The 56,035-nt window shown below is 70.9% G+C and carries 55 protein-coding genes; 30 read left to right on the forward strand and 25 right to left on the reverse strand.

Annotated features, from left to right (window positions below; translation table 11 throughout):
- Window positions 1–91: 91 nt before the first annotated feature.
- A complete protein-coding gene (locus tag M2271_RS33230; protein ID WP_280891211.1) occupies window positions 92–1,321 on the reverse strand; it encodes an extracellular solute-binding protein in 1,230 nt (409 codons plus the stop codon).
- 171 nt (window positions 1,322–1,492) lie between these two features.
- Between M2271_RS33230 and M2271_RS33235 the strand changes: the two genes are divergently transcribed.
- The 3 genes from M2271_RS33235 (at window position 1,493) to M2271_RS33245 (ending at window position 4,890) form a co-directional block, all read left to right on the forward strand.
- Window positions 1,493–2,524, forward strand: coding sequence for an ROK family protein (locus M2271_RS33235; RefSeq protein WP_280891121.1), 1,032 nt, complete (start codon window positions 1,493–1,495; stop codon window positions 2,522–2,524).
- Window positions 2,525–2,646: 122 nt separating this feature from the next.
- A complete protein-coding gene (gene nagA / locus M2271_RS33240) occupies window positions 2,647–3,798 on the forward strand; it encodes an N-acetylglucosamine-6-phosphate deacetylase (protein WP_280891212.1) in 1,152 nt (383 codons plus the stop codon).
- Between the two features lie 162 nt (window positions 3,799–3,960).
- Entirely contained in the window at window positions 3,961–4,890 is a 930-nt protein-coding gene (locus M2271_RS33245; RefSeq protein WP_280891122.1) for a 1-phosphofructokinase family hexose kinase, read from the forward strand.
- Window positions 4,891–5,002: 112 nt separating this feature from the next.
- Here the strand turns inward: M2271_RS33245 and M2271_RS33250 are convergent, their stop codons facing one another.
- Window positions 5,003–5,965 (reverse strand): carbohydrate-binding protein, encoded by a 963-nt coding sequence (locus tag M2271_RS33250; RefSeq protein WP_280891123.1) that lies wholly within the window; start codon window positions 5,963–5,965, stop codon window positions 5,003–5,005.
- A gap of 123 nt (window positions 5,966–6,088) precedes the next feature.
- Window positions 6,089–7,771: a diguanylate cyclase CdgB gene (gene cdgB, locus M2271_RS33255; protein WP_280891124.1), complete on the reverse strand. Its 1,683-nt coding sequence runs from the start codon at window positions 7,769–7,771 to the stop codon at window positions 6,089–6,091.
- Window positions 7,772–8,140: 369 nt separating this feature from the next.
- Between cdgB and M2271_RS33260 the strand changes: the two genes are divergently transcribed.
- Window positions 8,141–8,725, forward strand: coding sequence for a flavin reductase family protein (locus tag M2271_RS33260; protein WP_280891126.1), 585 nt, complete (start codon window positions 8,141–8,143; stop codon window positions 8,723–8,725).
- A 98-nt stretch (window positions 8,726–8,823) separates the two neighbouring features.
- Complete coding sequence (locus M2271_RS33265) at window positions 8,824–9,294, forward strand: GNAT family N-acetyltransferase (RefSeq protein ID WP_280891127.1); 471 nt, start codon at window positions 8,824–8,826, stop codon at window positions 9,292–9,294.
- Between the two features lie 68 nt (window positions 9,295–9,362).
- On the opposite strand, the gene arfB is transcribed toward M2271_RS33265, so the two are convergent.
- Window positions 9,363–9,800, reverse strand: coding sequence for an alternative ribosome rescue aminoacyl-tRNA hydrolase ArfB (gene arfB, locus M2271_RS33270; protein WP_280891128.1), 438 nt, complete (start codon window positions 9,798–9,800; stop codon window positions 9,363–9,365).
- Between the two features lie 146 nt (window positions 9,801–9,946).
- Here arfB and M2271_RS33275 point away from each other — a divergent pair, with 146 nt between their 5' ends.
- Both M2271_RS33275 and M2271_RS33280 read left to right on the forward strand, forming a co-directional pair.
- On the forward strand, window positions 9,947–10,522 hold the full coding sequence (locus M2271_RS33275) for a TerD family protein (protein WP_280891130.1): 576 nt from the start codon (window positions 9,947–9,949) through the stop codon (window positions 10,520–10,522).
- A gap of 260 nt (window positions 10,523–10,782) precedes the next feature.
- Window positions 10,783–11,304, forward strand: coding sequence for a GNAT family N-acetyltransferase (locus tag M2271_RS33280; RefSeq protein WP_280891131.1), 522 nt, complete (start codon window positions 10,783–10,785; stop codon window positions 11,302–11,304).
- Between the two features lie 66 nt (window positions 11,305–11,370).
- On the opposite strand, the gene M2271_RS33285 is transcribed toward M2271_RS33280, so the two are convergent.
- From M2271_RS33285 to M2271_RS33295, 3 genes are all read right to left on the reverse strand, one after another.
- Window positions 11,371–12,039, reverse strand: a complete 669-nt coding sequence (locus M2271_RS33285) for a putative immunity protein (RefSeq protein WP_348539210.1) — start codon at window positions 12,037–12,039, stop codon at window positions 11,371–11,373.
- Between the two features lie 82 nt (window positions 12,040–12,121).
- Window positions 12,122–13,057, reverse strand: a complete 936-nt coding sequence (gene murQ, locus M2271_RS33290; protein ID WP_280891132.1) for an N-acetylmuramic acid 6-phosphate etherase — start codon at window positions 13,055–13,057, stop codon at window positions 12,122–12,124.
- Between the two features lie 180 nt (window positions 13,058–13,237).
- Complete coding sequence (locus M2271_RS33295) at window positions 13,238–14,170, reverse strand: MurR/RpiR family transcriptional regulator (protein WP_280891214.1); 933 nt, start codon at window positions 14,168–14,170, stop codon at window positions 13,238–13,240.
- 174 nt (window positions 14,171–14,344) lie between these two features.
- Here M2271_RS33295 and M2271_RS33300 point away from each other — a divergent pair, with 174 nt between their 5' ends.
- Together M2271_RS33300 and M2271_RS33305 are read left to right on the forward strand one after the other, a co-directional pair.
- Window positions 14,345–14,743 carry a hypothetical protein gene (locus M2271_RS33300; protein WP_280891215.1) on the forward strand — a complete coding sequence of 133 codons (399 nt, stop codon included), beginning with the start codon at window positions 14,345–14,347 and terminating at the stop codon, window positions 14,741–14,743.
- On the forward strand, window positions 14,740–15,018 hold the full coding sequence (locus tag M2271_RS33305) for a DUF4031 domain-containing protein (RefSeq protein ID WP_280891133.1): 279 nt from the start codon (window positions 14,740–14,742) through the stop codon (window positions 15,016–15,018). Before M2271_RS33300 ends, M2271_RS33305 begins: the two co-directional genes overlap by 4 nt.
- Here M2271_RS33305 and M2271_RS33310 read toward each other — a convergent pair.
- Window positions 15,000–16,076, reverse strand: a complete 1,077-nt coding sequence (locus M2271_RS33310) for a GNAT family N-acetyltransferase (RefSeq protein WP_280891134.1) — start codon at window positions 16,074–16,076, stop codon at window positions 15,000–15,002. The genes M2271_RS33305 and M2271_RS33310 overlap by 19 nt on opposite strands.
- Before the next feature lie 27 nt (window positions 16,077–16,103).
- Window positions 16,104–16,751: a hypothetical protein gene (locus M2271_RS33315; RefSeq protein ID WP_280891135.1), complete on the reverse strand. Its 648-nt coding sequence runs from the start codon at window positions 16,749–16,751 to the stop codon at window positions 16,104–16,106.
- A 165-nt stretch (window positions 16,752–16,916) separates the two neighbouring features.
- Here M2271_RS33315 and M2271_RS33320 point away from each other — a divergent pair, with 165 nt between their 5' ends.
- The gene (locus tag M2271_RS33320) at window positions 16,917–17,615 is read left to right on the forward strand and encodes a copper homeostasis protein CutC (RefSeq protein WP_280891136.1); all 699 of its coding nucleotides are present in this window, start codon (window positions 16,917–16,919) and stop codon (window positions 17,613–17,615) included.
- Window positions 17,616–17,665: 50 nt separating this feature from the next.
- On the opposite strand, the gene M2271_RS33325 is transcribed toward M2271_RS33320, so the two are convergent.
- Window positions 17,666–19,717, reverse strand: coding sequence for a UvrD-helicase domain-containing protein (locus M2271_RS33325; RefSeq protein ID WP_280891216.1), 2,052 nt, complete (start codon window positions 19,715–19,717; stop codon window positions 17,666–17,668).
- Between the two features lie 410 nt (window positions 19,718–20,127).
- Here M2271_RS33325 and M2271_RS33330 point away from each other — a divergent pair, with 410 nt between their 5' ends.
- Complete coding sequence (locus M2271_RS33330) at window positions 20,128–20,313, forward strand: hypothetical protein (RefSeq protein ID WP_280891137.1); 186 nt, start codon at window positions 20,128–20,130, stop codon at window positions 20,311–20,313.
- Window positions 20,314–20,426: 113 nt separating this feature from the next.
- Here M2271_RS33330 and M2271_RS33335 read toward each other — a convergent pair whose 3' ends face one another.
- The gene (locus tag M2271_RS33335) at window positions 20,427–22,070 is read right to left on the reverse strand and encodes a DNA repair helicase XPB (protein WP_280891138.1); all 1,644 of its coding nucleotides are present in this window, start codon (window positions 22,068–22,070) and stop codon (window positions 20,427–20,429) included.
- A gap of 80 nt (window positions 22,071–22,150) precedes the next feature.
- Entirely contained in the window at window positions 22,151–24,697 is a 2,547-nt protein-coding gene (locus tag M2271_RS33340; protein WP_280891139.1) for a helicase C-terminal domain-containing protein, read from the reverse strand.
- Window positions 24,698–24,942: 245 nt separating this feature from the next.
- Here M2271_RS33340 and M2271_RS33345 point away from each other — a divergent pair, with 245 nt between their 5' ends.
- Together M2271_RS33345 and M2271_RS33350 are read left to right on the forward strand one after the other, a co-directional pair.
- Complete coding sequence (locus M2271_RS33345) at window positions 24,943–26,076, forward strand: hypothetical protein (RefSeq protein WP_280891140.1); 1,134 nt, start codon at window positions 24,943–24,945, stop codon at window positions 26,074–26,076.
- 211 nt (window positions 26,077–26,287) lie between these two features.
- Complete coding sequence (locus M2271_RS33350) at window positions 26,288–26,920, forward strand: haloacid dehalogenase-like hydrolase (RefSeq protein WP_280891141.1); 633 nt, start codon at window positions 26,288–26,290, stop codon at window positions 26,918–26,920.
- Here M2271_RS33350 and M2271_RS33355 read toward each other — a convergent pair.
- The gene (locus M2271_RS33355) at window positions 26,899–27,147 is read right to left on the reverse strand and encodes a hypothetical protein (protein WP_280891142.1); all 249 of its coding nucleotides are present in this window, start codon (window positions 27,145–27,147) and stop codon (window positions 26,899–26,901) included. The two genes, M2271_RS33350 and M2271_RS33355, sit on opposite strands and share 22 nt — an antisense overlap.
- A 391-nt stretch (window positions 27,148–27,538) precedes the next feature.
- On the opposite strand from M2271_RS33355, the gene M2271_RS33360 reads away from it, so the two are divergent.
- On the forward strand, window positions 27,539–27,922 hold the full coding sequence (locus M2271_RS33360) for a cold-shock protein (RefSeq protein ID WP_280891143.1): 384 nt from the start codon (window positions 27,539–27,541) through the stop codon (window positions 27,920–27,922).
- A gap of 150 nt (window positions 27,923–28,072) precedes the next feature.
- On the opposite strand, the gene M2271_RS33365 is transcribed toward M2271_RS33360, so the two are convergent.
- From M2271_RS33365 to M2271_RS33380, 4 genes are all read right to left on the reverse strand, one after another.
- Window positions 28,073–28,927: a 1,4-dihydroxy-6-naphthoate synthase gene (locus M2271_RS33365; protein ID WP_280891144.1), complete on the reverse strand. Its 855-nt coding sequence runs from the start codon at window positions 28,925–28,927 to the stop codon at window positions 28,073–28,075.
- Window positions 28,911–29,624, reverse strand: coding sequence for a futalosine hydrolase (locus M2271_RS33370; RefSeq protein ID WP_280891145.1), 714 nt, complete (start codon window positions 29,622–29,624; stop codon window positions 28,911–28,913). Before M2271_RS33370 ends, M2271_RS33365 begins: the two co-directional genes overlap by 17 nt.
- A 19-nt stretch (window positions 29,625–29,643) precedes the next feature.
- Window positions 29,644–30,138, reverse strand: coding sequence for a hypothetical protein (locus M2271_RS33375; protein ID WP_280891146.1), 495 nt, complete (start codon window positions 30,136–30,138; stop codon window positions 29,644–29,646).
- 218 nt (window positions 30,139–30,356) lie between these two features.
- Window positions 30,357–31,823, reverse strand: a complete 1,467-nt coding sequence (locus M2271_RS33380; RefSeq protein ID WP_280891147.1) for an MFS transporter — start codon at window positions 31,821–31,823, stop codon at window positions 30,357–30,359.
- 280 nt (window positions 31,824–32,103) lie between these two features.
- Between M2271_RS33380 and M2271_RS33385 the strand changes: the two genes are divergently transcribed.
- From M2271_RS33385 to M2271_RS33415, 7 genes are all read left to right on the forward strand, one after another.
- Entirely contained in the window at window positions 32,104–33,030 is a 927-nt protein-coding gene (locus M2271_RS33385; protein ID WP_280891148.1) for a DUF3027 domain-containing protein, read from the forward strand.
- A 414-nt stretch (window positions 33,031–33,444) separates the two neighbouring features.
- Window positions 33,445–34,323, forward strand: coding sequence for a helix-turn-helix transcriptional regulator (locus M2271_RS33390; RefSeq protein WP_280891149.1), 879 nt, complete (start codon window positions 33,445–33,447; stop codon window positions 34,321–34,323).
- Window positions 34,320–34,529 (forward strand): DUF397 domain-containing protein, encoded by a 210-nt coding sequence (locus M2271_RS33395; RefSeq protein WP_280891150.1) that lies wholly within the window; start codon window positions 34,320–34,322, stop codon window positions 34,527–34,529. Before M2271_RS33390 ends, M2271_RS33395 begins: the two co-directional genes overlap by 4 nt.
- A gap of 254 nt (window positions 34,530–34,783) precedes the next feature.
- Window positions 34,784–37,972, forward strand: a complete 3,189-nt coding sequence (locus M2271_RS33400; RefSeq protein ID WP_280891151.1) for a molecular chaperone Hsp90 — start codon at window positions 34,784–34,786, stop codon at window positions 37,970–37,972.
- A 286-nt stretch (window positions 37,973–38,258) separates the two neighbouring features.
- A complete protein-coding gene (locus M2271_RS33405) occupies window positions 38,259–39,131 on the forward strand; it encodes a calcium-binding protein (protein WP_280891152.1) in 873 nt (290 codons plus the stop codon).
- A gap of 217 nt (window positions 39,132–39,348) precedes the next feature.
- Window positions 39,349–40,320: a hypothetical protein gene (locus M2271_RS33410; protein ID WP_280891153.1), complete on the forward strand. Its 972-nt coding sequence runs from the start codon at window positions 39,349–39,351 to the stop codon at window positions 40,318–40,320.
- Between the two features lie 229 nt (window positions 40,321–40,549).
- A complete protein-coding gene (locus M2271_RS33415; protein ID WP_280891154.1) occupies window positions 40,550–41,392 on the forward strand; it encodes a hypothetical protein in 843 nt (280 codons plus the stop codon).
- A 42-nt stretch (window positions 41,393–41,434) separates the two neighbouring features.
- On the opposite strand, the gene M2271_RS33420 is transcribed toward M2271_RS33415, so the two are convergent.
- Window positions 41,435–43,861, reverse strand: a complete 2,427-nt coding sequence (locus M2271_RS33420; protein ID WP_280891155.1) for an HAD-IC family P-type ATPase — start codon at window positions 43,859–43,861, stop codon at window positions 41,435–41,437.
- Between the two features lie 199 nt (window positions 43,862–44,060).
- Entirely contained in the window at window positions 44,061–44,345 is a 285-nt protein-coding gene (locus M2271_RS33425; protein ID WP_280891157.1) for a DUF2530 domain-containing protein, read from the reverse strand.
- 117 nt (window positions 44,346–44,462) lie between these two features.
- Between M2271_RS33425 and M2271_RS33430 the strand changes: the two genes are divergently transcribed.
- Entirely contained in the window at window positions 44,463–45,914 is a 1,452-nt protein-coding gene (locus tag M2271_RS33430) for an NCS2 family permease (protein ID WP_280891158.1), read from the forward strand.
- A 232-nt stretch (window positions 45,915–46,146) separates the two neighbouring features.
- Here the strand turns inward: M2271_RS33430 and M2271_RS33435 are convergent, their stop codons facing one another.
- Entirely contained in the window at window positions 46,147–46,329 is a 183-nt protein-coding gene (locus tag M2271_RS33435; protein WP_280891159.1) for a CopG family antitoxin, read from the reverse strand.
- A gap of 150 nt (window positions 46,330–46,479) precedes the next feature.
- Between M2271_RS33435 and M2271_RS33440 the strand changes: the two genes are divergently transcribed.
- Window positions 46,480–46,917: a MarR family transcriptional regulator gene (locus M2271_RS33440; RefSeq protein WP_280891160.1), complete on the forward strand. Its 438-nt coding sequence runs from the start codon at window positions 46,480–46,482 to the stop codon at window positions 46,915–46,917.
- 179 nt (window positions 46,918–47,096) lie between these two features.
- Complete coding sequence (locus M2271_RS33445; RefSeq protein WP_348539212.1) at window positions 47,097–48,374, forward strand: MFS transporter; 1,278 nt, start codon at window positions 47,097–47,099, stop codon at window positions 48,372–48,374.
- 12 nt (window positions 48,375–48,386) lie between these two features.
- Here the strand turns inward: M2271_RS33445 and M2271_RS33450 are convergent, their stop codons facing one another.
- Window positions 48,387–48,974 carry a Uma2 family endonuclease gene (locus M2271_RS33450; RefSeq protein WP_280891162.1) on the reverse strand — a complete coding sequence of 196 codons (588 nt, stop codon included), beginning with the start codon at window positions 48,972–48,974 and terminating at the stop codon, window positions 48,387–48,389.
- 112 nt (window positions 48,975–49,086) lie between these two features.
- On the opposite strand from M2271_RS33450, the gene thpR reads away from it, so the two are divergent.
- Complete coding sequence (gene thpR / locus M2271_RS33455) at window positions 49,087–49,659, forward strand: RNA 2',3'-cyclic phosphodiesterase (protein WP_280891163.1); 573 nt, start codon at window positions 49,087–49,089, stop codon at window positions 49,657–49,659.
- A 140-nt stretch (window positions 49,660–49,799) separates the two neighbouring features.
- On the opposite strand, the gene M2271_RS33460 is transcribed toward thpR, so the two are convergent.
- Window positions 49,800–50,792: an aldo/keto reductase gene (locus M2271_RS33460; protein ID WP_280891164.1), complete on the reverse strand. Its 993-nt coding sequence runs from the start codon at window positions 50,790–50,792 to the stop codon at window positions 49,800–49,802.
- A gap of 139 nt (window positions 50,793–50,931) precedes the next feature.
- Here M2271_RS33460 and M2271_RS33465 point away from each other — a divergent pair, with 139 nt between their 5' ends.
- Complete coding sequence (locus M2271_RS33465; protein WP_348539211.1) at window positions 50,932–51,105, forward strand: hypothetical protein; 174 nt, start codon at window positions 50,932–50,934, stop codon at window positions 51,103–51,105.
- A gap of 12 nt (window positions 51,106–51,117) precedes the next feature.
- Here M2271_RS33465 and M2271_RS33470 read toward each other — a convergent pair whose 3' ends face one another.
- Both M2271_RS33470 and M2271_RS33475 read right to left on the reverse strand, forming a co-directional pair.
- A complete protein-coding gene (locus tag M2271_RS33470) occupies window positions 51,118–51,723 on the reverse strand; it encodes a Uma2 family endonuclease (RefSeq protein WP_280891165.1) in 606 nt (201 codons plus the stop codon).
- Window positions 51,724–51,825: 102 nt separating this feature from the next.
- On the reverse strand, window positions 51,826–52,509 hold the full coding sequence (locus M2271_RS33475; protein ID WP_280891166.1) for an SGNH/GDSL hydrolase family protein: 684 nt from the start codon (window positions 52,507–52,509) through the stop codon (window positions 51,826–51,828).
- Window positions 52,510–52,642: 133 nt separating this feature from the next.
- Here M2271_RS33475 and M2271_RS33480 point away from each other — a divergent pair, with 133 nt between their 5' ends.
- Entirely contained in the window at window positions 52,643–53,620 is a 978-nt protein-coding gene (locus tag M2271_RS33480; RefSeq protein WP_280891167.1) for a WD40 repeat domain-containing protein, read from the forward strand.
- 185 nt (window positions 53,621–53,805) lie between these two features.
- Here the strand turns inward: M2271_RS33480 and M2271_RS33485 are convergent, their stop codons facing one another.
- Window positions 53,806–54,222: an ATP-binding protein gene (locus M2271_RS33485; protein WP_280891168.1), complete on the reverse strand. Its 417-nt coding sequence runs from the start codon at window positions 54,220–54,222 to the stop codon at window positions 53,806–53,808.
- A 191-nt stretch (window positions 54,223–54,413) separates the two neighbouring features.
- On the opposite strand from M2271_RS33485, the gene M2271_RS33490 reads away from it, so the two are divergent.
- The 3 genes from M2271_RS33490 (at window position 54,414) to M2271_RS33500 (ending at window position 55,820) form a co-directional block, all read left to right on the forward strand.
- Window positions 54,414–55,283, forward strand: coding sequence for a helix-turn-helix transcriptional regulator (locus M2271_RS33490; protein ID WP_280891169.1), 870 nt, complete (start codon window positions 54,414–54,416; stop codon window positions 55,281–55,283).
- On the forward strand, window positions 55,280–55,459 hold the full coding sequence (locus M2271_RS33495; protein ID WP_280891170.1) for a DUF397 domain-containing protein: 180 nt from the start codon (window positions 55,280–55,282) through the stop codon (window positions 55,457–55,459). The genes M2271_RS33490 and M2271_RS33495 overlap by 4 nt, the downstream gene beginning before the upstream one ends.
- Before the next feature lie 61 nt (window positions 55,460–55,520).
- Window positions 55,521–55,820 (forward strand): hypothetical protein, encoded by a 300-nt coding sequence (locus M2271_RS33500; protein WP_280891171.1) that lies wholly within the window; start codon window positions 55,521–55,523, stop codon window positions 55,818–55,820.
- The last annotated feature ends 215 nt before the right edge of the window (window positions 55,821–56,035 follow it).

Below are 56,035 nucleotides of genomic sequence, written 5' to 3' on the forward strand. Positions count from 1 at the left end.
CCACGGATTCCCGACCGAACCCCGTGCCGCGTAGCGGCACAGCAACAAGTCGAGAAGGCCAGAATCCTCGGGCTTCAGCCCGAGGTGCAAGTCAATCCGCGCTCTGTGCCGTGGACGCCGTCGCCTGGAGCCGGCTCAGGACCGTCGCGGGGTTGCTGTTCGGGGCGACGGCCTGGCCGATCCGCTCCTTGATGTCCGCGCTGACCTGCGCCCAGGACGTCTGCCCGACGGGGTACAGCTCGGAGACGGGCAGCTCGTCCAGGAACGGCTTGAGGTCCGCGTCCTGCTTCGCGCCGCTCATGACCTGGGACGCGGAGTTGGTCACCGGCAGCAGGTCGTACTCGCGCGAGAAGTCGAGGACGTTCCTCTTGTTGTACACGAAGTCGAGGAAGTCACCGGTCTGCTCGGCGTGGCCGTTCTTCCTGAACGCGGTCATCCAGTCGGCGACGCCCATCGAGACCTCGCTGGGCCCGTGGGCCCCGGGCATCGGCACCATTCCGTACGTCACGCCCTTCTCGGCGGCCGACTTCATCAGCGAGGGATGCCCGTTGAGCATGCCGACGTCCCCGGCCGCGAACGCGGCGAACGCGTCGGCGCGGTTGAGCCTGCCGGGCGCGACCGGCCCGGTCAGGCCCTTGGCGACGAGGTCGTTCTTCAGCCAGTTGAAGGTGGCGACGTTCTCCTGGGAGTCGAGGGCGTAGCCGCCGCCCGCCCGGGTGTAGCCGCCCCCGCCGCTGACCAGCCACTGCATGGTCTCGGCCTGCGCCTCCTCCCGCCCGAGGGGCAGCGCGTACGGGTACTTCACGCCTTCCGCCTTCAGTGCCTGCGCGTCGGCGGCGAGTTCGTCCCAGGTCTTCGGGGCGTCGAGGCCGGCCCGGGCGAAGAGGGTCTTGTTGTAGAAGAGCACACGCGTGGAGGCCGCGAACGGGATCCCGTACTGCACGCCCTCGACCTGTCCGGCCTCGGCGAGCTGGGCGACGAAGTCGGCCTGGGTGCTGATGGAGAGCAGGTCGTCGGCCGAGTAGAGGAGGCCCTTGGCCGCGTAGTCGGCGTACGCGCCGATCTGCGCCATGTCGGGCGGGTCGCCGGCGTCGGCCATCTTCTTGACCTTGCTGTCGACGTCGTTCCAGGAGTAGACGGTGACGTCGATCTTCACGCCCTCGTGCTTCGACTCGTATTCCGCGGCGAGCTTGTCCCAGTACTTCTGGGAGCTGTTCCCCTTGGTGTCGCCGTAGTCGGCGGCGACCAGTTTCAGGGTCACCTCGCCGGAGCCCCCGGTGAGACCCCCGGTGAGGCCGCAGCCGCCCAGGACCGCTGTCATACCCAGTGCGGACACCACCGCGATCGTTCCCGTCGCACGTCGCCGCTGCACTGCCAACCGCCAAAAGATCACTGATCGAACTCTCTAAAGTTCATACATATTGCCTCGTCAAGGTCTACACCACGTAAGTGGACTAGACCTCTCAAGGGTACTGGGGTCACACTGTCCCCCGTGAGACATGTCATCGCCCTCGATGTGGGCGGCACCGGGATGAAGGCCGCCCTGGTAGGGGCGGAGGGTCAGCTCCTGCACCGGGCCCGCCGCGCCACCGGGCGCGAGCGCGGACCCGACGCGGTCGTCGACGGCATCCTCGACTTCGCCGCCGAGCTCAGCGCGTACGGCGCCGAGCACCACGGCGGTCCGGCGGCGGCGGCCGGTGTCGCCGTCCCCGGCATCGTCGACGAGGAGCGGGGCATCGCCGCGTACGCGGCCAACCTGGGCTGGCGGGACGTACCCCTGCGTGAGTTGCTCGGCGCCAGGCTCGGCGGTATCCCGGTCGCGCTCGGGCACGACGTGCGCACCGGCGGTCTCGCGGAGGGCCGGATCGGCGCGGGCCAGGGAGCCGACCGCTTCCTGTTCGTGCCGCTGGGCACCGGTATCGCGGGCGCCATCGGCATCGCGGGCCGGGTCGAGGCGGGCGCGCACGGCTTCGCCGGGGAGATCGGCCACATCGTCGTACGGCCCGGCGGGGCCCCCTGTCCGTGCGAGCAGCGCGGTTGTCTGGAGCGGTACGCGTCGGCCGCGGCGGTGAGCGAGGCGTGGGCGGCGGCCTCCGGGGACCCGGACGCGGACGCGGCGGACTGCGCGAAGGCCGTCGCGTCCGGCGACCCGGACGCCGTACGCGTGTGGCAGGACGCCGTCGACGCGCTCGCCGACGGCCTGGTCACCGCGCTCACCCTGCTGGACCCCCGCACGCTGATCATCGGTGGCGGCCTGGCCGAGGCGGGGGACACCCTGTTCACGCCCCTGCGGGACGCCGTCCGGCAACGGGTCACGTTCCAGAAGCTGCCGTCGATCGTCCCCGCGGCCCTGGGGGACACGGCCGGCTGCCTCGGTGCGGGCCTCCTGGCCTGGGACCTGCTCGACACCGCACTGCCGACGCACGACACCACGGCTACGACGCTCGACACCACACTCACGACGCTCGACACCACGCCTAGGACGCTCGACACCACACCTACGACGCCGGAGGAATCCACGTGACGGCAACCCCCCCAGGGGCGCGGGACGAGGCATCACACGGCTCCGCCGCGTGGGCGCGACCGGCCACGACGAGCCCGCAGCCCGCAACCGGCAAGGCCCCCCTCGTCCTCTCCGGCGCCCATGTGGTCCTCCCCACCGGAACCGTCGAAGACGGCCGAGTGATCGTCGACGGCACCCGCATCACCAGCATCACCAGCACCACCACCACCGGCACCACCGGCACCACCGGCACCACCCCGGAAAACGCCCGGGTCGTCGACGTGAGCGCCCACTGGCTGGTGCCCGGCTTCGTCGACCTCCACAACCACGGCGGAGGCGGAGCCTCCTTCTCCGGTCCGGCCGAGGACGTACACAAGGCCATCCACGCCCACCGGCTGCACGGCACCACCACCCTCGTCGCCTCGACCGTCACCGACGACATGGACGTCCTGGTCCGGCAGGCCGGGCTGCTGTCCGAGCTGGCCGAGCAGGGCGAGATCGCCGGGATCCACTTCGAGGGGCCGTTCATCTCGCCGTGCCGCAAGGGCGCGCATGCCGAGGAGCTGCTGCGCGACCCGGACCCGGCGGAGGTGCGCAAGCTGATCGACGCGGCGCGCGGCCGGGCGAAGATGCTCACGCTCGCCGCCGAACTGCCCGGCGGCATCGATTCCGTACGGCTGCTGGCGGAGCACGGCGTGATCGCGGCGATCGGGCACACGGACGCGACGTACGAGCAGACCGTGGAGGCCATCGAGGCGGGCGCCACCGTGGCGACCCACCTCTTCAACGCGATGCCGACGCTCGGCCACCGCGACCCCGGCCCCATCGCGGCCCTGCTGGAGGACGAGCGCGTCACCGTCGAGCTGATCAACGACGGTACGCACCTCCACCCCGCCGCCCTGGAGCTGGCGTTCCATCACGCGGGCCCGGACCGGGTGGCGTTCATCACGGACGCGATGGACGCGGCCGGCGTCGGTGACGGCCGCTACCTGCTCGGCCCGATGGAGGTCGACGTCAGCGACGGCGTGGCCCGCCTGGTGCAGGGCGGCTCCATCGCGGGCTCCACCCTCACCCTGGACCGCGCGTTCAAGCGGGCGGTGACCATCGACCGCCTCCGGGTGGAGGACGTGGTCGCGGCTCTGTCCGCCAACCCGGCCCGCCTCCTGGGGATGTACGACACCGTCGGTTCCCTGGAGCCCGGCAAGGACGCCGACCTGGTCCTCCTCGACGCCGACTTCGCCGTGAAGGGCGTGATGCGTCGCGGCGAATGGGTGGTCGATCCCCAACTGGGATGATCTGTCCCGCTGTCGGGGACGGCGGTTGTGCTGAGAAACTGGGCCGGCCGCCGTCCGTTTGACATGATCGACTCACCGGACGGCTGGACAGCTGGACGGCCGGACGGCCGGACGTCGTGCGGCAAGCGCTCACTGCAGTCTTCTTCGGGGGAGGTCGAACCGGTGATCCTCACCGTCACGCTGAACACCGCTCTCGACATCACCTATCGCGTACCGTCCCTGCGCCCGCACTCCTCCCACCGGATCACCGAGGTGACCGAACGGCCGGGCGGCAAGGGCGTGAACGTCGCCCGGGTGCTCGCGGCCCTCGGACACGAGGTGACGGTCACCGGCTTCATGGGCGGCGCGACCGGACGCGCGGTGCGGGAGCAGCTCACCGCCGTACCGCGGCTGGTGGACGCCTTGGTCCCGGTCGGCGGCCAGACCCGGCGCACGATCGCGGTCGTGGACGAAACGACCGGTGACACCACCCAGCTCAACGAGCCCGGCCCGACGGTCACACCGGCCGAGTGGTCCGCCTTCCAGGAGGCGTACGAGGATCTCGTCCCGTCGATGTCCGCGGTGGCCCTGTGCGGGAGCCTGCCGCCGGGGGTGCCGGTGGGGGCGTACGCGGGGCTGGTCCGTACGGCGAGGGCGGCCGGTGTCCCCGTACTCCTGGACACCAGTGGCGAACCCCTGCGCCGCGGGGTGGCCGCGCGCCCGGACGTCGTGAAGCCGAACGCCGACGAACTCGCCGAACTGACGGGCTCCCACGAGCCGTCGCGCGCCACCCAGGACGCCCGCCGACGGGGCGCCCACGCGGTCGTCGCGTCCCTCGGCTCCGAGGGCCTGCTCGCGGTGACCCCGGAGGGCCGCTGGCGTGCCGCCCCGCCCGCCCGTGTCCACGGCAACCCCACGGGCGCCGGCGACTCCGCGGTCGCGGGCCTGCTGTCGGGTCTGGTGGAGCGACTCCCGTGGCCGGACCGACTGGCCCGCGCGGTGGCCCTGTCCGCGGCGACGGTCCTGGCTCCGGTGGCGGGGGAGTTCGACCGCGCGGCCTACGAGGAGCTGCTGGGGCGGGTGGCGGTGACGGGAGAGGTCAGCGCGGCCTGAGCGGCATCTCTCCGCTCTCCGCTCTCCGCTCTCCACACGAGGGTGACCGTCCCGTCGGGCACCGGCACGGTCACGGACGGTGCCGGGCCGCCAGGGCCTGTCCGAACAGGCCCTACTTCTCGACCTGTCCGGCCTTCAGCCACAGCTGGTCCAGCAGGACGTCGCACTTGTCGCCGTTCTGGCAGGAGAGGCTGATGGTGTTGGTGCCCTCGGCGAGGGTCGGCCACGCGTACGTCTGCGTCCAGCCCTTCGCGTAGTCGCCGTCGCCGGCGCGTGCGAAGTTGCTCAGGTTCATCTTGTTGCCGAACACCTTGCCGTTGACGGTGAGCGTCATCTCCTGGTCCTTGCCGGGGACGCTGTAGCCCGCGAAGAGGGTGTAGGTGCCTGGCTTCGGGATGCCGTTGACGCTCCAGGTGATCTCGGAGCCGACCGTGTTGAGACCCGTGACGTAGACGCCGCCCTCGGCGCTGGCGCCCTCGACGTCCGAGGCGGTCACCGCACCGCCCGCGAGCCGCAGCAACTTCGCGTCGGTGGTCGGCAGTTCGGCCTCGCTCGCCTTGCTGCCACTGGCTGACGGGCTCGGCTCGGAGCTCTGCGACGTGGTCGGCGTCGTCGACGCCTCGTTGCCGCCCGCCTTGTCGTCGTCGTCGTCGCCGCCGTTCATCATGGCCACGCCGATGCCGATGACGACCGCGGCGACCACCGCGATCGCGCCGATCAGCAGACCCTTGGTGTTGGGGCCGCGGCGGCCACCGCCGCCACCACCGCCGCCGTGCGACGGCTGCTGGGTGGGGGCACCGCCCGGGAAGCTCTCGGGAGCCGCGTAGTGCGTGTTCGACTGGCCGGGGGCGGCCTGGCCCTGCTGCGGGACCTGCCCGTAGGGCGCGGTCGCGGCGGCCGGGGCCTGCTGGCCGTACTGCCGCTGGCCCACCGCCCGCGCCCGCTGGACGGAGTTCGGGTAGCCGTAGCCGACACTCGACGGCGGCTGGGCGCCGTTGGCCTGCCCGTCCTCGTAGAGATAGCCGAACGGGTCGTCGTCCTCGGGCGTGCTCGCGCCGTTGTTGCCGGCCGTCATCCCTAGGTCTCCTCAACAGGTGCGGTGCGGTGCGGATGCGTTGTGCGGTGAGAAGGGCGAGCCTACCTGCTCCCGATGGCCCGAACAGGTGACTCGGATCGCATCATTTCGTTGACCTGGGACTCATCCCGCGCGTCTGTGCTGTTTGGGACGGGATCGTTTCTCGATGTACATCCGCTCGTCAGCGGACTTCAGCACTTCGTCGGCCGTCATGCCGCAGTGTGCCCAGCCGATGCCGAAGCTGGCGCCGACCCGCACGGCCCGGCCGTCGATCCGGATGGGCTGGATGATCTCGTTGCGCAGGCGTACGGCGAGGTCCTGGGCGTCGGCCCGGCCGAGGCCGTCGGCCAGCACCACGAACTCGTCGCCGCCGAGCCGGGCCACGGTGTCGCCGTCGCGGACGCCCCGGGACAGCCGCCCGGCGACCTCGATGAGCACCGCGTCACCCGCGTTGTGCCCGAACCGGTCGTTGATCGACTTGAAGCCGTCGAGGTCGCAGAAGAGCACCGCGAGCCCCTTGGTGCCGTCGTCGAGCTCCCCCTGGGGGGCGACGGTGTGCACATGGTGGTCGTACGCATCGAACGCCTGGACGACGCCCTGCCGGAAGTCGTCGAAGCCGTGCCTGTCGGCGTCGAAGCCGTGGCTGTCGGCGTCGAAGGCGGAGTGGTCGCCGTAGGCCGCGTCGATCGACGCCGGCTCGCCCGGGTGCGTGGCGCGCCGGCACAGGCGCGAGGCGAGCCGGGAGCGCAGCTCGGCGGAGTTCGGCAGGCCGGTGAGGGAGTCGTGGGACGCGCGGTGGGCGAGTTGGAGCTCGCGGCGCTTGCGCTCCTCGATGTCCTCGACGTGGGTGAGCAGGAAGCGGGGTCCGTCGGCGGCGTCGGCCACGACGGAGTTGCGCAGGGAGACCCAGACGTAGGTGCCGTCGCGGCGCCCGAGGCGGAGTTCCGCGCGGCCGCCCTCCGCCGAGGTCCGCAGCAGGGTCCCGATGTCCTCGGGGTGTACGAGGTCGGAGAAGGAGTAGCGGCGCATCGCGGACGCGGGACGGCCGAGCAGTCGGCACAGGGCGTCGTTGGTGCGCAGGATCCGGCCGTGCTGGTCGCCGCCCATCTCGGCGATCGCCATGCCGGAGGGGGCGTACTCGAAGGCCTGGCGGAAGCTTTCCTCGCTGGAGCGCAGGGCCTGCTGCTCCCTTTCGAGCCTGACCAGTGCGCGCTGCATGTTGGCGCGCAGGCGCGCGTTACTGATCGCGATGGCGGCCTGGAACGCGTACATCTGGAGCGCCTCGCGCCCCCACGCGCCCGGCCTGCGGCCGTTGCGGGGCCGGTCCACCGACAGTACGCCGATCAGTTCCCCGCAGGAGCCGCCGCGCGAGGCGGGCGTGTACATGGGGGCGAAGAGCCGGTCGGAGGGGTGCCACTCGTCCTCGAAGCGGGGCGCGGGGCCGTCGGTGTACCACTGCGGTACGTCGTCGTCGTCGAGGACCCAGCCCTCGGTGTGGGGTATGAACACCAGGTCGCCCCAGTGCTCGCCCATGCTCAGCCGGCGGTCCCAGGAGTCGCGGGAACCGACCCGCCCGGTGATCAGCGCCTCGGCGGCGGAGTTGCCCGCGAAGGCGGCGACCACGAGGTCGCCGTCGGGGCGGGCGAGGTTGACGCACGCCAGCTCGAACCCGAGAGCCTGCACCACGCCCTCGGCGACCGTCTGCAGAGTGTCCGCCAGGCTCCGGGCCGTGTTCAGGTCGGCCATGACCTGGTGCAGCTGTCGCAGGGAAGAAAGACGGACGTAGGGTTCCGACTCGGTCTCCATGCTCGCCCTCCCCCCGAGACCTCGCAGCGAATCAAGGGTTCTCTTCGGCGCTTCTCATCGGTGGTGCTCCTGCATCGTCCCCGCCACTGAATCACAGCGTGCTGCCCACTCGGTACACAGGGTCAACAATTACCGCCCCTTGTGACTCAAGTCACAGCAAAAGATGAACAATTGGATGGGGTTTTTGTGCCTTTTTTGTGCGTTTACTGAACGCAATTTTCTGCGGATGTGAAGGTCGTGCAGACGGGACACAGAGCGTACACAAAGGAACTCGGCTCTGCCGCGCGGAAACTCCGCCATGAGTCCTAGGACCGTGATCGGCCCGAGGCCCGATGCGCCGCGCGCGGGGCGGAGATTAGCGTTTCCGGCGTGCCCAACACTCCCCTTGTCGCATCCGCCACCGTCCCCCCGCCCGCCTCCGGGCATGCTGTGGGGGTGAGCAACGACGAGTTCCGCGCCGCCATGTCCCGGTTGGCCGCCGGCGTGGTCCTGGTGACCGCGCGGGAGGCGTCCCTCGACCCGGACGACCCGCAGGCGCCCGTCGGCGAGGACGTCGGCATGACGGCGACGGCGTTCCTGTCGGTCTCCCTCGACCCTCCCCTGGTACTGGTCAGCCTGCGCACGGGCGCCCGCATGGACGACCTGCTGGACGATCAGCCCCTGTGGGCGGTGTCGGTCCTCACCGAGAGCCAGCGGCACCTCGCGGGCCGCTTCGCCATGAAGGGCCGCATCAGCGACCGCCTCCTCTTCGAGGACATCCCGTACGTCCGCGGCGAGGCGAGCGGCGCTCCCCTGCTGGGCGGGGCCCTGGCCACCCTGGAGTGCCGCACGGAACAGCGCGTGACAGCCGGCGACCACACCCTGGTCATCGGCCGCGTCCTGACGGCGGCCCTGCCGAGCGGGGACGGCAGCCCGCTGCTGTATTTCCAGGGGCGTTACCGGAAGTTGGGGTGAGGGGGCGAGAAGGAAGAGGGGGTGAGGGGTGGGGGTGGGAGGTGAGGGGTGAGGGAAAATCCGTGGCCGCCCGTCGAACGTCGACTTAGGGTCCCCGAATGACATCGACGCCCGCACTCCGCCTCGAAGAGGTCACCGCCCGCAATGTCGAGGCCGCGACGGACATCCGGGTCCGCCCCGAGCAGGAGGACGCGGTCGCCCCGGTGATGAAGTCCCTCGCGGAGGCGTACGTCCATCCCGGCGTCGCCTGGCCCCGCCTGATCGTGGACGGCGACCGTCCCGTCGGCTTCCTCATGGCCTTCTTCGACATCGACTGGAACGAGGACGGCACGCTGTTCCGCTCCGGCCTGTGGAGGCTGAACATCGCGGCGGCCGAACAGGGCCGGGGCTACGGCCGGTTCGCCGTGGAGTCCGTCGCGGCCGAACTCCGCCGGCGGGGCGCCAAGGAGATGTACGTCACCTGGCAACCCGGACCGAACGGCCCCGAGAACTTCTATCTGGGGCTCGGTTTCCGGCCGAACGGGGAGACCAGCGGGGGCCAGACCGTCGGAGTGCTGGAGCTGTCCTGACCGGCACCATCAGGGCGATCAGGGCGGGACTGTCGCCCCCCAGCCGCGGCACGATCAGGGTCGGGCCCTCACCCCCAGCCGCGGCCCGACCGTCCCCGCTTGGTGTCCGAGCGTTGTTTCTTCTCGCGCAGGCGGCGTTCGTTGATGCCCCGGGGGATGCGGGTGGCCCGGCGCGGCTTGGGCGGCGGGGCCGTCGCCTCGGCCAGCAGCGAGGCCAGGCGTACGGCGGCGGTCTCGCGGTTGCGCCACTGGGAGCGGTGCTCGGAGGCGCGGACGGTCACCACGCCGTCCACGAGCCGCCCGGCCAGCTCGGCCATCGCCCGCTGCTTCCACACCTCGGGCAGGGCCTCGGTGCGGGCGAGGTCGAAGCGGAGCTCCACCTGGGTGTCGCTGGTGTTGACGTGCTGCCCGCCCGGCCCCGACGACCGCGAGAAACGCCAGATGAGCTCCGCCTCGGGGAGTGAGACGGAGCCGCGGATGAGATAGGGCCCGGACATGCTGTCCATGTTCCCGCCTCTGACCGGTCCACGTCACCCGAATATCTCTTGGTAAAGAAAGTAAAGACACGGGGAACCTTGGACACCCCTCGCCGCGTTCAAGGGGGTAGCTGTAGCTTCGTGCGCGTCAGACAACGAGGGAAGGACTCCCAACAATGGCTGTAAGCCTGTCCAAGGGTGGCAACGTCTCGCTCACCAAGGAGGCTCCGGGCCTGACCGCCGTCACCGTGGGCCTCGGCTGGGACGTCCGCAGCACCACCGGTACGGACTTCGACCTCGACGCCTCCGCGATCGCGGTCAACACACAGGGCAAGGTCTACTCCGACGCCCACTTCGTCTTCTTCAACAACAAGCAGACCCCGGACCAGACCATCGTCCACACCGGTGACAACCGCACCGGCGAGGGCGCGGGCGACGACGAGGCGATCAACGTCAACCTCGCGGGCCTCCCGGCCGACGTCGACAAGATCGTCTTCCCGGTCTCGATCTACGACGCGGAGAACCGCTCGCAGAACTTCGGCCAGGTCCGTAACGCCTACATCCGTATCGTCAACCAGGCCGGCGGCGCCGAGATCGCGCGCTACGACCTGTCGGAGGACGCGGCGACGGAGACGGCGATGGTCTTCGGCGAGCTCTACCGCAACGGCGCCGAGTGGAAGTTCCGTGCGGTCGGCCAGGGCTACGCCTCCGGCCTGGTCGGCATCGCCCAGGACTTCGGCGTCACCGTCTGACGCACACCGAGCCCTACGGGAACCCCCGGCTTCGGCCGGGGGTTTCGGCGTCCTGCAGGACAGGTGATCGGGTGATCGGGCCCGGTCAGGTGGCCGGAGCCGCCGACTGCGGTCCGGCTGAGGTCCGGCTCGCTGTCCATGCGATCCGGGTGCCCGGATTCCCTCCACCGGCTGAGATGCCCGGATCCCTCCACCGGCTGAGATGCCCGGATTCCCTCCACCGGCCGAGATGCCCGCACTCCGCGCGGTAGGTTGCCCGCGTGTTCCTGACCTCTCTCGCGCTCAGCCCGGACCACGACATCCCGGCCCCGCTCCTCACCGAACTCACCGCGCTCTACGCCGCCAACCGCGAGTTCCAGGCCCTCAGCGGTGACTTCCCGGACCCGGACGACATCCGCCCGGAGCAGGTCGCGAGGGCGCTCGCGGAGGAGTTGGCGCATCCGGAAGCAGAGGTGCTGCTCGCCCGCAGCGAGGGCCGGCTGGTCGGCGTCGCGATCACCCTCGCCCACCACCCCGACCCGGCCGACCCGGACCCGTGGATCGGCCTGCTGATGGTGGCGGCGGACATCCACCGGCAGGGCTACGGACTGCGGTTGGCCTCGCTCGTGGAGGACCGCTTCCGGTCCGCGGGCCGCACAGCCGTACGCCTCGCCGTCCTCGACGGCAACGACCGGGCCCTCGCCTTCTGGACATCCCTCGGCTACCAGCCGATCGCCCACCGCCCGGACCGCGGAAAGGGCCGGCCCTGCACGGTGTTGCGCAGAACGTTGAACGAGGTCTGATGGGCAGCGACTCACTTCGCGTGAACCGCTGTCGGATGTCAGGCCGCGCCGTCTGGACGCTGAAGGTCACTCAGCGAGGGTGAGTGAACGAAGGTCAGCGTCCAGCATGCGGATCAACTCACCAACCCGTCCGCCGCCGCTCGGCGCCACCGGGAAGCGTTTGAGCACGTCAACGACGGTTGGTGTCGCACAATGCACCGTCTGCTCAAGGGTTTCGGCACCAACGCTCCGATCGTCGCCGGCGACGAGTTCGGCTGCTCTGGCCGCGTAGGCGCCAGCGCCGAGAATGTGCTTGACCTGGGTGGCCTTGGCCAGCGGATGCAGGTAGGCGGCGCCTGCCGCAGACATCGCTGCCCACGCTGCCTCGCGGCCAGCCGCAGTGTCCGCGCTCTTGGCCGCTTTGAGGGCCGCAGAGGCTGTGTCGCGCAGAGATTTTCCGCGTTCGCCGCCCCGAGCGAACTCCCACGCGGCACTGATAGCGCCTCGAGGGCGCGAGTCGTCCGGCTGATCGGCCTCGAATATCTCGAGCACCGACTCCGCACACACCACGGCGAACGCGGCGACCTCACGAAGGTCCTGCTTGCTCAGAACGATCTCGCTCGCGTCCCCTGTCACGGTGCCATCTTCCACGATTACGCTGGACAGCTGCGGTAGGGGTGGCTTCGGGCCGCCATGCCGACTGGCTCCCCAGCAGATCGGATCACCGAATTGCTGAACCAGCTCGGGATCCAGCATGCACCGGATCGTAGAAGGCCACCCGGACACAGCCAGAGGATGCCCGGTCAACCCGGCGAACCCATGTGGTCACAGCGCTAGGTCAGTCCCGTGCCGCCGCCAACGCCGCCCGCAGGTGGCCGCCGGAGGACTCCAGCAGCCGGGCGGCCGTCGGGCCGTCGAGCCCGGCGAGGATCGTCAGGATGGCGTGCTTCACCTCGCCGTCGGTGGCGGCGAGGGCCCGTTCGATCTCGTCGTCCGGCGCACCCGTGGCAAGGGCGACGATACGGCGGGAGCGGGCGCGGAGCTTGTCGTTGGAGGCGCGGACGTCGACCATCAGGTTCCCGTACGTCTTGCCCAGCCGGATCATCGTGATCGTCGACAGCATGTTGAGGACCAGCTTCTGTGCCGTGCCGGCCTTCAGGCGGGTGGAGCCGGTGAGCAGTTCGGGTCCGACGACGATCTCGATGCCATGCTCGGCGGCCGCCGCGAGGGCGCTGTCCGCGTTGCAGGCCAGACCGATGGTCAACGCGCCCTGCGCGCGGGCGTGTTCCACCGCTCCGATGGCGTACGGGGTGCGGCCGGACGCGGAGACGCCGACCACCGTGTCGACGCCGGTCAGCGCGAGCGCGTCGAGGTCGGCGCGGGCCAGTTCCGCCGAGTCCTCGGCGCCCTCGACCGAGGTGACCATGGCCTCCGGTCCGCCGGCGATCAGTCCCACGACCAGTTCCGGGTCCGTGTTGAACGTCGGCGGACACTCGGAGGCGTCCAGCACACCGAGCCGCCCGGCGGTGCCCGCGCCCGCGTAGATCAGCCGCCCGCCGTGCGCCATCCGCTCGGCCACGGCGTCGATGGCGGCCGCGATCTGCGGCAACCGCTCCCCGACCGCGGCGGGCACGGTGGCGTCCTCGGAGTTCATCAGCCGGGCCATGTCGAAGGTGGGCAACTGGTCGATGTCGGCGAGCTCAGGCCGGAAGGCCTCGGTGGTGAGGGATTCCAACTGGGTCTGGAGGTCACGGGGATCGGAGGCTGAGTTCATGATCGGAGGCGGCTCTTTCCCGTACACGGTGCGCTGTCTTGTCTACAGGGGTGGCAGGGGGTGCAGGGGTGGCAGTGGTGGCAGGGGCTGCAAGGGTGACATGGGCGGAATGGGCTGCAGGAGTGGCATGGACGGAATCAGTGGAATACGCGGAATGGGCTACAGGGGCGGTCATCGCGGCTACCGGCGGTGCCGGTGCGCCAGCGCCTCGTACGACGCCGACAGCGCGGGCGCCGCTGTCTCGTACGTCCGTTGCGCCACCCCCACGAACAGACAGTCCACCACCAGCAGCTGACTGGTCCGCGACGACATGGCGGCCGGCCGCAGTTCACTCTCCCGCGCGGTGGACGTCGTCAGGATGTGGTCGGCGTACTGGGTCACCGCACCGTCCGGCCGTCCGGTGATCGCGACCGTCGTGGCCCCGTGCTCGAAGGCGACCCGCAACGGCTCGATGACGTCCCCGGTGGATCCGGAGTGGGTGATCGCGATGGCGACGTCCCCGGCCCGCAGCTGTACGGCGTTGGTCACCGCCAGGTGGGGGTCGCTGTGCGCGTGCGCCATCAGCCCTATCCGCAGCAGTTTCTGGGTGAGGTCCTGGGCGACCAGTCCGCTCGCCCCCACTCCGTACACATCGGTCCGCCGTGCCCCCGCCAGCGCGGTGACGGCCGCTCCGAGCTGCACGGTGTCCAGGCCGGCCGCCGTGTCCGCGAGGGTCTGCTGTTCGTCGTAGGCCAGTTTCGCGACGACGTCGGCGATCGGGTCGTCGGCCGCGATGTCCGTCGTGATCGCGGGCGCGCGGCCGGACTGCTGGTGGGCGGCGAGGCCGGCCAGCGCGAGCCGCAGGTCGCGGTAGCCGGGGTAGCCCAACAGCCGGGCGGTGCGGACGACCGTGGCCTCGCTGGTGCCGGTGAGTTCGGCGAGGCCGGTGACCGTGAGGGCCGCGCAGCCCGCCGGGTCACTCGCGACGGTCTCGGCGACCCGCTGCATGGAACGGGTCATCGACGGGGCCAGGGTGCGCACCTTGGCGGCGAGGGCGGCGGGCGGGGGTGGGGCGGCACCGGTGCCCGCGCCGTGGCCGGAGCCCTGGCCGAAAGTTTCCTTCACTTCGCGCATCACACGTGAAAGATATTTTCGGGTGGGTGTGGGGTCAAGAGTGCGCACAATGGGTGCATGGACCCCTCCAGTGACCACACCGGCGACCCCGCCGACGACCCAGTCGGCGGCCCCGCCGATGCCCCCACCGGCGCCCCCGTCGGCGGCCCCGCCAATGACCCCACCAACGCCCCCATCAGCGCTCCTTCCAACGCCCCCATCAGCCCCCTGGAGCAGGCGTTGCACGCGGCGCGTGCCCTCGTGCTGGCCGATCTGGCTGCCGGTGAGGTGGCCGCCTCGGACGTGGTGTCCATGGTCGAGGATTCCGTCGTCCAGCGACGCTGGTGGGTCGGGCAGTGGCCGGAGGGCGCGGAGTTCGTGGCCGGGCTGGTCGCACAGGACGTACAGGACGCCCTGCTGGAGAGCTACGGCCGCTGGCCGCTGTGCCCGGTCTGCGGCTCCGGCGACCCGCACGCCCTGGACGTCGAACCGGAACTCGGCCCCGACCCGCACTGGGTGTGCCACAAGGCGGGCATGAAGATCGCGGCGGTGGGCTCGCTGCGCACCGCAGCCGGCGGAACGGGCTCGCCGTGACGGTCTACATCGACCCACCGACCTGGCCGGGCCACGGCCGCCTGTGGTCCCACCTCGTCAGCGATGTCTCCTTCGACGAACTACACGCGTTCGCCGAGGAGTTGGGCGCCCCGCCCCGGGCCTTCGAGCGCGACCACTACGACCTCCCGGCGGACCGGTACGCCGACGCGGTGGCCGCCGGTGCGGTGGAGGTCGGATCCAAGGAACTGGTGCGCCGGCTCACGGCGGCGGGCCTGCGCCGGCCCAAGGGGCGGACTCAGCCGCGCAGTTCGTAGGCCAGCAGTCCCTCGTCGCCGACGTCCTCGCTCACCTGTGTGAACCCGGCGCGCCCGATCACCGCCCGGGACGGGGCGTTGTCGCGGTCCACGGTCGCGAACAGGGACCGTACGTCGTCCCGGGCCAGCGCCCACCGCGCCAGGGCGCGCAGCGCCTCCGTGGCGTAGCCGTGGCCGCGGGCGCCCGCCACCAGGTCGTAGCCGATTACCGCGCGGCCCTCCTCGTCGGGGGCGCCGTGGAAGCCCATGGCGCCGAGGGCGAGAGCGTCCTCGCGGCGGACGAGGACGAACAGCCCGAACTCCGGGCGGTGCACCCCCGCCTCGTACGCCTTGAGCATCATCGTGGCGGCCTCCCGGGTGCCCTCGAAGGGGCCGCCCCCGAGCCACTCGAAGCCGCCGTCGTCGCCCGCGGCGAGGTCGGCGGCGGCCGCGGGTGTGACGCCCTGCAGGGTGAGGCGGTCGGTGGGGAGGGCGAGGGTGTTGGTCCAGCGCCACTCGGCGACCGGCGCACGGCCGGGCAGCTCACCGCGGCCGGTGGCCCACAGCAGGGTGCGCCAGTGGTCGGGGCCCGGCCGGACGTGCGGGAAGATCCCGGTCAGCACGTACGCGGCGAGCTCGGCCGGCGGCTCGTACGGCAGCCCCAGGCCCTCGGCGATGTCGTGGGTGTGCAGCAGGACCTCGGCGACGCCCATCGCGGCGAAGCCGTCCCGGTTCGCGCTGCGGAACGGGAACGGGTGGAAGGCCCGCGCCTCGCGCGGGGTGGTGCGGTAGGTGGCGGCGAACAGCGCGCCCGTCGTCTCGACGACCTGGAGCACGTCCTCGTTGTCGGTGCCGTCGTCGGGGGTGATCTCGAAGGGGACCCACGCGTTCTGCGCGCGGCTCGCCAGCTGGCCGGCGTACGCGATCAGACAGCCCGCGATGTGCTCCGCCGCGTACCGGCAGCTCCACTCCAGCCGGCCCGCCCGCGGCCCGTCCCAGTCCCGCCCGGTCGCCGTCCGCAGCAGTGCCACGGCGCCCGCGACAGCCTCTTCCACCCGTTCCCCGCCCATTGCGCGCATGGCCTGCAGGGTAGGTGGCAGGGTGCCTCAGGTCGACAGCATTTCCAGTTCGGCGGCCAGGTTGTAGCGCGCGGTCGCCTCCCACTCCGTCCGCCCGTACGGCGTCCTGAACAGCCGTGGAAGGTCGAGAAGCTGACGCAGGACGGCGGCGCGGCCCTCGCGGAAGGCGTCCGGGGGGACGAAGCCGTACTCCTCGCGGACGGCGGCCGTGTAGGCGGCGTAGACGGAGGGCGGGGCGGCGAGGATCGCGAGGTCGGCGTCGCACAGGACCTGGCCGTCGGGGTCGTCGTCGGCCGGGTCGTGGGTGACGGTCAGGCGGACCAGGCGGGCCACCTCGGCGGTCTTCGCGGCGGACACTCCGGCCTCGGGCAGGGCACGTTCGGCGAGGCGGGCAGAGCGGTCCTCGTTCTCGGAGCGGTCGGGCAGGTAGACCGCGTCGTGGAACCAGGCGGCCAGCCGTACGACGTCTGGGTCGGCGGCGTGCTCCTCGATGACGTCGATGCGGTCGAGGACCGCGGTGAGGTGCGTGAGCGTGTGATAGCGGCGCTGCGGCTCCTGCCAGCGGGCGAGCAGCCGGTCGGCGTACGGCGCCGGGTCGGGGCCGGCGGCCTCGGGGCCCCGGGCCCCTTCCAGGGCGCGGGCGAAACGGGTACGCAGGGCATCGGGATCGGCCATGTCCCCATTCTCCTTCTCCCGTCTTCGAGTGAGTGTTTCGGGGGAGCGGCCGGGTGGGCGGGGCCTGCGAGGGTAGTCTGGAATTGGACTAGACCTGTAGTCGATCCGATGAATTTGATGAACCCGACGAAACCCGCCGAACTTGACGATGACGAATGGGGTCCCATGAGCAAGCGTGCAGTACCAGTCCTGGAGGTGATCGCCCTCGACGTCGAGGACGCGGTCGCCGCCCAGGCCGGAGGCGCGGACCGGCTCGAACTGGTCACCGACATGGCGGCGGACGGACTCACCCCGCCCGTCGGCACCTTCGTCGGCATCCGGGCCGCCGTCGACATCGCGCTACGGGTGATGCTGCGGCCGTCGGACGGGTTCGCGGCGGGGAACGTGGAACCGCTGGTCCGGGTCGCCGGGGAGCTGCGTGAGGCCGGGGCCGTGGAGTTCGTGCTCGGGTTCCTCGACGCGGACGGCGGGGTGGATCTGGCGGCCGTGGAGCGGGTGGTGGGGATGCTGGACGGCTGCCGCTGGACGTTCCACCGGGCGATCGACCACGCCGCCGACCGGGACGCCCTGCGCAAGCAGTTGGACGGGCTGCCGGGACTCGACACGTATCTGACGGCCGGATCGGCCGACGGGGTGGACGCCGGGCTCCCCACCCTGCTCCGTGAGGCGGGGCGGGGCGGGGAGCCGGGGTATGAGCAGCGGCTGCTGGCCGGGGGCGGGCTGCGGCTGGACCATGTGCCGCAGCTCCGGGACGCCGGCATCGACGGGTTCCACATCGGCGGGGCCGCCCGGCCCGGGGGCTGGGGGCGGCCGGTGTCGGCGGCGGCGGTGGCCACGTGGCGGCGGGTGCTGGACGGGGGGTGAGCCGGCCTGTTCCTGCCGAGAGCCCAGCCCCTCCTGGTCCGGGAAAGGGTCTAGGAGAGCTGCGGCGGCAGCGGGGCCGCGTGGGTCACGATCAGGCCCGAGACCGCTCGGGTCAGGGCGACGTACAGGCGGCGCAGGCCCGTGCGTTCGTCCGGCTCGCCGTCGACCACGGCCTGCGGCTCGTCGAGGACCACGTAGTCGTACTCCAGGCCCTTGGCGAGTGAGGCGGGGACCAGGGTCAGGCGGGTCTCGTGCGTCGTCTCCTCGCCCGGGGACAGGAAGCCGATGCCCGCCGCCGTGAGCGCCTCGGTCAGGGCCGGGACGCGGGCGTCGGCGGCGATCAGGCCCGTCGAGCCCTCGTTGCGGAGCAACTCCTCGCAGGCGGCGACCACTTCGGCGGTGCCGGTGATCTCGCGCAGGTCGAAGAAGCCCGGGTTCTCGCGGACCGACGCGACCGGGGTCAGGCCCGGGGCGATGTGGGGCAGGAGACGGGAGGCGTACGTGATGACGTCGGTCGGGACGCGGAAGCCGGCCGTCAGCTCCTCGATCACGCCGTCGGTCTTGCCGAGGTGGGCCAGGGCCTCGTCCCAGCTCCGGGTGGCCCAGGGGGTGGTGCCCTGGGCGAGGTCGCCGAGGACGGTGGCCGAACCGGTGGTGCAGCGGCGGCCGACCGCCCGGTACTGCATGGGGGAGAGGTCCTGTGCCTCGTCCAGCACCACATGGCCGAGCGAGTGCGTGCGCTGGACCAGATCCTGCGCCTCGTCGATCAGCACCGCGTCCGCCGCGGACCACCGGGCCGACTTCACCGACCGGGCCGGCTTCGCCCACAGGATCGTCTTCTGCTCGTCCTCGGTGAGGACGCCGTCCGCGTGGACGGCGAGGAAGTCCGCGTCCGTCAGCAGGCGCAGGACGAGTTTCGCCGGGTCGACCGGCGGCCAGATCTGCTTCACGACCGCCTTCACCGCCGCGTTGCGGGCCACCGCGTCCTGCACCCGGTCGTCCGGGGCCTCCCCCGACTGCTCCATCCGCACCAGCACGGCGTGCGCGATGCGCTGCGGGAGGGCCTCGCGGGCGGCGCCGTAGCGGATGTCCCGGTCCAGCAACTGGCGGGCCATGTCCTCCAGTTCGTACGCGGGCACCCGCCAGCGACGCGAGCCGCGCACGACGACGACCGGTTCGGCGGGCATGGTCACGTGCGAGTAGAGGGCCCTCCGCAGCACCTCCGCCATCCTCGCGTCGCCCTTGACGATCGCCGCCGCCGCGTCGTCCGTGCCGCGCACCTCCACGTGCGCGACCAGGTCGTCGGCGGTGGCCTGGCGGACCGTCAACTCGCCGAGCGCGGGCAGGACCTGCTCGATGTAGTGGAGGAAGGACCGGTTCGGGCCGATGACCAGGGTGCCGGTGCGGGCGAGGCGCTCCCGGTGGGCGTACAGGAGGTAGGCGACCCGGTGCAGGCCCACGGCCGTCTTTCCGGTGCCCGGGCCTCCCTGCACACAGACGGTCCCGCCCAGACCACTGCGTACGATCTCGTCCTGCTCGGGCTGGATCGTCGCCACGATGTCACGCATCGGGCCCACACGCGGGCGCTCGATCTCCCGCTGGAGCAGCTTGCTGGCGGCGGCGGCCTCGGCTGGGTCGGAGAGGTGCTCGTCCTCGTACGCCGTGAGGTCGCCGCCCGTGTAGCCGAAGCGGCGGCGCAGCGCGATGTCCATCGGGTCCTTCTTGGAGGCCCGGTAGAACGTCTGTGAGACAGGGGCCCGCCAGTCGATGACCATCGGGTCGCCGTCCTGGTCGTGCACGTGCCGGCGCCCGATGTAGAAGCACTCGCCTGCCGCGCCCTCGGCCTGCTCGGCGCCCGGGGCGTGCAGGTAGTCGAGGCGGCCGAAGAACAGGGGGGTGTCGCTGAGGTCGGCCAGGGCCTTGATGCGGTCGTCGATCTGGCGTTCCAGGATCTGCGCGTTGACCCAGTTCGCGGTGACGTCGCGGATGTCGAGGGACTCGACGTCCTCCCGCATGGAGCGCAGGGCGGCGCGGGAGTGGGCGAGATGGGAGCGTTCGCGGGCGAGCGGGTCGTCGCCGACGGGCGTGGACGGCCTGGACAAGGTGGTGCCTCCGGGGGACCAGCGGGATACGCGGACGCGGAATTCGCGGTTGCGGAATTCGCGGACGCGGAATTCGCGGTTGCGGACGTCGCGGATGCGGACGTCGCGATTGCGGGATGCCGACCGGTTTCCGTCCGGGCGGCGGCACTCCGTGCGGGAGGCGGGCAAGAGAGGGGATTCTAGGTGAGTGGGGGATACGGAAGCCAACGGGTTTTTCGCGGACGCAGGCCGCGCGACCTCTCCGGGGAACTGCTCGGGCCCGCGGGGGGCCGCCGTCCCCTAGGGGGCGGAGTGAGGGTCTCCCCTCCGCACTGAGGGCAGCCCGTCACCCGTAAGTACTACGTGGCGAGCGCTCGGGTTGGCTCTGTGGACCGACGCGGTTCTTAGGCCGGAAGAGCAACCATGGAAGCATGAGCGCAGCAAGCATCATCCCAGCTCCGCGCCCGCCCAGCCCGGCCGGCGCAACCCCCGTCCTGGGGAGTCACCGGCACTACGTCGGCGAGGCCCTGCGAGCCGTCAAGGTCTTCGCGGGCGCCGCGTTCGACGTCGTGGTGCTCGGCGAGTACGGCGAGGAGGCGGGCGTCCGCCGCAGGTGACGGCCCCGCCGACCGGCCGGCCCCGTACGCCGGTCAGCCCCCGCACGCCCGCTCAGCCGCCGCAGGTCCGGCCGCACCCGCCCCCACCCGGCCGCCCCCACCCACCCGTCCGCTCAGCTCTCCGCCAGCAACTCGTCCGCGTCCATGATCCGGTAGGCGTACCCCTGCTCCGCCAGGAACCGTTGCCGGTGCGCGGCGAAGTCCTGGTCGAGGGTGTCGCGGGCGACGACCGAGTAGAAGTGGGCCTTGTGCCCGTCCGCCTTGGGCCGCAGGACCCGTCCGAGGCGCTGTGCCTCCTCCTGCCGCGACCCGAAGGTGCCCGAGACCTGGACGGCGACCGTCGCCTCCGGCAGGTCGATCGAGAAGTTCGCGACCTTCGACACCACCAGCACGCTGATCTCGCCCTGCCGGAAGGCTTCGAAGAGCTTCTCCCGCTGCGCGTTCGACGTCTCGCCCTTGATGACCGGCGCGTCGAGATGCTCCCCCAGCTCGTCCAACTGGTCGATGTACTGCCCGATGACGAGGATCTGCTGCCCGGCGAACCGTCGCACGATCGCCTCGGTCACCTTCCGCTTGGTCGCGGTCGTGGCACAGAAGCGGTACTTCTCCTCGGTCTCGGCGGTGGCGTAGGCGAGCCGCTCGGAGTCGGTGAGATTCACCCGGACCTCGACACAGTCGGCGGGCGCGATGTATCCCTGCGCCTCGATCTCCTTCCACGGCGCGTCGAACCGCTTGGGCCCGATCAGCGAGAACACGTCCGACTCGCGGCCGTCCTCCCGCACCAGCGTCGCGGTCAGCCCGAGCCGCCGCCGTGCCTGCAGATCCGCCGTGAACTTGAAGACCGGTGCGGGCAGCAGGTGCACCTCGTCGTAGAGGATCAGTCCCCAGTCCCGGGAGTCGAACAGCTCCAGGTGCTGGTAGACGCCCTTCCGCCGCGTCGTCAGCACCTGGTACGTGGCGATGGTGACGGGCCGGATCTCCTTCTTCGTCCCGCTGTACTCGCCGATCTCCTCCTCGGTCAGCGAGGTCCGCTTCACCAGCTCGTGCTTCCACTGGCGGGCGGACACGGTGTTCGTGACGAGGATGAGGGTGGTCGACTTGGCCTGCGCCATCGCCCCGGCGCCGACCAGCGTCTTACCGGCACCGCAGGGCAGGACGACAACCCCCGACCCGCCGTGCCAGAAGTTCTCCACCGCCTGCTTCTGGTACGGCCTGAGGGTCCACCCGTCCTCGGCCAGCTCGATGGCGTGCGCCTCGCCGTCCACGTACCCCGCGAGGTCCTCGGCGGGCCAGCCCAGCCGCAGCAGCGTCTGCTTGATCTGCCCGCGCTCGGAGGGGTGCACGGCGACGGTGTCCGGGTCGATGCGGCTGCCGACCAGCGGGGCGATCCGCTTGGAGCGCAGCACCTCCTCCAGCACCGGCCGGTCGGTGGAGGTGAGCACCAGTCCGTGCGTGGGGTGTTTGCTGAGGGTCAGCCGCCCGTACCGGTCCATCGTCTCGGCGATGTCCACGAGCAGCGCGTGCGGCACCGGGTACCGGCTGTACTGCACCAGCGCGTCCACGACCTGCTCGGCGTCGTGCCCGGCCGCCCGCGCGTTCCACAGGCCGAGCGGGGTCACCCGGTAGGTGTGGATGTGCTCCGGCGCCCGCTCCAGCTCCGCGAACGGCGCGATGGCCCGACGGCAGTCGCCCGCCTGCTCGTGGTCGACTTCCAAAAGCAGAGTCTTGTCTGACTGGACGATGAGGGGACCATTCACGCGCGGCTGCCTTTCTGCAGGTACCTGCGTGGCTCCGCAGGGCCAAACGTCCAGTGTGCCTCAACCGGCGACGATCAGGGTCAGTCGTCCGCCGGCTCCGCCAGCTCCGCCACCCCGGTCACGCGGTGCAGCGGATAGGTCCGTACCTCGTCCGCCGTGTGGTCGTACGCCGTGACGAAGCCGCCCTCCACGCGGACCGGGGCGATGACGCGCTGGGTGGCGGAGCCCTCGGCGTTGACGTAGCCGATCCAGACGGTCTCTCCGGTGAGAACGGCGGCCTGCATGGTGGCGAGGGTCTCGGCGGCGCTGGTGCGGGGGAGGTCGCCGCCGGCCGGCTGGGTCGCGGACGGCTTGCGGGGGGTCGTGGAGGCGAGGTCGCCGGCGCGGATGGCGCGGATCGCGGCCGTGAGGAGGGTCGCGTCGGGGGCCGGGGGGCCGTCCGGGACCGGTTCGGGGGCCGTGCGGGGCGAGGTGCGGTGGGCGAGGGCGCGGGTGATCAGTACGTCGCCCTCGGCGGACTCGGAGGCCGGGGCGAAGCCCATCGCGCGCAGGCCGTCGAGGAGCGCGGCCGGATCGGCCTGGGTGGCCAGCACGGTCGGGGCCAGCCGGCGCAGCCGCAGGCCCGCCGCGCGTTTGTCGGCCATGATCTCGTTGAGCAGCGCGTCGTCGTCGCAGCGGACGTACGCCGAGGCGGCGCCCACCCGCAGATGGCCGTGCCTGCGGGCCACGTCGTCGATCAGGTAGGCGAGGGGCTGCGGGACCGGCGTACGGGAGTGCTCGGCGAGGAAGGCGTGCAGGTCGGACGCGGCCCGGCCGGAGTCGAGCGCGCGCCGCACCGAGCCGGGCGTGAACCGGTACACGGTCGCTCCGCCCTTCGACTCCACGTCCGCGAGCACGTCCAGCATGTCCGCGAGCGGCCGCTGGAGCGGGCCGGGCGCCACCGCCGTCAGGTCGGCCTGGAGCAGCACGTGGTCCAGCGGTTCGGGCAGCAGCGGGGCGAGCAGCCGAGCGGCCGCCACGGAGGCGACGGCCTGCTCGGCGGGCGTGAGGGGTTCCAGCGGAGATTCCACCGGAGATTCCAGCGGAGATTCCAGCGGAGATTCCACTGGCGATTCCGCCGGAGGCCCCGGAGCGTCCTTCGGCGCGGGCGCCCCCAGCAGTGCCCGCCCGTGCGCCGACAACGCCCCCCGCCCCGTCATGCCCAGCAGCTCCGCCTCGGTCAACGTCCACCGGGCGAGCCGGCCCCGCAGGTCGTCGTCCTGTTGCCGGCCGCGGAGGGGCCGCTCCCAGCGCAGACGGGCGAGCACCGGCTCGGCGGACGGGGCGGCGCCCTCCGGCAGCCCCGCGAGCAGGGTCAGCACCCGGTGCCGTACCTCGGGGGCGGCCGTGCGGTCGAGACCGGGACCGAGCGCCGACAACGTACGTTCCTTCGCGTCCCGCCCGCCGACCAGCCCCGGCGTCCGGGTCGCCCCCAGCCAGGCCTGTGCGAGCCGGGTCCAGCGCTGGGCCGGGGGCTGCTCCAGCCACTCGTCGTAGGCCGGGGTCGCCGCGTACCGTTCGTCGGCCTCGTTGTCGGAGGCGATGAGGCCGGCCGCGTAGGCGAGTTCCACCCAGAACGCGGCGACGGGCTCGGAGACGTCCAGTGCCACGGCGGTGCGCTTCAGGTCACGGACGCTGAGGCCGCCCGCCCGCAGCACCGCCGGGCCGCCCTCGTCCCAGTCCTTCAGCAGCTCCTCGACGGTCGCCAGCGCGGTGTACGCCTGCCCGGCCGCCGTCGCGTCCACCACCTGTGGACGGTGCGTGGCGGCGGCCCCCACGGCGGGCGGCGACGGCTCGGCGGAGCGGTGCGCGCGGCCCTCGCGCAGGTGCAGGGCCACTTCGCGGGGGAGTACGACCGTCCCGGGCGCCGTCGGCAGCAGCAGCCCCCGGTCCAGGAGCCAGCGCAGACGGGCCGCGGGATCGGCGGTGACCTGGCCGTACGGCGGCCCCCAGACGAGACGCGACAGGACCTCCCGCGACTCGGCCGGGGCCTCGCCGAGCAGCTTCGCCATCCGCCCGCGGTCGGTGAACAGCGTGGTCAGCGCGGTGACCGCGGACACCGCGTCATGGGTCGAGGTGAGCCCGGCCGCCGTCACGAGCTCCTGGACACGGCCCGGCGACATGCCGGCCGTCGCCTCCTGCACGGTCGGGCCGAGGCCGGTCGGGGACGGGTGCTGCGGGGAGGGCGCGAGCAGCTCCCGGGCCGTGCGGACGAGCCGGAGGCGGTCGTCGGCGCCCCACACCAGCGCCTGCGCGCGCAGGGTGCCCAGGGCGTGGGGCAGCGCCGCGGTGACCGCCCGGTCGGCCGCGTCGCCCGCCATCAGCGCCAGCAACTCCTCGTACGACGCCGGGTCCGCCGCCACGGCCAGCGCCTCCGCCGTCTGCAGCGCGAAACGGTCCAGCCGCTCCAGGGCGCGGACCACCGACGCGCGGGTGCCGGCCCGGGTGGCGAGCTGGGTGAGGTCGGTGGGGACGGGGGTGATGAGGTCGGGTCGGGCGCGCAGGAGCGCGGCGAGGGACCCGTCGTCCCGGGCGCGGAGCGCCTCCGCGAGGGACCGGGGCGCCGCCGGCTTCTCATCGCTGCTCATCCGGTCAACGGTAGCGGGTGGCCCGCCGACCGGGTGCACGTCAGGTGAACGGAGCGTTTCCCAGGTGGCTCCCGAATGAACTTCCCCCGGACGATCGCCGCTGCCCCTTCAGCACTCCGCCCGCACTCGTCACCCTGGGCTCCCTGCCACCCGGCCACCGCGCTCACCGTCCACCCTGCGCTAACGTCGACTCACGGGGTATCCAACGCCGGGGTATCCAACGCACCCACCCCGGAGGGGACTTCGTGGGCATCGAGAGCGACCAGGTCGTCTACGAGTATCTGAGCCGCGTCGGCGACGTGGCTCAGCAGCGGCAGTTGCCGTCGTCCACCCGGATGCGCCTGGTCTCCGAACTGCGCAACGAGATCGACCGGAGTCGCGCCAAGGACCCCGTCGACACTCCCGCCGCCGTCCGCCGCATCATCGCCCGGCTCGGCAGCCCGCACGAGGTCGTCGACGCGGCCGGAAGCGGTGCCGGCGGCCCGGCCACCGGGGGCGCCCCGCGGACCCCGGCCCCACCACCGGCAGGGGTCGCCGTGCCCGTACAGCGGGACGCGGAGAGCGAGGTCACCGGCCGGCCGAAGCGGCTGTGGAAGGGCGTCCCGCGCCCCCGTCCCGCGCAGCCCTCCCCGACGCCGGCCCCGTCCGACCACGCGTCCTCCTCGCCCCACCTCGCGGGTCTGGAGGAGCTCGGGGACAGCGCGGCCCAGCCCGACTGGTGGCGGGTGGACAGCAGCCCGTTCGGGGTCGGGGACAGTGTTGCCGGATTCGTCGGCGGGGTGGAGATCCCGGAGCTCTTCACGCCCCCGCCGCCGAAGCCGAAGGAGGTGCCCGGGCCGGAGCAGGAGGCGGCGGTCCCGCCGGCCCCGGCCGTCCCGGCCGTGGAGAAGGCCGCGACGAAGTTCCGGAAGGCCTGGTGGAAGCCGCGCAAGGGCGACGCCAAGGCGGGGGCGACCGCGCCGGCCGCCAAGGCCGGGGACGCTGTCGTGGACGCCCCCGTGTCCACCCGGCGCCGCCTCCTGCCCCTGCGTGGCACGGCCGGCGGCTGGAGCAACCCCCTGCTCCTCCTCGCCGCCGGTCTCCTGGTCGCCGGCGCCGTACTCGGCAACTGGATCGCCCTCGTGCTCGGCTGGGCCATCGCCTACGCCTCGCGCAGGCTGACCGACGCCGAGACGAAGTGGGCCGTCGTGATCCTGCCCGGCCTGTCCGTCACGGCCGGTGCTGTCTGGCTGTGGGGCCGTACCGAGGGCCGTTGGGGCCGGCCCATCGCCCAGGACCACATGAACGCCGCGATCTCCGAGACCTGGCCCTGGGTGGTCCGGGGCGCGGCCGTGGCATCGGCGCTGTTCCTGGTGTGGCGGTCACAGCGGCGGAGGTAAGGGGGAGGTAGGCGGAGATAGGGGGAGGTAGGGGGCGCAACGGCGGCGCGGTAGGGCAGGCACAGAGCCTCGGCAGGCACAGAGCCTCGGCAGGCACAGAGCCTCGGCAGGCAGGCCACCAGCGCTTGCGGAGGCCAGGCAGGCGCAGCTGAGGCGGGACCGCCACGGGCCGGACGCCTGCCAGTCACCGGGGCTGGGCACAATGGCCCGTATGGCCTCCACGAGCTTCTCCGCCCCGACCGTCGGCTTCGATCTCGACATGACGCTCATAGACTCCCGCCCCGGTATCCGTGCCTGCTACCTGGCGCTGGCCGAGCGGACGGGGACGTACATCGACGCCGATCTGGCGGTCACCCGGCTGGGGCCGCCGCTCGCCGAGGAGCTGATCCACTGGTTCCCGGCGGACGAGGTGCCGGCCATGGCGGACCTCTACCGCTCGATGTACCCGGCCATCGCGATCGGGCCGACGCCCGCGCTGCCCGGCGCCCGGGAGGCGGTCGCCGCGGTGCGCACGGCCGGTGGCCGGGCCGTCGTGGTCACCGCGAAGCACGAGCCCAACGCCAAGCTGCACCTGGAGTACCTGGGCATCGAACCGGACGCGGTCGTCGGCGACTTGTGGGCGGAGGAGAAGGCGGTGGCGCTGCGCGAACACGGAGCGAGCGTCTACGTCGGCGACCACCTCGGGGACATCCGGGGCGCCCGGGCCGCCGACGCCCTCGCGGTCGCGGTGGCCACGGGACCGTACGACAGGGACGGGCTGACCGCGGCCGGCGCGGACGTCGTCCTCACCGACCTCACGGAGTTCCCGGACTGGCTCGCTTCCTACCGGCCCGCCCGCGCCTGACGGCGGCCCGCCGCGATCGACTGGAGCACTCCCGCGCCGGCCAGCAGGAAGCCGACGCCCATCAGCATGCTCAGGCCGAACATGTACGTCGGAAAGGGTGTCGTGTCGAGAAGGAACGGGGCCACGGTGACGAGAGTGGCCACCGCACCGATGAAGAACACGGCCGCACCGGCACGGATCAGTCGGTCGCCGGGCTCGGCGGAATTCGTCTGGGTTTTGTCACGCACCGGACCAGGGTAGTTCCCCGCGCGCAGGAACAACCGGGCGACCTTTTGTCACCGGCCTGAAGACCATTCGCCTCGCCGCGACCACTCCGCCTGACCGACCGGTCCGCCTGACCGACTGGTCCGCTTGGCCGCCTGGCCGACTGGTCCGCCTGGCCGACCACTCCGCCCCGAGCGACCACTCCGCCCGAGCGATCAGTCCGCCCGAGCGATCAGTCCGTCTGACCGACTCGCCCTCGAACCCCTACAGCCTCTCTCAGCCATTGCCGCACACGCAGGGACCCGGGTCCCGTTTTTAGTCGTGTTGGGTTGGGGAGAGCCCCGGTAAGGTTGCTTGGACGGCAGTTCAACCGGCGTCCAGGAGCGTCCGGGACCAATTGAGGGAGCGTGTGCTTTGCCGACTGGCAAGGTCAAATGGTTCAACAGTGAGAAGGGCTTCGGCTTTCTCTCCCGTGACGACGGCGGTGACGTCTTCGTCCATTCCTCGGTCCTCCCCGCCGGAGTCGAGACACTCAAGCCGGGACAGCGGGTGGAGTTCGGCGTGGTCGCCGGACAGCGCGGTGACCAGGCTCTCTCCGTGACGATTCTCGATCCGACACCCTCCGTCGCCGCCGCGACCCGAAAGAAGCCGGACGAACTGGCCTCCATCGTCCAGGATCTGACGACCGTCCTTGAGAACATCACGCCGATGCTCGAGAAGGGCCGCTATCCCGAGAAGGTCTCCGGCGCGAAGATCGCAGGTCTACTGCGCGCGGTCGCCGACCAGTTGGACGTATAGCCGCGGCCGGGGCACCACCACAACTCCGGTTCACGGGAAAACGAGCGCGTTCGGGCCGAGGGGCTAAATCAGCCCCTCGGCCGCGCCGGATCTCGTCCGCCGGATCACGTCCGGCGGTTCCGGTGACCGAGGGTCTCGTACCGGACCGGCTCAGGGAAAGGAAAGCGCCTCGGGCCCAAGTGCCGGCACCAGTCCCTCGGCCGCCGCACGTGTGAGCAGTCCGCGTACGGCCGCGAAACCGTCCTCGCCCAGGTCCGCCGTGAATTCGTTGACGTACAGCCCGATGTGCTGGTCGGCGACGGCCGGATCCATTTCCTGCGCGTTTTCCATGACGTACGGGCGGGAAACCTCGGGATCGTCCCAAGCAGCCCGGACGGACGTGCGAATGGAATCGGCCAACCGTGTCAGCGTTTCCGTGCCCAGGGAACGTTTGGCGATGATTGCGCCCAACGGGATCGGCAGCCCGGTCGTCGCCTCCCAGTGCTCGCCCATGTCCGCGAGCTTGTGCAGCCCGTAGTTCTGGTACGTGAAACGCGCCTCGTGGATGACGAGTCCCGCGTCGACCTTCCCGTCCCGCACGGCGGGCATGATCTCGTGGAACGGCATGACCACGATCTCGCCGACCCCGCCGGGGACGGTGTCCGCGGCCCAGAGGCGGAACAGCAGGTACGCCGTCGACCTCTCGCTGGGCACGGCGACCGTACGGCCGGTGAGGTCCATGCCCTCCTCCCGCGTGAGCACCAGCGGGCCGCAGCCCCGGCCCAGTGCGCCCCCGCAGGGCAGCAGGGCGTACTCGTCGAGGACGTACGGCAGCACGGCGTACGACACCTTCAGCACGTCGAACTCGCCGCGCTCGGCCATGCCGTTGGTGAGGTCGATGTCCGCGAACGTCACATCGAACGCGGGCGCGCCCGGCACCCGGCCGTGGGCCAGGGCGTCGAAGACGAAGGTGTCGTTCGGGCAGGGCGAGTACGCGATCTGCAGCGGCTCAGTGAGTGCGGTCATGGTGGTTCCAACTCTCCAGTGCGGGCGCGAGCTTCCCGAAGCCGGCCGTGAGGGCCGTCAGCGCGTCGCCGATGCGCCAGGCGGCGCGGTCGCGCGGACCGACCGGGTTGGAGACCGCGCGCAGCTCCAGCACCGGTACCCGGTGCGCGGCGGCGGCCTCGGCGACTCCGAAGCCCTCCATGGCCTCGGCGAGGGCCCGGGGATGACGGGCACGAAGGGCCGTGGCCCGGGCGGCGGTCCCGGTCACGGTCGAGACGGTCAGGACGGTGCCGGCGCGCGCGCCGGTCGCCGCCGCGACCGCTCGTACGAGTGCTTCTGACGGACGATGGGTGACGGTCCCGAACCCCAGCTCGGTCACCGGCACGAACCCGTCGGCGGTGTCGGCGCCCAGATCGGCCGCGGTGATCTCGTCGGCGACGACGAGCGAGCCGAGGGGCGCGTCCGGCAGGAAACCCCCGCCGATCCCGGTGGAGACGACGAGGTCGTAGGGGACGCGTTCGAGGGCGGCCGCGGTGAGGGCGGTGGCGGTGGAGGCGGCGGCCAGGGCGGGGCCGACACCGGCGGCGAGGAGGTCGTACCCTCCCGGCAGTCGCTGGAGGACCACCCCGGGGAGCGGCACCTCGCGCGCGGGCCCCGTGAACGCGCGAGCCACCGCGTCCCGTTCGACCGGGACCGCGGTGGCTACGAGGACACGCATGGCAGAACGCGGGCGCCGGTCAGGCGTCCCCGTTGTCCAGCTTGAAGTTCCACACACCCTTGAACTCGGTGCTCTGGGCGGCCTTGTTCTGCTGGACGACGCTGATGTACAGCGTCTTCGGGGCGGCCTGCCCCTGCTGGTCGGCGAACAGGTCGACGCCCTGGAAGGCGTAGTACGTCTTCTTGAACACGCTGGTGGCCTGCTGGCCGTTGATCCACAGGGCCCAGCCCGTGTCCGCGATCTCCGGGTCGACGCCGATGCGCAGGGTCTCACCCTGCGGCACCTCGATCGCGTCCGACGCCTTCTTCAGCGCGCACTTGGTGGCCTTTTCGCGGCCGAGGTTGTCGCCGTCGTCGTAGCACTTGGCCTCGGCGCTCACCGAGTCGCCGCCCACCGTGACGGTCGCGCGCGGCGTCGGCTTGTCGCAGGCCGACAGGACGAGCAGTCCGGCGGTAACGGCGCCGGCGGCGGCGACGGCGCGGCGGCGTCGCACAGCGGATTGCATCGTGGTCATGGCCGAAGGCTATCGGGCCCCTCCCCCCGCGCCGCCACGCGGGGGTACGGCATGCCGCACCGGGGAGGCTCCCTGCGCCGTCCGGGAGGTTCCCTGCGCCACCGAGGACGCTTCCTGCGCCACCGAGGACGCTTCCTGTGCCACCCGAGGCTCGGCCGTGCCGCTCGGGACGTTCCCTGCGCCGCTCGGGACGTTTACTGCGCCGCCGGGGACGTTCCCTACACCACCCGAGGCTTCCCCGCGCCGCCCTGGCGGGCCGAGCTCAGCAGGCCCTTGACGGTGGTCAGCCAGCCGACGGCGACGAAGGCGGCGCCCACGAACAGGCCCAGGGTGCCGTTGAGGGGCATCACGATGCCGACCGCGCCTCCGAACACCCAGGCCATCTGCAGCAGCGTCTCGGAGCGCGCGAACGCCGACGTACGCACCTGCTCGGGCACGTCCCGCTGGATCAGCGCGTCCAGGGACAGCTTGGCGAGGGCCTGCGAGAACCCGGCGACCGCCGCCAGACACGCCACCAGGAACGCGCTGAAGAAGATCGCCGCCGTGATCGCCACGCCCAGCACACACGCCACCACCGTCACGATGATGATCTCCGGTGCCTTCGATTTGAGCCACGCCCCGACCGCCGTACCGATCGCGTTGCCGACGCCCGCCGAGACGCCCACTATCCCCAGCGACACCGCCGCGCTCTCGCCGGTGAGCGGATGCTCCCGCAGCAGGAAGGCCAGGAAGAAGATCAGGAAGCCGGAGAGACAGCGCAGGGCGGCGTTGGCGCCGAGGGCGTGCGTGACGGCGATGCCGACGGTGCGCAGCCCCGGCCGCTTCACCGCCTTGAGATGCGGCCCGTGCAGATGCTCCTCGTCCGCGGCGAGCAGCGCCACGTCCTCGCCCTTGGCCGAGTCGACCTTCGGCGGCAGGGTGAAGGACAGGAACGTACCCGCGACGAAGATCACGAACGCGCCGTAGAGCGGCCAGCGCGGTCCGACCGCCTGGAGCCCCGCCCCGATCGGCGCTGCGACCCCGGTCGCCAGGAGCCCACCCAGGGTGACCCGCGAGTTGGCCTTCACGAGGGAGAACCCGGGCGGGAGGAGACGCGGCACGACCGCACTGCGCACGACGCCGTACCCCTTCGACGCGACCAGTACGCCGAGCGCGGCCGGGTACAAGCCGATGCTGCCGGTGATCACCGCGCCCGACAGGACGAGCGCGAGCAGTGCCCGGGCGAGCATCGCGCCCGCCATCGCCGCGCGGCGGCCGTGCGGAAGGCGGTCGAGGAGGGGGCCGATCACCGGCGCGAGGATCGTGAAGGGCGCCATGGTGATCGCGAGGTAGAGGGCGACGCGGCCGCGGGCCTCGTCCGTGGGCACGGAGAAGAACACCGTGGAGGCGAGCGCGACGGTGATCATCACATCGCCGGCGCCGTTCACCCCGTGCAGTTCGATCAGTTTGCCGAGCCCGGACTCGCCGGCCCCGTGCGCATGGGTCACCTTGCGGATGCCGCGTGCCGGGCCGGTGACGGGACGGTGCAGGGCACGACCGATCGAGCGGAGACCGTCCGCTCGGCCCGATCCGCTGCCTCGACCGGTCCCCATGCTCCCCTTGATTCCTTTGGTCCCTCTGATCCCCTTGATCCCCTTGGACCCACCGAACCCGGTGGCACCTTGGGGCGTTTTCGCGGCTGCCACCCCGTCATAGTGCCCCGAGAAAGCCCTACCTAGTGTGGTTACCGCGCGTATGGACGCGCACTTCTGACAGGGATCTGACCGGGAACAGTCCCGTCGGTGTAGGCCAAGCGCACGGGAGCAGGTAGCGTGCCTATCTCAGCCATCCCGCAGAATGGGTGGTACAGGTGCGCCCGAGCGTGAGCGGGCGTGGACGTCGACGCGGTCCCCAGGTCCGCTCCGTCCGCCCCGTCGCCGACAGGCAGACGCACCCGAGAGACGGCGTAGGAGAGAAGCGATACCTGTGAGCGCAGCGACCACGCGAAGCCGCACCCCCGACCGCCTGTGCGCCGAGGCCGTCGACCTAGCCCGCTCCGCCGCCGAGGAGGCCGCCGCGCCCGGTGTCGTCGGCGAGCACTCGGGCCTGGAGTCCGAGGGTGACCGGGTCGTCACGCACTTCTTCGAGTGCAAGGAGCTCGGGTACCGAGGCTGGCGCTGGGCCGTCACCGTCGCCCGCGCCTCCCGCGCGAAGATCGTCACCCTGGACGAGGTGGTCCTGCTCCCCGGCCCGGACGCCCTCCTCGCCCCGCAGTGGGTGCCCTGGAGCGAGCGGCTGCGGCCGGGCGACATGGGCCCGGGCGACCTGCTCCCCACCGACGCCGAGGACCTCCGCCTGGAGCCCGGCTACACCGGCGACGACGAGCCGCTGCCCAACGCACCCGTCTCCGAGGAGATGGCCGAGCTGGTCGAGGCGGAGGACGCGGACGTCACGCAGGGTGCCCCGGCGAGCCTGCCCGCCGTCCCCGCGCGCGGGTCGATCGCCGCGGTCGCCGAGGAACTCGGTATGCGACGGGCGCGGGTGCTCTCGCGCTACGGGCTGCACATCGCCGCCGACCGGTGGGAGGAGTCGTACGGCGCGCAGACGCCGATGGCGCAGGCCGCGCCCGCGTCGTGTGGAAGCTGTGGATTCCTTGTGCCGGTCGGAGGGTCGCTGGGGCAGGCATTCGGGGTCTGCGCGAACGAGTTCTCGCCGGCCGACGGCCGACTGGTGTCGCTGTCGTACGGCTGCGGGGGCCATTCGGAGGCGGCGGTCATGCCGAAGCCGCCGCGGCCGGCTCCCCCGGTGATCGACGAGACGACGGTGGATCCGTTCCCGCTGCGACCGGCTCGGGATTCCGGGTCCGTCCCGGATGTCTCCGACGAGGACGCGGCGGAGTTGGGGCACTCGTAGTTTTTGGTTATGTCCAAGGCTGGGCCATGACCAAGCCTTGGACTACGCCATGGCTTGGTCCAGCACGGCGCGCGCTCAGCTCCCGGGTGGCCCGCATCTCCTCCAACGACCGGGGGCGATTTTGGCGCGGGTCGCGTGCAGGGCGTCCTGGGTCTGCTGAGGACGGGGGTCAGACGCCTTCTTCCGCGGTGTGTGGGGGCAGCTGAAGCCGCGGATGTGGTGGTCGAGTCGGGACCCGGCGGCTCCGGTTTCCTGGATCACGTCACGTGGAGTGGCGAAGCCCGCCTACCGTAAAAGTGACCACGCGGCTACGAACGGTGACTGTCCGGGTTTTGTCCAGCGTTGTCCGGGCCAATCGGAGTGCTGCGCACGGGCAGCGCGTCGTTGCCGGGTCATGCGACGGGAGGGCACGGAGTGAGCGTGGACAGTGACGCGGTACGGCTCAACACGGGCGAGGCGGACGATCCGGGCTGGGAGGTGGACCCGGACGACGACTGGGCTCTCGCGGTCGTGGCCACGGTGGGACGTCAGCTGCGGTTGCGGCGGGAGGCCGTGGGCATGCGGGCCGCCGACTTCGGGGAGGCCGTCGGGTACGGCGAGTGCCTGGTCTACAAGATCGAGGGTGGGAAGCGGATTCCCCGGCCCGAGTATCTGGACAAGGCCGATGAGGTACTGGCGGCGGGCGGGCTGCTCGCGGCGATGAAGGAGGACGTGAAGAAGGTCCGGTATCCGAAGAAGGTGCGGGACCTGGCGCAGATGGAAGCACGGGCGGTGGAGATCGGGGTGTACGTGTGCAGCAGCATTCCCGGTCTGTTGCAGACGCCTGAGCACGCCCGAGCCCTGTTGGAATCGTGGCAGCCGGCCTATTCATCGGAGGACGTGGAGCGTCTGGCGGGAGCCCGCATGGCCCGCCGATCTGTCTTCGACCGGTCGCCCGCGCCTGCGCTCAGTTTCGTCCTGGAGGAGGCGACGCTTCGCCGCAGAGTTGGGGGCACAATGGTGCGGCGACAACAGTTCGAACGCCTGCTGGAGGTAGGCCGGTTGAGCAACGTCACGCTTCAGGTGATGCCCATGGACAGCACGGCGCACCCCGGCATGAGCGGCAGGATCGAACTGCTGAAGTTCGAGGACGGCACCGCTGTCGGACGTTCCGACGGCGCTTTCAACGGCCGTCCGGTCTCCGATCTGAGGCAGCTGCGCATCCTTGAGCTGCGGTATGGCACGATCCGGGCCCAGGCTCTGCCGCCAGGGGAGTCGCTGGCCCTCGTCGAGCAACTGCTGGGAGACACATGATGCGCAAGTCCACCGCACGGGACGCCTCCGGACTGGCGTGGTTCAAGAGCAGCTACAGCGACGGCCCCGACGGCGAGTCCTGCGTGGAAGTCGCCACCACCCCCGGCACCGTGCACGTGCGCGACTCCAAGAACGTCGAGGGCCCCCGGTTCGCGGTCACGTCGGCCGCGTGGGCGGGCTTCGTGACGCTCGCGTCCGAGGGCTGACGCCGGTGCCGGGTCCGACTGCTGTTCCGGCAGCAGGCGGACCCTCAGGTCGAGTTCTTCGGCGTCGGGTTTCCGTTCCGGGTGGCATGGGCAACGCCGTCCGGGGGTCTGGACGATCTTGCGGGGCCTGTGGCCAGGTGCCCCCACCTGGACCGTGACCACGTCTGGAGCGTCGCGGCCGAGGCCTGGGGCGCGCGGCGCGCCCACCCTCCTCAGGCGGTACGGTCGTCGTCACGCCGATGAGGAGAATCAACGTGAGCAAGTTCGTGCGGCCCGCGGCCGAGGGCGCGGATCCCTTCGGTACCGCCCGTCTCAGGCGAGGCGTGCTGGATGCCTGGGCCACCAGCCCGGCCCGCTTCCGTGAGGACGCCAACGCCGAGGAGGACCTCGTCCTCGGCGGATACCGGGACCGCCTCGTCGTGGAGCTCGCCCAGAACGCCGCCGACGCCGCCGCCAGGGCAGGTGCCCCCGGCCGGCTCCGTCTCACCCTCCGCGAAGGCGTCCTCGTCGCCGCCAACACCGGCGCTCCCCTGGACGCGGCGGGCGTGGAGTCCCTTGCCACGCTCAGGGCCTCGGCCAAACGCGAGACGGACGAGAACACCATCGGCCGCTTCGGCGTCGGCTTCGCCGCCGTCCTGTCCGTCACCGACGAGCCCGCCGTCGTCGGCCGGCACGGCGGTGTCCGCTGGTCCCTGGCCGAGGCCCGCACCCTGGCCGCCGACGTCGCCCGGCACAGCCCGGGACTGGGCGACGAGGTCCGCCGACGGGACGGACACGTGCCCCTGCTGCGGCTCCCGTTCGCCGCCGAGGGCACCGCCCCCGACCCGTACGACACGGCCGTCATCCTGCCCCTGCGCGACGCGGCCGCCGCCGACCTCGCCGAACGCCTGCTGGACGCCGTGGACGACGCCCTCCTGCTCGCCCTGCCCGGGCTGGACGAGGTCGTGATCGAGACCGGCGACGGCACCCCGCGCACCCTGCGCCGCCGCACGGACGGCGACCTGACCGTCGTAGAGGACTCACGGGACGGTACGACCCGCTGGCGTACGGCCGCCGCGCACGGGCCGCTCACGCCGGAGCTGCTCGCCGACCGTTCCGTGGAGGAGAGGCTGCGGCCGCACTGGTCGGTGACCTGGGCCGTACCCGTCGACGCCGACGGCGCCCCGGCCCGCCCCCGCACCAGCCCCGTCGTGCACGCCCCCACCCCCAGCGACGAGCCGCTCGGCGTCCCCGCCCTGCTCATCGCGTCGTTCCCGCTGGACACCACCCGCCGACACGCGGCCCCCGGCCCCCTCACCGACTTCCTGGTGCGGCGCGCGGCGGACGCGTACGCCGAACTCCTCGCCGGCTGGCGCCCGGTGACCACCGGCATCATCGACCTGGTGCCCGGCCCGCTGGGCAAGGGCGAGCTGGACGGGGCGCTGCGGCAGGAGATCCTGGAGCGTCTGCCGCGTACCTCTTTCCTGCCACCCGCGCTGGAACCCGCTGCGCAAGACTCCGATGACGATGACGATGACGATGGCGATGGCGACGACCTGCCCGAGTCGCTCCGCCCGCGGGACGCGGAAGTGGTGGAGGGAGCGGGCAGTGACACCGTACGGGTCCTCGCCGAGGTGCTGCCGACCCTGCTCCCCGCCGGTCTCGAACGGCGGGTGGAGCTGCGGACGTTGGGCGTCGCCCGGGTCCCGCTGACGGAAGCCGTGGACCGGCTGGCGGGGCTGGAGAAGGCGCCGGAGTGGTGGCGGCGGCTCTACGACAGCCTCGCCGGGGTCGATCCGGACCGGCTGTCGGGACTGCCCGTGCCGCTCGCCGGGGGCACCTCCCAGGCGTTCCGCTCTGGGGTAGGGCGGACGACGATCGGCCCCCGGCAGGTCCTCCTGCCCACCTCCGACAGCGCCCCCGTCGACCCCGAGGTCCTCACCCGGCTCGGCCTCAAGGTCGCCCACCCGGACGCCGCCCACCCGCTCCTGGAGAAGCTCGGCGCGCTGCCCGCGACCCCGCGCGCGGTGCTCACGACCCCGCAGGTCCGGGCCGCCGTCGCCGCCTCGCTGGACGACGAGGGCGGGCTGGACTGGGAGCAGGACGCGCCCGACGCCGAGGAACTGGCCGACACCGTCCTCGCGCTGGTCCGGGACGCGGGCCTGGAGCCCGGTGACGAGCCCTGGCTCGGCGCCCTCGCCCTGCCCGACGAGGACGGCGAACTGGTCCCCGCCAGCGAACTGGTCCTGCCCGGCAGCCCCTTCCACCAGATCATCCGCGAGGACGAACTCGCCACCGTCGACGCCGAGTTGGCGGAGAAATGGGGTGAGCGCCCGCTGGCGGCCTGCGGGGTCCTCGCCACCTTCGCCCTGGTCCGGGCCACCGACGTCGTCCTCGACCCCGACGAACTGGAGCCCCGCGAGAGCGACTTCGCCGAACCCGACGACGCCGGACTCCTGGACGCCGTGGACGTGTGGTGCGAGGACATCCTCGACCGCTTCCCGGACTCGCCCGTACCGCCGGTCGCCACGGAACTGGTCGCCGTACGGGATCTGGACCTGGTGGACGAGGACAAATGGCCCCTCGCGCTGGCTCTGCTGTCGCAACCCCCGCTGCGTGACGCTCTCGTCCAACCCGTGCGGATCCTGCTGCCCGACGGCACGCACGAGGTCGTACGGCCGTACACGGCCTGGTGGCTGCGCGGGAATCCGGTCCTCGACGGCCGCCGCCCCGCCGGTCTCCTGGCCGCCGGCGGCGACCCGCTCCTGCGCGGCCTGTACGACGAGGCCGACGCGAACGGTTTTGAGGACGAGCAGGTCCTGCGGGCGCTGGGGGTACGGACGTCGGTCGCCGCCCTGCTCGACGAGCCCGGCGGCGCCGCCGAACTCCTGGACCGCCTCGCCGACCCGGACCGCGAGGTCACCGGCGCCCAACTGCACGGCCTCTACAGCGCGCTGGCCGACCTGGACCCCGATCAGGTGACCCTCCCGGACGAGCTGCGGGCCGTGACCGACGGCCGGGTCCAGGTGGTGGACGCGGCCGACGCCATGGTCGTCGACTCGCCCGACCTGCTGCCCTTCACGGAGGGCGTCCCGCTGCTCCCCGTACGCCCGGACCGCGCCGCCGAACTCGCCGAACTGTTCCAGGTGCGGCGCCTGAGCGAGTCCGTGACGGGGGAGGTCGACTCGGAGGGCACGGAACACGACGTACCGGAGCCGGTACGGGTCCTGCTGGGCGCCCGCACCCCCTCGACCTACGTCGAGCACGAGGAACTCGTCGTCGACGGCGTCTCCCTGGACTGGCGCCTCACCACGGACGGCATCCCGCACGCCTCCACCCTGGAGGGCGTCGCCGCGAGCCTGGCCTGGGCGGCGGGACAGTGGCCACGGCGGTTCGAGGTGGCGGCGCTGATGGAGGATCCGTCACGGACGGGGGAACTGGCTCGGGATCGGTGGTTCGACTGATTGCGGCTGTCCGGTTGGTCCGGTCAGCCTGGTCGGTCCGGTCGGTCCGGTCGGTCCGGTCGGTCCGGTCAGTCCGACGACCTTCCGCGGCTCCGCGCAGGCAGACTCAACTCCGTTCGTTCCTCTGGGCGTTCGCGCTAAAAATTCATCTCTTCCGTACAACCTTTCACATGCACCGCGTATCTCTTCACGTGAGTCAACAGACTCCACCATCACTTGGGTCCCGCATCGACGACGGGCCGTGAGGCACGACCAGTGCCGGGACCCTCTTTCACGTGGGGAATACATGCGTATACGTGCCACCGTGGCCGCCGTCTCCGGCGCCCTGGCCCTCTCCGCCCTCGTCGTGCCGGCGGCGCAGGCCGACTCGCAGGGTGCGAAGAGCCTGGACCGGCCGAGCGCCGCGGAGCGTTTCGGCACCTCGTCCGCCAGGTCGGCGGTCGGAGCGACCGCCGCGCCCACCGTCTCCAACGTGACGGTGAACGCCGGCAAGGACATCGTTCTCGGCACCACCGTCGCCAAGACCATCGCCGTGTCCCTGACCGCCAGCCACGCCAGCGGCATCGAGGACGCGTACATCGACCTCTGGCACGGCACGAACGTCGAGGACGGCGTCGACGGCTACCTCCCGCCGAACGAGGAGGTCGCCACCTGCACGGCGACCACCGCCACGACGTCGAAGTGCAAGCTCACCATCACGATCACACCCGGACTGCACGGTGACGGGGTCGGCGAACTGTTCGCCAACCCGCTGGCCGGTACCTGGCACGTCACCGCGGCCGTCCTGTCCAAGGACGGCGAGGTCTACTCGAACGACTTCTACAAGACCCACAAGGTCCAGCGTCTGTCGAAGCTCGTGGTCAACGCCGCGCCGGAGCCGGTGAAGAAGGGCAAGACCATCACCGCCACCGGCAAGCTGTCCCGCGCGAACTGGGAGGACGGCAAGTACCACGGCTACACCGGCCAGCCGGTGAAGCTGCAGTTCCGTAAGAAGAACTCCAACACCTACACCACCGTGAAGACCATCAAGACCAACTCCACGGGCAACCTGAGCACCACCGTGAAGGCGGCCGAGGACGGGTTCTTCCGGTACAGCTTCGCGGGTACCTCGACGACTCCGGCGGTCAACGCCGCGGGTGACTTCGTCGACGTGCGATAGGCGTCGTGCGATAAGCCACGTGCGATAAGCCACGTGCGATGAACGACGTGCGATGAACGATGTGATGTAAGGAGAGGGCGTCGGCGGAGCTTCCGTCGGCGCCCTTCCCGCTGGCTGCGGTGAAACCTTTCTCATCCGCGACGCATCTGACTACGTGACTCAACAGGGTCCACGGGGACGACCACCCCCGGAGCCCTTTTCCACGTGGGGGATCAGCATGCGTATACGCGCCACCGTGGCCGCCGTCTCCGGCGCCCTCGCTCTTTCCGCGGTCGCCGTCCCGGCCGCGCAGGCCGGCGACGGTTCTTCCAACTCTTCCTACCGTGCGCACGCCGAGCGGGCGTTGTCGCACATCACCTCGTCTGCGCCTTCCTCATCTGCTTCGTCCGGCTCATCCGGCTCATCCGGCTCATCCGGCTCATCCGGCTCATCCGGCTCGTCCGGTTCGGGCAGAACCGCGTCCCGTGCCGGCATCGCCGCGCCGCCCGCCCCCGACGTCAGCTTCTCCCACTTCAAGATCGCCAAGGCGATCAAGGTCGGGACCGCCGGCAGGGTCTCCGTGGCGGCCACCTACACGCTGACCCACGGCGCCGACGTCGACATCACCTCCGACGACTTCGCCAACGGCCCTTTCATCTACAAGGGTTCGTCGATCGAGAACGCGGAGACCGGGCTGACCGGTGAATACCCGGCCACCTGCACCGCCACGTCGGCGACCACCGCCGACTGCAAGGGCGTCATCGAGATCGACCCCGCCGAGGACTACCTGGCCAACTCCTACGCCGGCGCCTGGTCGGGCGGCGGGCTGGCCCTCAACTACGCCACCGGCGGCGAGAAGACCCAGGGCGGCCTCGGCAACATCCTGGTCCAGCGCGCCTCCCAGCTGACCGTCAACGCCGCGCCGGAGCCGGTGAAGAAGGGCAAGACCATCACCGTCACCGGCAAGCTGTCCCGGGCCAACTGGGAGACCCTCAAGTACGCGGGCTACTCCACCCAGCCGGTGAAGCTGCAGTTCCGTCAGAAGAACTCCAGCACCTACACCACCGTGAAGACCATCAAGACGAACTCCACGGGCAACCTGAGCACCACCGTGAAGGCGTCCGTCGACGGCTACTTCCGGTACAGCTTCGCGGGTACCTCGACGACTCCGGCGGTCAACGCCGCCGGTGACTTCGTCGACGTGCGCTGACCACAGCTTTCAGGCCGGACAGGGCAGTTGCCGGACGCGTCGGCCTCAGCTTCCTCGTCGGCCTCAGGTCTTCCTGAGGCCGATGTTCCGCTTTCGTCATGCAAACGTCAAACATTGGCCATGTACAGGCTAAATCAAGCCACGTGGCTACAACCCGCCCCACCCCTCACGGATCTGATCGCGTGAGTCAACAGACTCCTAGATCACTTCTCCCCCAGGGGAACGCAAAATGCGCACAAGAGCCAAACTGGCCGCCGTCTCCGCTCTGACCGGCGCCCTGGCCCTGACCGCCCTCGCCGCCCCGGCGGCGCAGGCGGCCGACTCCGGCACTCCGTACACGCTGGACGTCAGTTTCTCGAACTTCAAGATCGCCTCTGCGATCAAGGTCGGCACCACCAACGTGGTCTCCGCGAAGGTCACCTACACGCTGACCCACGGTACGGGCGTCAACATCACGGCGGACGACTTCTTCACCGACGCCTTCCTCTACCGCGGTTCGTATCCCGACGACACCAACGAACTGCTCGACGACGACTTCTCCACCTGCACCGCCACCTCGTCGACCGCCGCCACCTGCACCGGCACCGTCGACATCCACCCGGCCGACGGCGACCTCACCAACGCGGACGCGGGCAGCTGGCACGCCGCCGCCGAGGCCACCGCCTTCAACGGCCAGGACCCGTCCGGCAGTAGCATCGACTACAGCAAGGTCGGCTACAAGGACCAGGGTGCCCTCGCGGCCACGCTGGTGCAGCGCAACTCCGCGCTGACCGTCAACGCCGGTCCCGAGCCCGTCGTCAAGGGCAAGACCATCACCTCCACGGGCAAGCTGTCCCGCGCCAACTGGGAGGACGGCCAGTACCACGGCTACACCGCCCAGCCGGTCAAGCTCCAGTTCCGCAAGGCGGGCACCAGCACGTACACCACGGTCAAGACGGTGACCTCGGACTCGTACGGCAATGTGAAGGCCACCGCGACGGCCGCCTACGACGGCTACTGGCGCTTCAGCTTCGCGGGCACCTCGACGACGCCGGCGGTCAGCGCCGCCGGTGACTACGTCGACGTCAAGTGATCAAAGCAACCGCAGGTAGATGCCGGTAATCGCAGGTAATCACTAAGCGGGAACGCGGCGGTCGACCCACCTCCACGCCACTTCCAGGGCGACCGCCGCCACCACCGAGATGCCGACCGCGATCCACGGCATCGTCACGCCGACCAGCTTCAGCGCGAAGAAGGACTGGAGCGACGGCACCACCAGCACCACCAGGAACCCGGCGCCCATCGCTGCCACCAGCACCACCCGCCACCAGGTGTACGGGCGCGCGATGATCGCCAGCACCCACATGGAGATCAGGAACAGCGTCAGCGTGGCGGCACTCGTCTCCGCGTCCAACGCGTCGGCTCCGGTGTACTGGTGGCGAGCGACCAGATACGTCACGAAGGTCGCGACCGCGGCGATGACCCCGCCGGGGATCGAGTACCGCATGACCCGCCGGACGAAGTGGGGCCGCGCCCGTTCCTTGTTGGGCGCGAGGGCCAGGAAGAAGGCGGGGATGCCGATGGTCAGGGTGGACAGCAGCGTCAGATGGCGGGGCAGGAAGGGGTATTCGACCTGCCAGCACGCCACGAAGACGGCCAGCAGCACCGAGTAGACCGTCTTCACCAGGAACAGGGTCGCGACCCGGGTGATGTTGCCGATGACCCGGCGCCCCTCCGCGACCACAAAGGGCAGCGTCGCGAAGCTGTTGTTGAGCAGCACGATCTGCGCGACCGCCCGGGTCGCCTCCGACCCCGAGCCCATGGCCACCCCGATGTCGGCGTCCTTCAGCGCGAGTACGTCGTTCACGCCGTCGCCGGTCATCGCGACGGTGTGACCGCGCGACTGCAGCGCGCCCACCATGTCCCGCTTCTGCTGCGGAGTGACCCGCCCGAACACCGTGCCTTCGTCGAGGGCCTCGGCCATGCCGTCCCGGTCGGCGGGCAGCCGGCGCGCGTCCACCGTGGAGCCGTCCAGCCCGAGCTGCGCGGCGACCGCGCCCACGGACACCGCGTTGTCCCCGGAGATGACCTTGGCGTGGACGTCCTGCTCGGCGAAGTAACGCAGGGTGTCGGCCGCGTCCGGCCGCAGCCGCTGTTCCAGTACGACGAGAGCGGCGGGCCGCGCACCGACCGCGACCTCGGGATCGCCGAGGTCGCGGTCGGTGCGGGCCAGCAGCAGCACCCTGAGGCCCTGCTCGTTGAGCCGCTCGGTCTCGGCGAGGGCGGGATCGTCGTCCGGCAGCAGCACATCGGGGGCGCCGAGCAGCCACGTACTGCTCTCCCCGTTCCCGTCGCTGAAGGAGGCGCCGCTGTACTTGCGGGCGGAGGAGAACGGCAGCGACTCGTCGGAGCGCCAGTGGTCGGTGCCGGTGCCGGTGCCGGTGCCGGTGCCGGTGTCGGTGTTCGGGTAAGCGTCGATGATCGCCTTCAGGGAGGCGTTCGGCCGCGGCTCGGACCCACCGAGCGCGCCGAGGACCTTCCGTACGTACGACTCGTCGCTGCCGGCCAGCGCCCGCACCTCGGTGACGTTCATGCCGCCCTCGGTCAGCGTGCCCGTCTTGTCGAGGCAGACCGTGTCGACGCGGGCGAGGCCCTCGATGGCCGGGAGTTCCTGCACCAGGCACTGTTTACGGCCGAGCCGGATGACGCCGATGGCGAAGGCGACGGAGGTGAGGAGGACGAGCCCTTCCGGGACCATCGGCACGATGCCGCCGACCGTCCGCGCGATGGAGTCCTTGAGGGCGTTGTTCTTGACGAACAACTGGCTGATGACCAGACCGATCGCGGTCGGGACCATCATCCACGTCACGTACTTGAGGATCGTCGAGATCCCGGAGCGCAGCTCGGAGTGGACGAGCGTGAACCGGGAGGCCTCCTCGGCGAGCTGGGCGGCGTAGGCCTCGCGGCCGACCTTGGCGGCCTGGAACGCACCCCCGCCGGCGACCACGAAACTCCCCGACATGACCTGATCCCCCGGCCGCTTGACCACGGGATCGGCCTCCCCGGTCAGCAGCGACTCGTCGATCTCCAGCCCGTCGGCCTCGACGCACACCCCGTCCACGACGGCCTTGTCCCCGGGCCCGATCTCGATGAGGTCGTCCAGCACGATGTCGCTGGTGGCGACCTGGGAGGCGGCCCCGCCCCGCCGTACGGTCGGCCGGGCCTCCCCGATCACGGCCAGCGAGTCCAGGGTCTTCTTCGCCCGCCACTCCTGGACGATGCCGATACCGGTGTTGGCGAGGATCACGAAGCCGAACAGGCTGTCCTGGATCGGCGCGACGGCCAGCATGATCAACCAGAGCACACCGATGATCGCGTTGAAGCGGGTGAAGACGTTCGCACGGACGATCTCCGCCAGGGACCGGCTGCTGCGCACCGGGACGTCGTTGACCTGCCCTCGCGCGACCCGCTCCGCGACCTCGGCCGCGGTGAGACCGGTCGCTGCCGGAGCCGTCGTGGGGCGCACGGGGCCGAGTTCGGCGCCCGCGTCGATGTGCGTCATGCATTCGACGGTACGTGCGGTTTTGAGGCTTCACCCGCCGAATGGCCGGAAGATCCGACCTGGGGAGGACGGGAAGTGATGCCGTGGACGTAGACGGGGGTCTGGACGGGCGCGTGCGGACGCGGAGCCGTGGACGGGACTGTGGACGGGGGCCGTGGACGCGGAGTCGCGAACGGGGGCCGTGGACGGCCCGAGCGGATCAGTCCTCGGCCGCTGCCGTCGCCTGCTTGATCACCGCGTCCCGCTTGATCGCCGCATCCCGCTTCTTCACGTACCAGATGCCGATGAAGCCCAGTCCGCCGCCGGCCAGGCAGGTCCACAGCCACCAGGTGTGACCGTGGTCGTCGAACCAGCCGTAGAAGGGCAGTTGCACGAGGAAGAGGACGAACCAGAGGATCGTGCCGCCGACGACGGTCGGGACGATGGGGCCCTCCAGGGGCTCCGGCGCCTCGTGCTTGGGGGATCCCGAAGAGAACACTGCCATGGGGAACAGCTTACGAGGCGCTCAGGTCTACGCGCGGAGATAGGTGATCCGAACCTTATATGTTCATACTGAAACAGTTTGTGCCCGCCCACTTCTCTTCGTAGGAAACGCCACCACATGTCCACTCCGGCTCCCGCCAAGGTCCCCGCCCCTGATCAGCCGGGAGCCGGGCCCGCCCACGGCCCCCTCGACCGCTACTTCAAGATCTCCGAGCGGGGCAGCACCCTGCCCCGCGAGATCCGTGGCGGTTTCGCCACCTTCTTCGCGATGGCCTACATCATCGTGCTGAACCCGATCATCCTGGGCAGCGCGAAGGACATGTACGGGCACCATCTCGACAACGGCCAGCTGGTCACGGCGACAGCCCTGACGGCGGCGTTCACCACCCTGCTCATGGGCGTCATCGGCAACGTGCCGATCGCGCTCGCCGCCGGACTCGGTGTGAACTCCGTTGTCGCCCTCCAGCTCGCGCCCCGGATGGCCTGGCCGGACGCGATGGGCATGGTCGTCCTGGCCGGCTTCGTCGTGATGCTGCTCGTCGCCACCGGCCTGCGCGAGCGCGTGATGAACGCCGTGCCCTACGGTCTGCGCAAGGCCATCGCCATCGGCATCGGCCTGTTCATCATGCTGATCGGCCTCGTGGACTCCGGCTTCGTCTCCCGTATCCCGGACGTCGCCCAGACCACCGTCCCGCTCCAGCTCGGCGGCGACGGTCACCTCAACGGCTGGCCGGTGCTCGTCTTCGTCCTGGGCACCCTGCTCACCCTCGCGCTGATCGTCCGCAAGGTCACCGGCGCGATCCTGATCTCGATCATCACCATGACGGTCCTGGCCGTGATCATCAACGCGGTCGCCAAGGTGCCGTCCTGGGGGCTGACGGTCCCCAAGTGGCCCGGCAACCCCGTCGCCACCCCCGACTTCGGCCTGCTCGGCAAGGTCAGCCTGTTCGGCGGCTTCGACAAGGTCGGTGTGCTGACCGGCGTCCTCTTCGTCTTCACCGTGCTGCTGTCCTGCTTCTTCGACGCCATGGGCACGATCATGGGCGTCAGTGACGAGGCCGAGCTGACCGACGCCGAGGGCCAGATGCCCGGCATCAGCAAGGTCCTCTTCGTCGACGGCATCGCGGTCGCCGCGGGCGGCGCGAGCAGCTCCTCGGCCACGACCTGCTTCGTCGAGTCCACCGCCGGTGTCGGCGAGGGCGCCCGCACGGGCTTCGCGAACATCGTCACCGGCGGCCTGTTCGCCCTGTCGCTCTTCCTGACCCCCGTCGCCACGATGGTCCCGTCCCAGGCGGCCACCCCGGCCCTGCTCGCGGTCGGCTTCCTGATCCTGGCCGGTTCGGTCAAGGAGATCGACTGGGCCGACCACACCATCGCCATCCCGGCCTTCGTGACGATGGTGATGATGCCGTTCACCTACTCGATCACCAACGGCATCGGCATGGGCTTCATCACCTTCGTGGTGCTGCGCCTGGCGGCCGGCCGCGGCAAGGGGATCCCGGTGGCGATGTACGTGGTCTCCGCGGTGTTCGCCTTCTACTACCTGCTGCCGGCGCTGGGACTCACCTGAGCGGTCCGGGTCGCCGGTGTCGCCGGACTTGCCTGAGCCGTCGGGGCTCCTGAGTCTTCGGTGGCGTCGGACTCACCCGGACCGACGGGGTCCCCGAGCCGTCGGGGTCGCCCGGACCGTCGGGGTCCCCGAGCCGTCGGGGTCGCCCGGACCGTCGGGGTCACCCTTCCCGTCCGTCGAGGTCGCCTCGGCCTCCCGTGATCACGGCCCCCGTGATCAGGGAACCCCGTGGTCAGGGAACCCCGTAGAACCGCTCCGTCTCCTCCACGGCGGACTGGAACCGCTCGTCGAAGTCGTTGCGAAGGAGCGTCCGGACCACGTAGTCCTGGACGCTCATCCCCCTTTTCGCCGCCTGGTGCCGGAGCCGCTCGAGCAGCTCCTCGTCCATCCGCAGGCTGAACACGCTGGTCCCCATGCCACGAGGGTCGCGGGCAGGCTCCGGTGACGTTCACTTTCCGCCGCCGATTCACTCGTACGGGTGAGGATCGGGCTTCAGTGGCCTGCGTCACGGCAATCACCCTGCGCCCCAGCTTGCTTAGAGAGAGTAATGAGTTACCCTAAATACATGCCGGACCTAACCCATGGCGACGACGCTGCCGCCGTGAACTCCCTTCGCTCCGCCGTGATGCGCCTGTCCCGTCGGCTCAAGCACCAACGGGTCGACGAGTCGCTGAGTCCCACCGAGATGTCGGTGCTGGGCACTCTCTCCCTCTGCGGCCAGGCCACCCCGGGTGAACTCGCCCGCAAGGAGCACGTCCAGCCGCCGTCGATGACCCGCATCGTGGCGCTGCTCGAAGCCAAGGGGCTGGTCCGTCTGGAGCCGCACTCCGAGGACCGGCGCCAGAAGGTCGTCACGAAGACCGAGCAGGCCGAGGCCATGCTCGAGGAGAGCCGCCGCAAGCGGAACGCCTTCCTGGCCACCCTGGTCGACGACCTCGACGAGGACGAGTGGGCGAAACTGCGCGCCGCCGCCCCCGTACTGGAGAAGCTCGCCCACCTGTAAGCAGCGTTCACGAGGAGGCGACCCTTTTGAGTTCGGGACCCGGAGCAGACTCCGCCCCCGCACCGGCCACCCACGAATCCCCGCCCACCCCCGCACCGCCCACCCCCGCACGGGCCGCGCGCCAATCCCCGCCCACCCCCGACACTCCCGCCTCGCCCGCGGGCACCCGCAAGTCCTCGATGTTCAGCTCCCTGAAGGTCCGCAACTACCGGCTCTTCTTCCTCGGCCAGGTCGTCTCCAACATCGGCACCTGGATGCAGCGCATCGCCCAGGACTGGCTGGTCCTCAGCCTCACCGGCTCCTCGACCGCCGTCGGCTTCACGACGGCCCTGCAGTTCCTGCCGATGCTGCTGTTCGGCCTCTACGGCGGTGTCCTGGTCGACCGGCTGCGCAAGCGGCCCACGCTGCTCGTCACCCAGGTGGCCATGGCGCTCACCGCGATCGCGCTCGGCGTCCTGACCCTCTCCGGACACGTCCAGGTCTGGCACGTCTACCTCGCCTCCTTCGCCGTCGGCCTCGCCACGGTCCTCGACAACCCAGCCCGCCAGACCTTCGTCTCCGAGCTGGTCGGCCCCGGCCAGCTGCAGAACGCGGTCAGCCTGAACTCCGCGAACTTCCAGTCGGCCCGTCTGGTCGGCCCGGCCGTCGCCGGTCTGATGATCACCGGCGTGGGCACCGGCTACGCGTTCCTCGCCAACGGCCTGTCCTTCGTCGCGCCCGTCGCCGGCCTGCTGCTGATGCGGGCACGTGAACTCCACGTCGTCGAGCGCGCCCCGCGCGCCAAGGGCCAGCTGCGGGAGGGCCTGCACTACGTCGCCGGGCGCCCCGAGCTGATCTGGACCATCGTCCTGGTCGGGTTCATCGGCACCTTCGGCTTCAACTTCCCCGTCTACCTCTCGGCCTTCGCCGACGACGTCTTCCACGCGGGCGCCGGCGCCTACAGCCTCTTCAACACGCTGATGGCCATCGGCTCCCTCGCGGGCGCCCTGCTGGCGGCCCGGCGCGGCACCACCCGGATGCGGGTACTGATCGCGGCGGCGGTGGCCTTCGGCACGATGGAGCTGGTGGCCGCGACGGCCCCCTCTCTGTGGCTGTTCGCCCTGCTCATGGCCCCGATCGGAATGTTCGGCATGACCGTCAACGTCACCGCGAACACCAGCATCCAGATGACGACCGACCCGGCCATGCGCGGCCGCGTGATGGCCCTCTACATGATGGTCTTCCTGGGCGGCTCGCCCGTGGGCGCACCGATCGCCGGCTGGGTCACGGACGCGTACGGCGTCCGGGTGGGCCTGGCGGTGGGCGGCGCCATCGCGGCGGCCGCGGCCGTCACGATCGGCCTGGTCCTGGCCCGCGTGGGCAACCTGCGCCTGTCGGTGGGCTGGAACGGCGGGCATCCGCAGGTCGCCTTCGTGCCACGTGAGCGGGAACCGGAGCGGCTGGCCGCGGCGGCGTAGCCCTCCAGCGCGTCAGTCGCGGGGGAAGTCGTCGGTCTTGAGGGTGAGGCCGACGACGGTGCCGGTGAGGTCCACGTCGTCTCCGAAGGAGACCTTCGTCTCGATCGCGTAGTCGCCGTCCTTGGGGTGGAGGTAGAGGCGGCACTTGCCCTGATAGGGGTCGGCGATGAGGTACACGGGGACTTCGGCCACCGCGTACGCGGTCTTCTTGGGGCCGTAGTCGTTGGCGGCCGTGCCCCGGGAGACGACCTCGGCGACGAACTCGACGTCCTCATGGCGCCAGCGTCCCTCGTCGTCCTTCACCGCCGACGCGCCGAGCAGGGCCACGTCCGGGCAGAAGCCGTTCTCGTGGCCGGGAAAGTCGATACGTACGTCCGAAAAGACGTTGACGTCCATCCCGAACCTGTCCTCGACGGCCCGTACGATCCGGCGAATGATCTCCCAGTGGGTGTCGCGCTGCGGCGTCATGTGAACGTTGCCCCCGACGATCTCGACCCTGAAGCCTTCGGGGACGGGCATCCGCTCAAGCCGCTCGAACCACTCGTCCAAGCGCTTGGCATTGGCGTCGGCCATGGCGATCCTGTCGTCCAAGACGGTCATCGTGGCGCTCCTCCCCGGCTGCCCTGTGGACGAGTGCAGCCGCGCACTACAACGATACGTACGGTGACCGGGACGCGCCCGGGCGTGCGGGCCGGGCGGGCAGACTGACCCCATGAGACTCTTCGCCGCCGTACTGCCGCCCGAGGACGTGACCAGCGAACTCGCCGCCGAGGTGGCCGAGTTGCGGAAGCTGCCCGGCGCGGACGGCCTGCGGTGGACCGGCCGCCCCGGCTGGCACTACACCCTCGCGTTCTACGGTGAGGTGGACGACGACCTCGTACCGGAGCTGTCGGCACGGCTGGAGCGGGCCGCGCACCGTACCGCGCCCTTCCCGCTGGCGGTGCGCGGCGGCGGGCAGTTCGGGCACGGGCGGGCGCTGTGGGTGGGCGCGGAGGGTGATGTGCCCGCACTGCGGCTGCTGGCCGACCGGGCGGAGTCGGCGGCGCGCAAGGCGGGTGTGGGGATGGGGGAGCACCGCCGGTACAAGGCCCATCTCACGGTGGCCCGCGGGCGGGGGGACATCGACGTGCACCCGTACCTCAAGGCCCTGGCGGACTGCAGGAGCCGTACCTGGACGGTGGACGAGCTGGCTCTGGTCCGCAGCGACCTGCCGACGTCGGGGGTGCCGGGGGAGCAGCCCCGCTACGAGGCGGTCGCCCGCTGGCAGCTGGAGGCGGCCGGTTAGGCTCGATGACGTGGACCCGAAAACCCGGAACCGGATCATGGCCGGTGCGCTCGTGCTGATCTTCGTGGTGGTGGTCGTGGCGGCGGTGGTCGGCAGGTAACGCCCGGCCACCGCCGGCCGACAGCCCCGAGGGCTGCCGCCTACCAGGCGAAGGCCTCCGGGGACGGCCCCGGACCGGGGAAGATCTCGTCCAGGCCGGTCAGCAGTTCCTCGCTCAGCTCCAGCTCGACCGCGCGCAGGGCGGATTCGAGCTGCTCGGCGGTGCGCGGACCGACGATCGGGCCGGTCACGCCGGGGCGGGTGAGCAGCCAGGCCAGCGCGGCCTCGCCCGGCTCGGTCCCGTGCTTCTCGAGCAGGTCCTCGTAGGCCTGGATCTGGGCACGTGCGGTGGGGTCGGCCAGCGTGTCGGCGGCCCGTCCGGAGGCACGGCGTCCGCCCTGGACCTCCTTCTTGATGACCCCGCCCAGCAGACCGCCGTGCAGCGGCGACCAGGGGATGACCCCGAGGCCGTACTCCTGCGCGGCCGGGATGACCTCCATCTCGGCGCGTCGTTCGGAGAGGTTGTAGAGGCACTGCTCGCTGACGAGACCGATGGTGCCGCCGCGGCGGGCGGCGATCTCGTTGGCCTGGGCGATCTTGTAGCCGGGGAAGTTGGACGACCCGACGTAGAGGATCTTCCCCTGCTGGATGAGGACGTCGATCGCCTGCCAGATCTCCTCGAAGGGAGTCGAGCGGTCGACGTGGTGGAACTGGTAGACGTCGATGTAGTCGGTCTGCAGGCGCTTCAGGCTGGCGTCCACGGCCCGCCGGATGTTCACGGCCGACAGCTTGTCGTGGTTGGGCCAGGCGGCACCGTCCGCGGCCATGTTCCCGTAGACCTTGGTGGCGAGCACGACCTTGTCGCGGCGGCCCTCACCCTGGGCGAACCAGGTACCGATGATCTCCTCGGTACGGCCCTTGTTCTCGCCCCAGCCATACACATTGGCCGTGTCGAAATAGTTGATCCCCGCGTCCAGCGCCGCGTCCATGATCGCGTGGCTGTCCGCTTCGTCGGTCTGCGGACCGAAGTTCATGGTGCCGAGGACGAGTCGGCTGACCTTGAGTCCCGTGCGTCCGAGCTGCGTGTACTTCATGACCACTCAGCCAACGTCTTGGAGTGCGCTCCAGGCAAGTACGTGCATGGCAGAGTCATGCCATGAAGGCCTCGATCACGGCATCCGGTCGGTGCGCCGGGTGGTGAAGCGGTTCGGCGGCACGCTAACCGTCCGGTCGATGTCCCCGCGTTTCGAGACCGACCACTACCGCACCCCCGCAGGCGCCCTGGTCGGCCTCCGCGTTCACACCGACGCCTGCGTCACGGCGTTCGTCCAGAAGTCCAACTACGGGGTGAGCACCAACGGCCCGTACCTGGAGTCGGGGTGTTTCGAGCCGCCGTACGGGCACTGAGGCCGGGGGCGGTCAGTCGCGGGGGAACTCGGCCGTCTTGAGGACGAGGTCCACGACGGTGCCGGTGAGGTCCACATCGTCTCCGAAGGGGACCTTCGTCTCGGTCGCGTAGTCGCCGTCCTTGGGGTGCGTGTGGACGAGGCACCTGCCCTGGTACGGGTCGACGACGAGGTAGACGGGGACCTCGGCCTCGGCGTACGCGGTCTTCTTGGGACCGTAGTCGTTGGCGCCCGTACTCCTCGAGATCACCTCGGCGACGAACTCGACGTCCTGGTGGCGCCAGAGGCCCTTGTCGTCCCTGTCGGCGCCGTCGGCCACGAGCGTCACGTCGGAGGCGAAACCGTTGAGGTGGCCCGGGTAGTCGATGCGGACGTCGGACTTCAGGCGCTTGCGCGGGTACTTGGCGCGCAGCTGCTCGACGATGTCCAGGGTGATGTCCCAATGGGTGTCCCGCTGAGGTGACATGAAGATGTTCCCCCCGACGATCTCGGTCTTGTAGCCCTCGGGGATGGGACTCTCTTCAAGCCACTCGAACAGCGCGTCGAGCGTGGGTCCGTCGCCACTCGCGCTGGTCTCGTCGCTCTCGGCCATTTCGATCCTGTCTTCAAGGACGGTCATCGTGGCGCTCCTCCCCGGCTGCAGCTCGGACGAGTGCAGCCGCGTAGCACAACGATACGCAGAGTGACCAGGGCATGCCCGGATTCGGTCAGACGTTTCCGGTCAGACGCTCTCGGCCGGGTGCGGCTCCGTCACGCCCCACGCCTGGTGCATCGCGTCCGCGAACGCCGCCGCGATCTTGTGCTCGCCGCTCTCGTTGGGGTGCGTGCCGTCGTAGGTGTCGGTGTGGATGTCGTACGACGAGGGGATCGACGCCGGCAGCAGGGGCGAACGCGGCTCGTCCAGGTCGGCCGCTGTCTTCGCCAACAGGTCGTTGAACAGGGAGACCTGCGCGGCGAAGGCGGTGTCCGAGTGTGCTCGGACGTTCGGGATCACCGGCAGCAGGACCATCCGGACGCGGGGTTCGGCCGCTCGTGCCTCGGTCACGAAGGCTCGGACGTTCTCCGCCGTCTGTTCCGCGTTCGTGTAGAAGCCGAGGTCGATCAGGCCGAGGGAGACGAGGAGGAGGTTCGCCCGGGTCTGCCGTACCGCGTCGCCGATCAGCGGGGCCATGTGCTGCCAGCCCTCGCCCCAGCCGGCCAGGTGGGCGCGGGGGAAGTCCGGGTCGGCGTACGCGTACGAGGTGGGGGCCTCGGTCACCTTGTCGTAGAGGGTCTCGCGCGGGCCCACCAGGGTGAACGGGCCGTCATATGCCGTGCACAGACGGCGCCATATCCGGTAGCGCCAGGTGTGTTCGCCCGCGCTCCCGATCGTCATGGAGTCGCCGACCGGCATGATCCTGAGCATCCGCTCATGATGGATGATCACCGGGGCGGTTGGGGTGCGCGAGCGTGTGAGGCCCGCCACGCGAGGGGGCCCGCCAAGCGATGCGTCCCGCCGGCCGTTCTCACCGTGTCGGCCGGGATGGCAGGCTAGGGCCATGCGTCGCTCCTTCGCCTTCCTCGCCGCGGGCTTCCTCGTCGGTGCGCTTGCCCAGCCGGCCGCCGCCGCGGACGGGGACGAGGGGTTCACCATCTCGGACCCCCGGATCACCGAGTCCAGCGGACTCGCCGCCTCCCGGCTGCATCCCGGCATCTACTGGACGCACAACGACAGCGACGACGGGGCCTTCATCTATGCCGTCGACAGCAGGACGGGGAAGACCGTCGCGACCGTCACGCTGACCGGCGTGGGCCGTCCCCGTGACGTCGAGGCCATCTCCATCGGCCCCGGCAACCAGATCTACGTCGGCGACATCGGTGACAACCTCGGCGGCAGCTGGCCCTATGTGTGGATCTACCGGCTGCCCGAGCCCAAGGAGCTGCGGGACCAGACGATCCGGGCCACGCAGTACGTCGTGAAGTACGCGGACGGGCCCCGGAACGCCGAGTCCCTCGTCGTGCACCCCAAGACCGGACGCGTCTACATCGTCGACAAGAACGAGAAGGGCGGGCACCTCTACGAAGGGCCGGCCGAGCTCTCCTCCTCCGGCACCAACGTCTTCAAGCCCATCGCCCCCGTCGCCGACCTGGAGGCCACCGACGCAGCCCTGTCCCCCGACGGTGAACAACTCGTCGTACGCAGCTACTTCGGGGCGATCGCCTACGACTGGAACGGCGGGAAGGTCAAGAAGCTGGAGCGGCTCGGCGTCCCGTTCCTGGGACAGGGCGAGTCCGTCACCTACACCGACGACGGTACGACGCTCATGTTCGGTGCCGAGGGGTCCGACAGTCCCGTGAAGCCGGAGGACGCGCCTGGGGACGCCGGGTCCAAGTCCCCTTCCAGCAAGGGGGGTTCCGCGAGCGGCGACGGCACGGGGACCGACGTCCTGGGCGGCAAGGTCAAGACCGGCGCGATCGTCTTGGTCGTCGCCGCCGCGGCCCTGTTCGGCCTCCGGCGGCTGTTCCGGCGTTCCTGATCCCTCGTCCTACGGGGCGTCGTCCGGCCGCGAGGGAGCGCTTGGCCCAGCGGCGCCAACGGGCTTCGCGCGGGTTCGGCAGTCGCCACACGTAGGGATCCGGAGCCCGTACTTCTTGGGCGAGGTTCCAGTCATGCAGCGCCAGGTTGCCGGGGCGCGTCCGGATCAGCGGGCGGACCAACCACTCATGAACCCGACGGAACATACAGACCCTCCGGGAGCATGAACCTCGCCCACACGCACTTCGTGTGCCGCTGCCGTGTGTGGCCCCAGCCGTGGGCCAGCCGCCCGACCAGGGCGAGTCCGCGTCCGCCCTCGCCGTCCGGACCGGAGTCGCGGAGTTCGGGAAGTCTGTCCCGGTCGGGGTCGTGGACCTCCAGGAGCAGGTACGGCCCCCGGAGCGCGATCGTGACTCTGACCTGGGCGCAGGACACCCGGCAGTGGGTCACCGCGTTGGTCAGCAGTTCGTTCGCCGAAAGGGTGACGTCGTCGGCGAGTTCGTCCGTGATCCCCCAGTCCGCGAGGGCCTTGCGGACCTGTTGGCGGGCGGTTGGCACGTGTCGCCTGTGCTTGGGGATGCGGAAGGTTTCGGTTGCGGACATGGGGGTGCCGTACCTCCTGACGTGTCGTCAAGGATGCGCTCCATTGCGGCGCATTCATGAAGGTAGGGCCGTATTCGACGAACATGCAGCCAAACCGAGTGAATACATTCAGTCGTCCACTCGATCGAGTGGTGCGCTCTCGGGGCGGCGGTCGGTGTGGCAGCATCGTTGCCGACGGAGAGGGAGGTCCCATGCCCGCAGGTGGACGGCCGACGGTGCGCAGCAGGCGCCTGGGTGCGGCGCTCAGGCAGTACCGGCACGCCGCCAAGCTGGATCAGCCGCAGGCCGCCGAGGTCATCGCGTCAAGCCAGGCCAGGATCAGTCGCCTTGAGAGTGGGCACGTCACCGCGCGGGTCATTGAGGTACGGCTTTTGCTTGACGCCTACGGCGTCAAGGATCCGGAAGTGCGAGACAAGCTGGAGGAGTTGGCCAAGCATTCCAAGAACCGGGGCTGGTGGCTCGAACACGCGGCGCACCTTCGGCCCGACTACGTAGACCACATCGCGTTGGAGGACGACGCGACCTACATCCGCGAGTGGCAGCCGGTGATGATGCCGGGGCTCCTGCAAACTCCGGCCTATGCGGAGGCGGTTATCGCTGCCAGTCCCCACTACATCGAGCCGGAACGGGCCGCCCAGTTGGTGAAGGTCCGTGTGGGGAGGCAAGCGAAGATCGAAGAGGGTGGAGCGTCGTACACGGCCATCCTCTGGGAAACGGTCCTCACGCAACCGCTGGTGACCGTGGAGATCCACCGGGAGCAGTTGTCCGCGATCCTTGAGATCGGAAAGCGGAAGAACGTCACGGTGCAGGTGCTGCCGTTCAGCGCGGGCGTGCTGGCCGGTTACTCCTCCGCCTTCTACTCGTTCAGCTTCGACGAGGAGCCGACGGTCGAAGCGGTCGCCATGGACAATCTGCGAGGCGCGTCTGTCCTTGAAGGGGCCGAGGACCTTGCCGCTTACGCCAGTGCTTTCGACCTACTACGATCGTCAGCGTTGACGCCGGACGCGAGCGCGAAGCTCATCCGGGGCATACTGCGGACCTTGAAGGAAGACGCATCGTGACCGAGGTTATAGGCCCCTTCTGGAAGTCGTCGTACTCGGGGGCGGAGAACGCCTGCGTCGAGGTCGCCGACGCGGCCCCCAACGGCCGAGCCGTCCGCGACAGCAAGCAGCAGAACGGCCCCCTCCTCACCGTCTCGCACGAGGGCTGGCAGGCCTTCATCCGCCAGTTCGGGTGACGGACTGAGCGGGGGGTGCGCCTGGGGGTGCGGGTGTGCCGGCGGTGAACTGTGCGGCGGCGTGAGAGAAGTCGAGATCGGTCTGGGCGACGGCCCGGCCCGTGACCTTTGGAGGCAACTGATGGCCACCTACACCCCGAACTTTCCCGGCCGCGGCACGATCGTCGAAGAGGCATGGCTCGCAGGCCGTGCCGAGGGCCGTGCCGAGGACATCCTCCACATCCTCGGCACACGCGGCATCGAGATCTCCGACGCGGTCCGGGGCCGGGTCATGGACTGTACCGATCTGGACGTGCTGGGAACCTGGTTCGGCCGGTCCCTCAGCGTGACGGGCGCCGAGGAGCTGTTCGCCGAGGAGTAGGGCCTACGAAGGGCGCCCCGCGGTACTCCGGTACTCCGCAGGGCGCCCTTCGTCGTCGTACCCACGACCTGATGGTCACCCCAGATAGGCCGGGCCACGGCGGAGGTCATCAGGCGGCGGGCCGCGCCCGTGCCGTCGACGGGGAGGACGCCCCCATTCCGCAGTACGACGACAAGGGGCGCCCGAACCGGCCGGGCGCCCCTTGTCGTCGTACG

This window comes from Streptomyces sp. LBL, assembly GCF_029893585.1.
In the GTDB taxonomy this organism is placed as follows: Bacteria; Actinomycetota; Actinomycetes; order Streptomycetales; family Streptomycetaceae; genus Streptomyces.

Bases quoted from the DNA above. Each gene is read 5' to 3' on its own strand.
- M2271_RS33230 (WP_280891211.1), bottom strand. From the start codon at position 1,321: ATGACAGCGGTCCTGGGCGGCTGCGGCCTCACCGGGGGTCTCACCGGG.
- M2271_RS33250 (WP_280891123.1), bottom strand. From the start codon at position 5,965: ATGACGGCCGGCAACAACGGCGCGAGCACGCCCGAGGACGACGACCCG.
- cdgB (WP_280891124.1), bottom strand. From the start codon at position 7,771: ATGGAGACCGAGTCGGAACCCTACGTCCGTCTTTCTTCCCTGCGACAG.
- M2271_RS33265 (WP_280891127.1), top strand. From the start codon at position 8,824: ATGACATCGACGCCCGCACTCCGCCTCGAAGAGGTCACCGCCCGCAAT.
- arfB (WP_280891128.1), bottom strand. From the start codon at position 9,800: ATGGACAGCATGTCCGGGCCCTATCTCATCCGCGGCTCCGTCTCACTC.
- M2271_RS33275 (WP_280891130.1), top strand. From the start codon at position 9,947: ATGGCTGTAAGCCTGTCCAAGGGTGGCAACGTCTCGCTCACCAAGGAG.
- M2271_RS33285 (WP_348539210.1), bottom strand. From the start codon at position 12,039: ATGCTGGATCCCGAGCTGGTTCAGCAATTCGGTGATCCGATCTGCTGG.
- murQ (WP_280891132.1), bottom strand. From the start codon at position 13,057: ATGAACTCAGCCTCCGATCCCCGTGACCTCCAGACCCAGTTGGAATCC.
- M2271_RS33295 (WP_280891214.1), bottom strand. From the start codon at position 14,170: ATGCGCGAAGTGAAGGAAACTTTCGGCCAGGGCTCCGGCCACGGCGCG.
- M2271_RS33310 (WP_280891134.1), bottom strand. From the start codon at position 16,076: ATGCGCGCAATGGGCGGGGAACGGGTGGAAGAGGCTGTCGCGGGCGCC.
- M2271_RS33315 (WP_280891135.1), bottom strand. From the start codon at position 16,751: ATGGCCGATCCCGATGCCCTGCGTACCCGTTTCGCCCGCGCCCTGGAA.
- M2271_RS33320 (WP_280891136.1), top strand. From the start codon at position 16,917: ATGAGCAAGCGTGCAGTACCAGTCCTGGAGGTGATCGCCCTCGACGTC.
- M2271_RS33330 (WP_280891137.1), top strand. From the start codon at position 20,128: ATGAGCGCAGCAAGCATCATCCCAGCTCCGCGCCCGCCCAGCCCGGCC.
- M2271_RS33340 (WP_280891139.1), bottom strand. From the start codon at position 24,697: ATGAGCAGCGATGAGAAGCCGGCGGCGCCCCGGTCCCTCGCGGAGGCG.
- M2271_RS33350 (WP_280891141.1), top strand. From the start codon at position 26,288: ATGGCCTCCACGAGCTTCTCCGCCCCGACCGTCGGCTTCGATCTCGAC.
- M2271_RS33365 (WP_280891144.1), bottom strand. From the start codon at position 28,927: ATGACCGCACTCACTGAGCCGCTGCAGATCGCGTACTCGCCCTGCCCG.
- M2271_RS33370 (WP_280891145.1), bottom strand. From the start codon at position 29,624: ATGCGTGTCCTCGTAGCCACCGCGGTCCCGGTCGAACGGGACGCGGTG.
- M2271_RS33375 (WP_280891146.1), bottom strand. From the start codon at position 30,138: ATGACCACGATGCAATCCGCTGTGCGACGCCGCCGCGCCGTCGCCGCC.
- M2271_RS33395 (WP_280891150.1), top strand. From the start codon at position 34,320: ATGATGCGCAAGTCCACCGCACGGGACGCCTCCGGACTGGCGTGGTTC.
- M2271_RS33405 (WP_280891152.1), top strand. From the start codon at position 38,259: ATGCGTATACGTGCCACCGTGGCCGCCGTCTCCGGCGCCCTGGCCCTC.
- M2271_RS33410 (WP_280891153.1), top strand. From the start codon at position 39,349: ATGCGTATACGCGCCACCGTGGCCGCCGTCTCCGGCGCCCTCGCTCTT.
- M2271_RS33415 (WP_280891154.1), top strand. From the start codon at position 40,550: ATGCGCACAAGAGCCAAACTGGCCGCCGTCTCCGCTCTGACCGGCGCC.
- M2271_RS33420 (WP_280891155.1), bottom strand. From the start codon at position 43,861: ATGACGCACATCGACGCGGGCGCCGAACTCGGCCCCGTGCGCCCCACG.
- M2271_RS33425 (WP_280891157.1), bottom strand. From the start codon at position 44,345: ATGGCAGTGTTCTCTTCGGGATCCCCCAAGCACGAGGCGCCGGAGCCC.
- M2271_RS33430 (WP_280891158.1), top strand. From the start codon at position 44,463: ATGTCCACTCCGGCTCCCGCCAAGGTCCCCGCCCCTGATCAGCCGGGA.
- M2271_RS33435 (WP_280891159.1), bottom strand. From the start codon at position 46,329: ATGGGGACCAGCGTGTTCAGCCTGCGGATGGACGAGGAGCTGCTCGAG.
- M2271_RS33440 (WP_280891160.1), top strand. From the start codon at position 46,480: ATGCCGGACCTAACCCATGGCGACGACGCTGCCGCCGTGAACTCCCTT.
- M2271_RS33445 (WP_348539212.1), top strand. From the start codon at position 47,097: ATGTTCAGCTCCCTGAAGGTCCGCAACTACCGGCTCTTCTTCCTCGGC.
- M2271_RS33450 (WP_280891162.1), bottom strand. From the start codon at position 48,974: ATGACCGTCTTGGACGACAGGATCGCCATGGCCGACGCCAATGCCAAG.
- thpR (WP_280891163.1), top strand. From the start codon at position 49,087: ATGAGACTCTTCGCCGCCGTACTGCCGCCCGAGGACGTGACCAGCGAA.
- M2271_RS33460 (WP_280891164.1), bottom strand. From the start codon at position 50,792: ATGAAGTACACGCAGCTCGGACGCACGGGACTCAAGGTCAGCCGACTC.
- M2271_RS33465 (WP_348539211.1), top strand. From the start codon at position 50,932: ATGTCCCCGCGTTTCGAGACCGACCACTACCGCACCCCCGCAGGCGCC.
- M2271_RS33470 (WP_280891165.1), bottom strand. From the start codon at position 51,723: ATGACCGTCCTTGAAGACAGGATCGAAATGGCCGAGAGCGACGAGACC.
- M2271_RS33475 (WP_280891166.1), bottom strand. From the start codon at position 52,509: ATGCTCAGGATCATGCCGGTCGGCGACTCCATGACGATCGGGAGCGCG.
- M2271_RS33480 (WP_280891167.1), top strand. From the start codon at position 52,643: ATGCGTCGCTCCTTCGCCTTCCTCGCCGCGGGCTTCCTCGTCGGTGCG.
- M2271_RS33485 (WP_280891168.1), bottom strand. From the start codon at position 54,222: ATGTCCGCAACCGAAACCTTCCGCATCCCCAAGCACAGGCGACACGTG.
- M2271_RS33490 (WP_280891169.1), top strand. From the start codon at position 54,414: ATGCCCGCAGGTGGACGGCCGACGGTGCGCAGCAGGCGCCTGGGTGCG.